The organism is Leptospira jelokensis, from assembly GCF_004769635.1.
In the GTDB taxonomy this organism is placed as follows: domain Bacteria; phylum Spirochaetota; class Leptospiria; order Leptospirales; family Leptospiraceae; genus Leptospira_A; species Leptospira_A jelokensis.
Window position 1 is genome coordinate 173,015 of sequence record NZ_RQGH01000033.1, and the last position, 57,671, is coordinate 230,685.

Consider the following 57,671-nt stretch of genomic DNA (forward strand, 5'->3'; position numbering starts at 1 on the left):
ACAGAAGTTGCACTTTTGATGAGAAGGCTTGGATCCATCAAATGTTTGGCAGTTTTGGGATGGGCAAGTAAAACTGCATTTGGGCATTTTTCCAGTAAATGCCAAGCACCACCTGCATGGTCTAGGTGGACATGTGTGACAATGACATAATCAAGACGATTAACATCGATTTGCTGATTTTCCATAACGGAAAGGATTTTAGGAATGGCATATGTGGTATTTGTCTCAATGACAATCCCATGCCCTTCCTCTTCGATGAGATAAGCAGAGGCAACATTCTTTAGGTCAGCGTATTCCGTATCAATGGTGAAAAAAGATCCCATACCATACTGTAAATACAGGAAATCCCTTTGTCAGCATAAATTCTCATTTCGGATTTTGAAAGGAATGCTAGCCAATGATTGAAAAATGGTAAAATGGGAATCCCCTTCGCTTAGATTGGTAATTCTAAAATCTTTTGGATTTTTTTTGTTTCCGATTCCCGTTCCTCTTCCGACCAGTTCCACTCCCGCCCTGCGGTTTGGATGATTAAGTCCATTTTCTCTTTAGGAAGGATGCCAAGGGTTCCGAGCCCTGTCCTTCTTAAGAAGATATCTGACAAAGTTTTAGCCATTTCGAAACGGATGGCATACACCACTTCTGCCAGGATCTCTCCGTCAGCAGTGAGGACAGTCCCCCAGTCTGGATTTTCCTCTACCAAAGAAAGGATGGTTTCGTACTCCAATCCATAATGGCGGACAAGGTAATCCATTGTGATTTCCGAAAATGTTTTGTGTTTCCCTTTTGTTTTGGTGATAAAATCTTCTATCTCTACGATATGACTTCCAAATAAATGTTGTTTTGCGGAAATACTGGACTTATATTTTTGTTTTAGTTTTTTCTGAATGGATTTAAAAATTGTGTCAGCAAAATGCCTGCTAGTTGTGTACTTTCCTCCAGCAGCTGTAATCAGTCCTTTGATGCCATCCTTTTCATGGTCATACAATTCAGACCTTCGGGAAGCAGAGTATGTATCATCACTCGACTCCGTGAGTGGCCTTAGTCCGCCATAGGCTGCAATTACGTCTTCTTTTTTCAGTTTGTTTTTTAAGTGGGAAGTTTCATTGATATAATCAATAAACTCTAAGATACTTTCTTTCGAAAGTTTCCAATCTTCCACCTTACCAAAGTAAGACTTTTCTGTTGGCCCGATCATGGAATGACCACGCCAAGGAGCAAAACTAAAATGTCCCTTGTCTCCTACAAACAGTGTCATGATGGGAGTGACTTGTTTTGTGATGAGATAAATCCCCTCTGATCTTTTTTTGGGAAATGCCATTTCTGTTTTTTTAGATTTTGCTAGGACATCTTGTGTCCATGGACCGGAAGCATTGATTGTGACTTTTGAATGGATTTGAAATTCTTTATTGGTGAAGGTATCGGTCACTACGATTCCCTTCACAGTATCTCCGTCCCATAATAACTCTTTCACTTCCGTATAATTGGATAACTTTGCCCCATACAAAACTGCCGATTTTAAAAAACTAAGGGTTAACCTTTCAGGACTTAGACAAATGGCATCGTAAAAATAAGCTGCATCTTCATAATCACCTAAGTTTTCTTTCATAAGTTTTTTACGTTTCAGATAACGATGGTTTGGAATTTTTTTGGATTTGTCCCAAGTCCATCCTTTATCAAAGGATAAAAGATCATAGACAAACAAACCAAGCCTCGCTATGAAACCAGGTTTTGGAAGGACCATAGGATACGGATAAACTAAGTTAGGTGCGATATTCGATAAATTCCTTCTCTCTTTTAATGCTTCTCTTACAAGACCAATCTCAAATTGTTTTAAGTAACGAAGCCCTCCATGGATGAGTTTTCCTGTGGCAGCAGAAGTTGCCCCACCGAAGTCTTTTTTTTCGACTAGGCAAACGGAACACCCACGACTTGCCACTTCATATGCAAGTGCCGCCCCCGTAATCCCACCTCCAATGATGGTCACATCAAAGGATTCTCCTTGGAAATTTTCAATGAATCGTTCTAATTTTAAACTCAAGTGGACTGCTCTCCATTTTCTAACCAAACTTCGATTTGTTTTTTCAAATTCTCCCTTTCACTTTCAATGTTCCAAAGCCCAAGACGTAAAATCAAAGAAGAAAGCCTCCATTGTTTGAGAGAAGAATCAGTGATGCCACTTTGGAGTTGGTAAGCCTTCAAATACCCATGTAAGATAAACTTTCGAACCAAAGTGTAAAATAGAATCTTTAATTTAGGTGTGCCTGGCCATAACTCTGCGTCGGTAAATAGTAGTTTGGTAAAAGAAACATCAGCACATGGATTCCCTTTAGCAGCGGTCATCCAATCGATAATGATCCGATCTTTTCCCTGAATGATGACATTCTCTGGATGAAAATCCAAATGAAGGACGGAATCTCCATCGGGTAAATTTTGTATATAGGATTTGATTGTCTCTTTTTGAGATGGAGATAAAAATTCCAAAGATTTTGCCGCCAAACACTCGTTTAATATCAGTTTGATATCCTTTAATTTTTGGCTTTTTGTCTGGTGCATCCTAAAATGTAAGTTTGCAAGGGTATCGGCTATGCGAAAGAGTTCTATTGGGTTTTTGTCAGGTAATTTTGTTAACGAAATTCCCTGTAACCGATCAAAAATCAATCCATACCTTTTCCCAACTTTTGCCTTGCCATAACATTGCATCCCTGTCACATGCAAACGAAACACTTCTAAGGTGTTTTCATATTCCGTATCCACTTCCGCTTTCTTTGTTTGGGCAAAAAACAATTTGAGAATTTGGTTGTTTGGTAACAAATACAAATCCGCAGACCGACCAATGGCAAAAGGAACACCTAAAGATTCTTTGGTTAATTCAGTGTATGATTCCATTTCTTTTCTCTCGTTTATGAATTTAAGATAACAAAGTGTTTTTTGTTGGATGTGTATAGATTCTTAAATACAAAAAAGTTTTTATCATATACTGGTTTCAGACTCGGATTCGGAGTCCAAGTTTTATCAACAGGAATCATTTGTTTGATGTCCTCGTACGATTTGATTTTCCCAAGGCCCAATGCGACGATCGCAGCAGCACCAATCGCACCGACGTTTTCTGGGTGTTCCACCCTTTCGATGGTTATCCCAGTAATGTCAGCTAACATTTGGCAGATGAAATTCGATCTGGCAACTCCACCAACAAATCGAATGGGGTTGGAAGTTTTGACCTTTCCATTCGACAATTCCAATATCCATCGTTTATGGAATAAAATCCCTTCAATCACAGCGCGTATCAACACACGTTTTCCTGTATTTAAGCTGATATTAAAAAAGATCCCTCGAGCCTTTGGGTCTTCAAAGGGACAACGATTCCCATGCAACCAAGGTGTAAAGATCACACCTTGGGAACCAGGTTCTGTGTCTTTGATGGAATCAAACATAAACTCAAATAAACTTTCGTAAACGGCATCAGGACTATCGGTGATTTTCTTTTTTTCTAAGTACAAATCTATTTCATCCAGTGCCAAATGGTCCTTCACCCATTGTAAACATTTCCCTGATGTTTCTTGTTCTCCAAAATAATTATAATACCCAGCCCTTGCTCCCACAATCGATGCAATCCTTGCATGGATATCGACGGTTCTTTTTTTTGTCACGGTTCCGATCCATCCAGATGTCCCCGCATAAATATGAGTATCACCTTCTGAAACTGCACCAGCTCCCACACCGATGAGTGAAGCATCTCCTCCACCACCAAACACAGGAGTACCAACCAAAAGGCCTAAAAAATCGGCAGCTTCCTTGGTCAAACCACCAACTTTATCTTCTGCATCGATGATCTTCGGTAAATGTTCTCGTTTAACTCCAAATAGTTTGCAGAGGAGTGGACTCCAATTCCCTTTTCCTTGTCGCGAATTGTATAAGAATGTAGCAAAGGCAGAATCCCTTGTCATCACTGCTTTGTTAGTTGCACGGGCGATTAGATATTCCTTCACATCGAACCACCATCTCACCTTACAAAAGTTATCTGGTTCATTTGTTTCCACCCATTTGTATTTCCAAATGGGATCTTTTACACTCGCTGCCACGGCTCCTGTGATCCAAAGAGATACCAAAAGTTTGATGGCATTGATGCCTTCAATTTTCAGTCCATGTAAGATCCCTTTTTTCATTTCCAAACTGGCCCTTTGGTCCATGTAACTCATGGCATTCCGAACCGGCCGAAACGTTTCATCTACAAGGACAAGCCCTTGCATCTGAGAACAAAAGGAAATCCCTTTAATCTCTTCCTTTTGGATCCCACTTTCACCTAATACGTCTTTTGTGGTGGATTGCATCGCCATCCACCAATCTTCGGGGTTTTGTTCAGCTCCCCCATTCGGCAAAAGTTGGATGGGGTATTCCTTCGTCGCAGAAGAAACAAGCTCCAAGGTAGGATCCATTCGGAAAAGGCAGGTTTTGACCCCCGTTGTGCCGATATCATAGGCTAAAATGCAATCGTTCTCCATGGATTCTCCTTTGCTTGGGGCCATTCTCCCTCTTTTCCTGCGGTTTTGCCTTCCATTCAGGGCAAAATTGGCATTTTTCTTTCGCTAGGGGAAAAAAGTGAGTGATCACTCACAAGGATTTAGTAGGATCAGCTCCGTTGGCAATCGATTTTTGGTCTCCCTTTCCCTTTTCCGAGCACTGCGACGAGACGGACAACTGGGGTGTCAAAAACGAAGGATTGATTTTGGGACGAAATAGGGAGTGATTTGCATGAACCAAGTGCCAGTAATACTTTATCGATACAGGTGGGTGGTTCTCTTTGCCTACATTGTGATCACGGCTACCATTTGTTTGCAATGGCTTACCTTTGCTCCGATCGCAAGGGAAGCGAAAGAATTTTATCAAGTTTCTGCCTTACAAATTGATCTCCTCTCCCTTATTTTTTTAGTCGTTTTTGTATTCATCGCGATCCCTGCATCGTATGTCATTGATACCTATGGGGTGAAAATCGGAGTGGGATTTGGGGCACTCCTAACAGGTGTTTTTGGGTTACTGAAAGGATTTTTTGCAACAGATTATACAATGGTATTGGTTTGCCAACTAGGCCTTGCGATCGCCCAACCTTTTTTACTCAATGCTGTGACAAAAATCAGTGTGTTATGGTTTCCCATCCAGGAACGTGCCACTGCAGTTGCACTGGGAACACTCGCACAGTTTTTGGGAATCATCGTTGTGATGATCCTCACTCCTATTCTATTACACAGTGGACAATCCATCCCGCAAGTGATGAAGGTATATGGTTTTGTTTCATTGGTGAGTGCAGCCCTCTTCTTCCTTTTGATCAAAGAAAAACCACCGACATCACCAAGCACACATGGGGAAGACCATGAATTGCCTTTTTTCGAAGGAATTTCATTTTTGTGGAAACAACAAGACATGAAAAAAATTCTTTTTTTGTTTCTCATTGGTCTAGGTGTCTTCAATGCCGTGAGTACCTGCATTGATCAGATTTGTGAAATCAAAGGTTTGAATACAGAAGAATCAGGTCTTGTGGGAGGTGTGATGCTCATTGCAGGGATTCTTGGTGGGGTCATCATCCCACCGATCTCAGACAAAATTCAAAAACGAAAGCTCTTTCTAATCATCGCTATGATTGGGTTTATGACAGGGCTCAGTATTTTTGTTTTATTCGAAGGATTGATTGCCCTACTCATTGGTTCGATCGTGATTGGTTTTTTTCTACTAGGAATTGGTGCACCCATTGGGTTCCAATACTGTGCAGAGATCACATCTCCTGCCCCAGAGTCCACCTCACAAGGGTTATTACTCCTTGTGGGACAAGTGTCAGGGATCCTATTTATCCTTGGACTGAACTTTTTTGGAATGCTTTCGTTTTTATATGTTTTACTCGGACTAACGGCGATTACACTCATATTAGTCTTTCGATTAAAAGAAAGTCCGTTTATGGAACCTTAATGAGGTAAGATCCTGTTTTTAGTTTGAGAAAATCATTTCTCTTTATATAGATAATTTGCAACCATGATAGAGGTTTCTGAGATTAGTTTTTCTTCTTTATCTCCTAAGTTCGAAAATGTTGCATAAGTAGTTATGTCATCCAATACTCTTTGAACAAGTACTAAGGATATTGGATCGTTTTTAATTTTTTTTCCTTCTTTAAAGTAAGAAATTAATTTTTGAAATTCAATTTGAATCCGTATCAATTCATTTTCTCTGACAGCTTCTCCAAACTTCTTATCAGTTAATGACAAAAGAAAAAACTCCTTGTGTAATTTTTGATTTTTCATGGCTGTCTTTTTCATATGCAGTAGTATCCGATAAACGATTTCAGAAAGTTTTGCATCGGTCGGAAGGATTGCCATCACAGCTTCTGCCAATTGGCCGTAAGTTTCCTCTCCATACTTTTTTAAAATTTCGAACGTGATATCGTATTTATCTTTATAATATGCGTAAAAAGTACCAATGGAAACATCGGCCGCTTCCACGATGTCTCGAATTCCAGTCTCCGTATAACCTTTCTGTTTTACCAATTGATAGGCTGCTTCGATCAATCTTTCTTTGCGCTCAATAGATCTGTTCTGAACAGGGTTCCGAACCTTTGAGGGTGTTTTGACTGCTTTTGGCATACGTTTGTCCTCACTCACCTTGTTTTTACAGGTTCTACAAATCTTTCGATTAAAACAAAATATTTATTTTTTTGTTTACATGTTTCCATGAAAATCAAAAACATGAACAAAGTTCGCATTATTGGAGAAACGAGCCATGCAGGCAGAAAAACAAAATTTTATAAAGAAGAATGCATCTATCCTCTTTTGGATGTTAGTAAATTTATTTCCAGTTTACTTATGTTTGGTGGTCTTATTTGAATGTTCCAGTGTGCAAAGAGGCAGATTTTTTGATAACCAGGCTTTCCATTTCCAAACCCTTAGAGCGATCAACGATGTAAAAGCTGATGGAGCCGAAACTGGTGAAATTTTAGAAACCATTCGACATATCAAAGAAGGTGATACAGAAAGTTGGCGTTTTGCTTGGGAACGTATCGGAAATGCAGTTTTAAAAAAAGCAGAATCTTATTCTGATCCAAAAAGCAAAGGCAATGCATTATTAAGAGCACACAATTATTTGCGAACTGCTGAGTTTTTTATGGATCCCACCGATCCAAATCGGGAATCGGTTTCTAAGAAGAGCACTGATGCATTTTATAAGGGATTAAATACGTTAGGAGTTCAATACGAACACATCAAAGTTCCCTACGGGAAACATTATCTCAATGCAAATTATTTTCCAGGTCCTGCAGGCAGTGAAAATAAACCACTCATCGTATTTGTGGGAGGTTTTGATTCCGTATTAGAGGAACTGTACTTCGTTATCGTCCATAACGCTTACGAAAGAGGTTATAGCGTGTTAACCTATGAAGGTCCTGGCCAAGGTGAGGTGATCCGAAAACAAAATCTTCCATTTACACATGAATGGGAAAAACCAAACAAAGCTGTCATGGATACATTTCTCAAAAATCATAAAAAACATGATAAAATCATTTTAGTAGGGATGAGTTTTGGTGGATACCTTGGACCTCGTGCTGCCGCATTTGATGATCGAATTGATGGAGTTGTTGCCTTTGATGTAGGATATGATTTTGGAGCCGTAGCTGAAAACGCAACTCCAGGAATCGCCATCTGGTTACAAAAACATGAATTTCATAGAACCGTTGAATTTTTATCTTCTATCAAAGCAAAATTCTCCTCCACCTTTTCATGGGGATTAAAAAATGCACGTTGGACATTTCATACCAAAGATTCCAGTGAAACGTTAAATGCTTTTAGGAAATTTAATTTAGAGGGAGTCGCTGATAAAATCAAACAAGATGTCTTGATACTTGCGGGAACAAAAGATCATTTTATCCCTCTCAACCAAGTTGAAAAATTTCAAAAAAACCTAAAGAATGCAAGAAGTGTTCGAACCATCATTTACGATGAAGAATTTGGTGGCGCAGAACATTGCCAACTGGGTGCCGCAACACTATGGCAAGCAGATTTCTTTGAATGGATCAAAAAATTTGAACCAAACAATTCAAATGTGAAAAAGGAATGATAACACGAAACGGATGCAAAAGTAACCAAAAAACCTATCATATATAAAAACAAAACGAATTCATTTTTTTGGAATGCTTTCGTTTTTATATGTTTTACTCGCACTAACGGCGATTACAATCATATTAGTCTTTCGTTTAAAAGAAAGTCCGTTTATGGAACCTTAACGAGCACCTAGTGCTCGTTTAATGAATTTCATAACGGCATGGACCACATCTTCATCATTCTCAAAGACACCATCCCCTAAATAAATCTTCATACGCTCCTTATAATACACAGTTGCATATGAAAACTGTAAGGTCATAAAGATATTATCAAGTAAAAAGGCAGACAAGTTACTATCCACGTCACTGGCAATGGTTCCTTCTTCTTTAGCCTTTTGGATCAAATCGATATAACATTTTGCTGACAAAGATTCCAACTCACCTGACAGGCGTGTGATGAGTTCATAATTACTCTCTGTTGTCATTTCATTATAAAGCCGGATGATGTCTTGGTTTCTGCGAGAGTGGGTTTGGATGATCCGTACGATCTTTTCAATTTTACCAAAAAAATCCAAATCCATGGACAAAACGGTTTCCAATGTTTTTTCCAATTGGGTGATCCCGTAATCCACAACAGTCAGAAAAAAATCCTCTTTCGTTTCGAAGTATTTATAAAGAGAACCAACACTGATCCCTGCTTTTTGGGCAATGGTATTGGTATTGGCACTGGTAAAACCTCGGTTGGCAAACTCGGAGATGGCAATGGATAAAATCCTAGTCCGTTTTTCTTCTGAAATCCGTTCGAAGCTTTCGTTAAAATGTTTTGTGTCTGCCATACCCATCCCCGTCCTATAAATGAAAAAAGGCTGGATTTCTCAAGGAAATTGATCTGAATTTCCAAAGAATCCGGGAAACTCACGCGAAAAATTAGAATTTCCTTCTTGACAATGAGTGATGACTCACTCATTGTCAAGTCAAAAGAACCCCAACGAGGAAACAATCGTATGGCCACAGGCTTTTCCATCAACGAATACCCAAACGTAGAACAAACCTACAAAGACTTACGGAAATTAGTTTCCTTACCGATCCGTTCCATTCGCAAAAACGAAATGGAAAACATCATCCAAAATTATTTTGAAAAAAAATGCAGCAAGTCCAAGGCCATGATCACAAAGGCTTCGGAATACATCCCTGGTGGCGTCCAACACAACCTATCGTTTAATTTCCCGTTTCCACTTGTTTTCACAAAAGCAGCAGGTGCCTACTTGTATGATTTGGATGGAAACAAATACATCGACTTTTTACAAGCAGGGGGACCCACAGTCCTTGGCAGTAACCCAGCAAGTGTTCGTAAAAAAGTAATCGAATTATTAGATTCAACAGGACCTGTGACCGGGCTCTTCCATGAATACGAATACAAACTCGCTGAAAAAATTGTCGAACTTGTCCCTTCTGTGGAAATGTTTCGTATGTTAGGCTCCGGAACCGAAGCGTGTATGGCGTCCATCCGAGTGGCAAGGCTTGCCACGAAAAAGAAAAACATCGTGAAGATGGGTGGAGCCTACCACGGATGGAGTGACCAACTTGCGTATGGATTACGAATCCCAGGCACAAGGCATTTTGAAGCCAATGGTGTCCCTCGTTCCATTTTCAAATACACACAAGAATTTTATCCGAACGATTTGAACTCACTTGAATCTGTCCTGAAACGCAATCGTTTCTTTGGAGGAACTGCAGCGGTCCTCATCGAACCAGTTGGCCCCGAAAGTGGAACAAGACCTCTTGATTTAGATTTCAACAAAGGTGTCAGAGAACTTTGTAACAAATACGGAGCCCTACTCATCTTTGATGAAGTGGTGACTGCCTTTCGAATTGGACTCAGTGGTGCCCAAGGGTATTTTGGTGTGGACCCTGACCTCACTGTCTTTGGTAAGGTTGTCGCTGGTGGGTATCCATCTGCTGGTGGTCTTGGTGGAAAAAAAGAATACATGAAGTATGTATCTGCCGGGTTACAAACGGGCACCAAAAAGGCGTTAATCGGAGGAACCATGGCAGCAAACCCACTTAGCTCCCTTGCCGGTTACTTTACGTTATGCGAAATGGAAAAAACAAAAGCCTGTGAAAAATCAGGACGAGCCGGCGACAGACTTACGAAAGGTCTACAAAAACTGATCCAAAAATACAATCTACCGTTTGTTGCCTTCAACCAAGGATCCATTTGCCATCTAGAGACCGTTGGTACGATGTTACTCGACATCAATATCAAAAAGTTTTGGACCATCAAAAAAACCATCGCGGAAGCCCACAAACGAAAACATGCAATGGAAGAAATGGGCGCAGCTTACATGTCAGAAGGACTTGTGACCTTAGCGGGAAGTCGTTTGTATACTAGTGCAGCCGATACCGACGCAGTGATTGACGATGCACTCAAACGGTTTGATCGAGTCTTCCAAAAAGTGGAAGGGGTGTAAGCATTCTTAAAGATTAAAATAGTTAGGTGATTGGGATTTCTATAGGGATTGAGATCCTTTTAATCAACTAACATTTCTTTGATGACATTTTTGATTTTTTGATTGGTTTTTGGATCGGAAGAACCAAGTTTTTGCACCAAACTCGATCGATCTACTGTTCGGATCTGGTCCAAAACAATATAACCTTTTTTACCTTGAAAGGAAATGGATACCCGAGTTGGGTATTCTCGATTCACAGTCGTCATAGGAGCGATCATCACAGTACGAATGAATTCGTTCATTTCATTTGGAGAAATTACAATACAAGGCCTTGATTTACGGATTTCATGACCAACAGTTGGATCCAAATTGACGAGGTAGATATCATACTGTCTCGTCACCATACCCAGTCCTCAACTTCTAATTCCAAAACATCTGGCAAGAGGAGTGAATCGTCGTTCTGTTTAGCCATCTCTTGGAATTGGGTCGCCCAACCGTGTCTTGGTCTCCCTTTATAGGGTGAAATGATAATTTTATCACCCTCAAGCTGCAGCTCCACTGCATCTTCAATCTGACATTCTGCAAGGATTGCCTTTGGGATTCTTATGCCTTTGGAATTGCCAACTTGTACGACGGCTACTTTCATAGTAATTACAATGTAATAACATAAAAAACTTTCGTCAATGAGAAAGTTTTGAGAATGGATATTGGTTCCCACCTCCACCTCGAAAAGTACTTGTACAATTCAGGGAATTCGTGGCATTATGTCTCAAATCTCTACGAGGCCCGAACTATGCCTGAACCACTGCAAAAGATCATCGACAATCTAAAAGAGTTATTCAACAAACTCGACAAAACCAAAAAAATGATTTTGGCTGGGGTGCTTGCAGTGGTGGTAGTGGCCATCATCATCCTCTCCAATGTCTCTTCGCAAAGGAACAGAGTGGTTCTTTTCAAAGACTTGGATTCCAAAGACTTCTCAGAGGTGACAAAAAAATTAGATGCCCTTGGGTATTCCTATGGTTCGAGCGATACCAGTATCATCACAGTGGATCCAGAACAAAGGCAAGAGATTGTCACAAAACTGGCACAAGAAAATTTAATCCCTGCTGGTGTCACTGGTTGGGAACTCTTTGATATTGAAAAATTCACTGAAACACAATTTGATAAAGACATCAAAAAGTACAGAGCTCTCAAAGGTGCGATTGAAAAGTCACTGAACACCTTACGTCCAATTGAAAAAGCAGATGTGAACATTGCAATCCCAGAAGGAGATTTGTTTGAATCCAATTCCTATCCTGTCAAAGCGAGTGTGATCTTACACTTCCGACCAGGTGTGGAAGGCATTAGCAAAAAAGAAATCAAAGGGATTGTGAATTTAGTCGCAAGAGCCGTTCCCAAACTCAAACCAGAAAACGTAAGTGTTGCTGACCCGGATGGGAAAATCATTTCTGATTTTGAAGAGGACTTAGAAAAAGAAAGATTAGAATTACGGATAGTCCAAGAAAAACTTAGAATCGAAGAAGAAGAACGTGTCAAACGCCTCATTGATATCCGCAATACCTTACGTTGGTACTTAGGTGGTGAGGACCGAGTGGATATCACTCGTTTTGAATATTCCTTTAACTGGGACCAAGAATCCTTAACCGAAAACGAAGTATTACCTGTTGTTGCCGAAGAAGATAACCCTGATACACCATATAACGAACGTAAATTGGTTGATGGCTATTCCTTAAAAGTATCTTCTAAGGAAACAAAAGAATCCTTTAAGGGAAGAGGGTTTACACCCGATGGTCCTGCAGGTACAGAACCAAACCTACCTCCAGGATACAAAGATACCGATTACCAAAAAGCAGAGTATTCCAAAGACGAAAACATCAATAACTACGAATTCAATAAACGTGTAAAAGACATCAAACGCCAACCGTGGAAAATCGAAAAGATTGGATTGTCTGTCGTTGTGGATGGGGTTTGGGAACGAAAAGAACGAGAAGATGGAATGGGTTATGATCGAAAGTACATCCCAGTCGCTGAAACAGACTTAAAACTCATTCGTAAAAACCTGGAAGCAGCGATTGGGTACACTCGTTCCCGTGGTGACCAAATCAGTGTGATCACCATCCCGAAAGATAGAACCGAACAATTCCGATTGGAAGATGAAGAATTCCAAAGGCAACGTGCAATCCGCAATATGGTGATTGCATCCCTTGTGATTCTCATCTTACTCATCCTTGCCATTTTAGTGTATCGTGCGATCAAAAAAGAAATCGCAAGAAGAAGAAGACTTAGAGAAGAAGAGCTTGCTGCACAACAACAAATGATGAGAGAAGCGGCACTCCGAGTGATGGACGAAGGGGGAGCAGAGGTTGAACTCTCCCTCGACGAAAAACTCAGACGAGAACTCCTCGAAAACGCGATCAACTTGGCAAAAGAAAAACCAGAAGACGTCGCCCAGTTACTGCGCACATGGCTTGCAGAAGAGGAGCAAACATAAGTCAAATTTAAGTCAGCTGATCCTTTCGTTTGTATCAGTTAGGATTTTTTTTCCAGCGGATATTGGCACCACGAGAAATCCGAGCATACACTTCTCGGAAGTATTGGTTTGGTGCCTTACCGTCCGGGTCTTGCGAATAACGAGGCCTTAGGCGGTGGACAAAAAACATATCCAAATCCCCTTTGTTTTTCCCATGAATTTTCCCTCGGTATTCAGTTTCAAAAAAATATTTCACAAGTTCATAAGTGTCTTTGGAGACATTGATTTTACCCGTTTCCCCACCTGATTCCATGCGAGATGCTGTGTTTACAGTATCACCCCAGATATCATACGCAAATTTAAACCGACCCACAACTCCTGCCACCACAGGCCCTGTGTGGATTCCCAAACGGAGTTCCCAAAACGGGAGGTTCAAAGCTGATTTAATTTCTTTCAACTGGTTCATAAAACTTTGGATTTCTAATGCCGCCAAACAAGCGTCAATGGCACTGGTTCTGTTTTCAACAGGTAGTCCTCCAGCACACATATAACTATCACCGATGGTTTTTAATTTCTCCAAATTATTGCGCAGGATGATTTCATCAAATTGTGTGAAACAAGCATCAAGTTCTTCAATCAAACTTTGTTCATCCATCCCTTCTGCAACCTTTGTAAACCCTTTAAAGTCAGTGAATAATACAGTTGCGTTTTCAAAACGAACTGGACTCACACTCCCTTTTGTTTTTAGCTCTTGAGCCACTTTGTAAGGTAATATGTTTAACAAAAGTTTTTCGGATTCTTCTCTTGCCTCTTCTGCTTTGTCTTGGGCAATGAGTGCTTTTTCTCTTTCTTCATCGGCTTTTTGTTTTTCTAAATCCAATAAAAAATAACTGATATCAAGTTCTTCCGCAAGTGGTCTCGACATGATGTAAACAACCAAATAGTTAAAGAGAACTAGAGGTAACACAATCATTGTTAAATGAAAGGCTGATTCCCCCACTCCGTATTGTTCCCGAATCAAAGGAAAATATAAAATTGCTGCGATCGCCATAGTGATGAGGCCTAGGTTTGCCAACCTTTGGCTTAATTGGATGGTTCGTCCTTCTAAAGACAAAGCGCCATGCCTGAGAACCGCATAACCAAGTAAAAACGCAGGGATGAATTGGAAATCGGCGATTGGGTAAATGGGAATTCCATGGCTTGGTAACAAAGCAGCGAGCAGTAACAATGCTGACAATAAAAAGGAACCAATGATCCATTTGGATGCAAAATTGATATAGCCTTTATTTCGAATGAACGTGAATAATACTAAGATAAGGGCTATGGCACCGTTTGCTCCGACGAGTAGTTCCGCAGGCCCACCATGGTGGACTCTTGACCATGGGTAATCAAAGTACCCCACAAATAAATAAGGAGATGGTGCTAAGATCGCAGCTGTGACACATAAAAAATCAATCCCTTTTAGCCAAGCAGGAGACTTTTGGCCAATGGCTTCAAACACAAGTCGTACCATAATGCTCGGTGCAAAGGCAAAAGCGACAAATGTCATCTGAGAGATCCGAAGTTGCACCACATAAGAAATATTTAACTTCAGTGGAACTGATTGGATCACATAAAAACCAGTGAGGATCAGTGCAAAGGCACAAAGTTGGTTGATCCGTGCCGAAGGATTGGCTCCTGCAACAATGATGGATAAGAATACGGCACCAAACACTGACAATACGGGTGGAATGCCCCAAGGATACCATTTTGCAGATTCATATGCATTTGGTGAAAGCCCAAAGGAAACTCCAAAGGAGATAAAAATCAAAACAAAAGAAAGTAGTGCGAATAAAAAATAGAACATCCCATTTTTTTGAAAGAGTAATTCATTCACATCAAAGAAATCTGATCGAAACACTCCATAAGCAACAAGTAACATAGGAATGAACAAAAAGAATCCACCTGGGTATACCTTAAACCCTAAGATACTTGGGGCATTTAAAGTAGTGAGTAAAAACAATAAGTTCACACCGTGAAACAATGTTAAATGGTAATGTTTACGGATGTATTTGTAATGTTTGATAAAAGAAGGAAGGATGAGTAAAAAATACCCCAGTGGTGCAAGGATCCCCCAAGGCCTAACGAAGGCACTGCCCCTTGGGTATTTACCAAATGGAAATTCAAAAACGGTGGCTTCAAATCCTTTTCCTAAAATGACTCCCAAGTATAAAACGAAACTGGCAAACCAACATACATAAGAATAGTATAATAATAATTTACTTTGTTTCCCTGTCATATGATAGGCGAGGAAAAAGGCAGTAGGTGCGAGAGGTGCGACTAAAAAATATAACAAATCATTCCAAAGAACAAGTGTTTCGACGTCTTGGATCCAAGCCCTTGTTGTTAAAACTAACCCTACACATCCAAAACTAATAAAAGAAATGGTTAAGTTGAGGTGAAAAAATTTATCATCTTCTTTTGACTTACGAAATTTTTGGAATGCAAAATAACTTAAAAATAATCCAACAACAAAGGTAAGTATTCCTGGGGCACCGTAAGGAATTTGGTACCAAAAATATTCCCAATTGGATAGTACCCCTTCTGGTTTTTCGAAATAAATAAGAGAATATGAATCCATCCTTTATAAGATCGGCTTTTAAATATTGAGAAAATAGTAAATTCTTCTATTTGACTCACTTCCTAAAATTTTGTCCTATGTCGGATATGTTAGATCTGAATTTCCCAAAAAAGAACGCAACAGAATGGTTGGCCGCAGGAAAGTTTTTTGAATACAAAAAATTCCAAATCTTTTATATCCAAGAAGGGAGAGGGCAAAACTTAATCCTACTCCATGGATTCCCAACTTCTTCTTGGGACTATTCCAAAATATTTAATGGATTAACACGTTATTTCAATACGTTCGCTATTGATTTTTTGGGGTTTGGGTATTCATCAAAGCCCACCAAACATACATATACGCTAATGGAACAAACAGATATCATCGAATCATTTATAGAAAAAAACGCACTAAAACGTGTGAAATTTGTATTCCATGATTACGCGGTGAGTGTCGGACAAGAAATTTTAGCAAGGCACTTAGAACGTAATGAGCGGAAGTATGAAATTGATGGTGCTGTATTTTTTAATGGAGGACTCTTCCCACATTTACACCGACCGACTTTCAAACAAAAACTACTCGCCACACCAATCTTAGGTGCAATTCTTGCGAGGTTCTATGACGAAAAAAAGTTTGGAGTAGCGTTTAGTGATGTATTTGGAAAAGATACAAAACCAACTGAAAAAGAAATTTCAGTTTTATGGAAACTAATCACCTATCCAAACAAAATTCTCATCCCTCATAAACTTTTGAAATACATCGCAGAAAGACGTTTACATGGTGATCGTTGGAAAAATGCTCTCCTCCAAACAGAAGTTCCACTTTTATTCATCAATGGTGGAGAAGACCCAGTGAGTGGAAGCCATTTGGCCGATGAAATTGAAAGACTTCCCATTAAAAACAAAAAATTGATTCGGTGGCCAAACATCGGGCACTACCCGATGTGGGAAAATCCTGAAGAAAGTTATAAAGAAATTTACGAGTTCTTAAAATAGTAGAGTCGTCTGTATCAGATAAGTTTTACGATCCCATAAGATCGTGAGACTTATGTTAGATTTAAGTTCATATGAAATAAACTTATTTCACAAAAGTTTTAAAGGTTAGGAACGATCAGAGGGATCTGGGCCAGGACCTTCCATCCCAGTCCCATCATCCGTTGGATCAGAGTCAATTCCTTGGTCTTTTACTTTGTATCGAATCTCAATTTTTTCCGGACTAATTTGCAGGATTTCTATCCCCTTTAGATCCTTGTTTTTAATGATCCTGACTTTTGCGATTTGTGGTTGGAGTTCTGGAATGATTTTGTTTTTGATGGGGTCAAAGATATAATTACATGGTACTTGCGCGGTAATGCCTGTTAGGATTTGAGCAGACCGAATGGGTTTTAGCGAAAAATAACGGATCGCTACTTGTTCTTCTGATAATTCCACATCCAATTTCGGATCTAAACCAGAACATACAATCGGAATTCCTGCAGCAGTTTGTTCTCCTGTTTTGTAAGAAAGGGGAATGATATTCACATTCACAGTTACATCTCTTGAACCAAGGACACCCACACCTTTTGGAAGTTCAGGGATTTTTACGGTTTTGGCAAACGGTTCCTTTCGATCGACCAGTGAAATTTCAGGTAATACAACTTTGTTGATTTTTTCTAAATCTTGAGGTTTGCCACTGAGGGTAATTTTTTGTGGGCTTAAGATCTGTGTCAGCTTTTCAAAATTTGGTGGTGGATTCCCTTCAAACACAACTTCTAATGGAACAACCTTTAAGCCTCTAGATTCAATTTCAACTGGAACAGTTTTTTTTAATTTTGTAACCTTAACCCCACTCGGAACACCCACTATTTTTTTGATAGGAACTTCCGTGACCCCTAGTTGGACATCTTCTGGATCAATGACTGCTTTCATAAACTGTGAGTAATAATTCACTACATCTTTTAAACCTTCCACACGTACCGGAATGGTTTTTTCAGGATTTTTAGAATAACTTAAGTTTCCCGATAACTTTGGATAGTCGATTGGAACATTGATGGTTTTGATCAATACTTTTGAGTTTTGAAGGTTTACATAAAAAATACTAGCAATGATAAGGGAAACTAATTTTGCCTTCCAGTTACGCACCATTTTTCCAAATAATTTCAAAATCATATGATGACTCCGGAATCTTTGTCTTTGGATTTTCTTTGGGATTCGTCTTTTACCTTTTTATTCCCTGACATAAATCCACTCACAAGTGCTTTTAACTCCAATGGTTTGACTGGGTGGATCATTTCCCCTTCATAACAAATGGTGATATCACCTGTTTCTTCAGATGTCACAATGATAATGGAATCCGTTTCTTCAGAAAGTCCAAGGGCTGATCTATGCCTTGCACCTAACGTTGAAATTTCTACGGAACTACTCATTGGCAAATAGGATGCAGCACATACAATTCTGTTTTGTTCGATGATGACTGCCCCATCATGGAGTGGTGAATTTTTAAAAAAGATAGTTTGTAAAATTTCGGAAGTGACAATGGAATCCATAGGCACTGCATTTTCCGAAATGTCTTTCAGACTGATGTCTTTGACAAGCACTATGATCGAACCAATTTTTTCTTGGGACATCGCACGCACTGCTTCCACGATTGGGTCAAGATCAAAGGTTGGTTTCAAAAAAAACAAACGTAACAACCGTATGCGTGCCAAATCACCCGTCAACCGGCGTAGTTCCGGTTGTAACAATACAATGATGGCAAAAACCAAGGCTGGCCGAATATTGGTAAGGATCCATTCTAGAAGTTCAAAGCCTAAGTATTCTGCTAAACTCCCGGAAATCCAAATGATCCCTACTCCAAAGAGTAATTGGATGCCTCGTGTTCTTCGTAATGTGGTATAAGTTTTATAAATTAAAAAAGCGACGATGAGTACATCTAAACTGATGGAGATATAGTTTTTACTCCATGGAATGATGTATAATCCTCGAAAAAAATCCAATTTATATTCCTAAAACATCAAACATATTGTACAAACCTTTCGATTTGCCATGTAAAAATTCAGCGGCTTTTACAGCACCACTAGCAAATGTTTTGCGGTCTTGGGCACGATGTGTGATTTCAATCCTTTCTTCAGGGCTAAAAAAATACACAGTATGTTCACCGACAACTTCACCTGCCCGCATCGTGTGCATTGCGATTTCCTTTTGGTCCCGTTCAGGATACATCCCATGGCGACCATAAATCACATTTTCTTCCGATCGTTTGCTTGCACCAAGTAACACCTCTTTGAGATACATGGCAGTCCCTGACGGTGCATCTTTTTTGTGACGGTGGTGGATGTCTAAAACTTCGATATCAAAATCCTCGTGTAATACTTTGGCCGCAATTTCTGTTAGTTTAAACAGTAAGTTCACACCCACAGACATGTTAGGTGAAAATACAATGGGAATTGTTTGTGCTGCGGATTGGATTAATGTTTTATCCGAATCAGTGAGACCTGTTGTCCCAATGACCAAAGGTTTATGATTTTGTAAGGCACAACTAAGGATTGATTCAAAACCTGTGTGTGTACTGAAATCAATCAACACATCGGAATCGTCACAAGCTTTTTGTAAATCGGAAGATAACAAAATTCCTGTTTCTTTGATGCCAGCATGGTTTCCAGAATCAAAACCAGCATAGATAGCACCTTCGCGGACAACTGCAGCACTTAACTCTGATTTTTTGGAAAGGGAAAGCACTTGGATGATGGCTTTTCCCATCCTCCCACCAGCACCAATCACACCAACTTTGATTTTAGACAATGCCTTCCTCTTTTAATTGGAATACAATTTTTTTGAAGGACTCTGACGCTTGCCCTTCGGATAAAGAAGTCATCGGTAACCTAAGTTCATTTGTGCAATACCCAAACCAACTCATTGCTGCTTTTATCGGAATGGGGTTTGTTTCTATGAAGGCATTCACAAACACAGGAAGCAGTTTGTAGTAGATTTTTTTAGAAGCTTCTAAATCGCCACGTAAATACAAAGATACCATATCCACACAAGCCCGTGGGAACAAATTCGAAACAACAGAGACTACTCCCTTCCCACCAATCGATAGTACAGGGAGTGTTAGGTTGTCATCGCCAGACAATAAATCAAAATCGGACGGGCATTGTGAAATCACCTTTGCCATTTGCCCAAGATCTCCAGTTGCTTCTTTGATTGCTGCAATCTTCGGATGTGCCGCCAAACGGCTGACAGTTTCCGGCAACAAATTGACATTGGTGCGACCAGGGATATTGTACAACATCACTGGTTTGGATGAGACATTGGCAATCGCTGTAAAGTGTTGGAACATCCCTTCTTGGGTTGGTTTGTTGTAATATGGATTCACGGTGAGGATTCCGTCCACTCCGTCTGCACAAGCCGACTCGGTGAGTTCAATGGCCTCTTTCGTTGAGTTTGACCCTGTGCCTGCGATCACTTGGATTTTCGAAGCCACCACCTGAACGGTTTTTTGGATGAGTTCCTTATGTTCTTCGTAGGATAAAGTAGGAGATTCTCCCGTTGTCCCACAAGGGACGACACCAGCAACACCAGACCGAATCTGGTTTTCTAGGATTTTAAAATAACTATCATAATCGATTTTCCCCTGGCGGAAAGGGGTGATGACCGCGGTGTAGACGCCCTGAAACATAAATTAAACATCGGGGAGGGACTGATTTTTGCAATAAAAAACTGCCAAAAGACCCCGTTCTCTGAAACTTTGCGAAAATGCCTGCTTTTTTTCCCATTTCCTTCCTAATTCTTGGCCTCATGAGCCTCATTTTGCACTCAATTTATGTGCATTCTCGGTTTGGAGTGAAAGATGTGCCAAATGAACGGAGTTTGCACGATACGGTCACAAAAAAATCGGGAGGGATGTTCTTTATCCCTGTTTTTTTGATTTCGACTCTACTTTATCTGACGGGTCCCGTTGGTTTTGGTTTCCCAAACCCAGAAACATTGACAAACCAAGTTTCAAACGTTTATTTATTGTTAGCTGGTGTTTTTGTATTCTCTATCTTAGGTTTTATCGATGATTTAATCCACTTATCACCTAAACTACGACTCTTTTTAGAATTGGGAATTGTATGGCTCTGTCTGTGGGTGACTACGCCTAATATCAGTTTCATGACATATACAGAAATTCCTTCCTACGCAATCATCCTGTTTCTCACGGTATTTTTAGTATTTGGAATCAATTTGGTAAACTTTATGGATGGAATGGACTGGTATCTTGTTTCTACCTTTTTCATCTGCTTTTTTTCCGTGGGACTCTGTGACTTGCCATTTTATACCTTTCCGAATCTTGGATACATTTTGTACGCGATTTTGTTTGTATCAATGTTTGGTTTTATCTTTTATAATTTTCCAAAGGCAAAATTATTTATGGGTGATAGTGGTTCTTTGGCACTTGGATTTTTTGTATTCTTCCTGCCACTCCTTTCCAACCCGCTTACCGAAGGATCAAACAGAGGCCAAGTAGTACGTTGGGATGTCCTTGATTATTTTTATCTTTTTCCTTTCTTTTGGATCGATGGCATCACCATTCTCCTCAAACGGTTCTCCGAGAAAAAACATTTATTCCAAGCACATAGGGAACACCTATACCAAACGTTAACAGAGACAAATGTGGGGAAGGTTGGGTCTCTCGTTGTTTTTTCCTTATTGAATGGTTTGGTCCTTGGCATCCACATTCTTTTGGTGCAATGGGAAATCGGAAAATTGTTAACCTTTACCATCCTCTTTTTGATTTCCCTTCTCCTCTATGGAATTGTTTGGGTTTGGACTTCACGAAAAAACCTTGCCTAAAGTTTGAAAGAATCCAACCTTTCCGTTATGCCTCTAACAAAAAAAGAAATTCTATTTTGCATTCTCAACGGGTTTCTCATTGGAATCGCAAACCTCATCCCTGGTGTGTCAGGGGGAACCTTTGCACTCATCCTTGGTCTTTACGACAGACTCATCACCGCCATCACTTCCTTAAATTTAGAAACCATTAAAGTTTCCCTTTCCTTACTCGTTGGATTTTGGAAAGAAGATGTGAGATCAAGTTTTGCCAAAGAAATGAAACGGATTGATTTTTGGTTTTTGGTATTCCTTGGGATTGGGCTTTTACTTTCTGTGATTTCAGGTGCCAAACTCATCCAATTTTTATTACAAAACCATCCTGAAGCCACACTTGCTCTTTTCATTGGCCTTATCATCCCTTCTCTTGTGGTTCCGTACAAACTCATCGAAAAACATAGTTTAGTTGTATGGTTATTTTTAATCCCTGGGATTTTATTAACGATTGTGCCTAGTTTTTTTATGGGAGAAAACTCTGGTTCTGAAAATCCACTTTTTGCATTTGTCACTGGTGTGATTGCCATCTCTGCGATGATCTTACCTGGTATTTCTGGTTCCTACATCATGCTTGTGTTAGGTGAATACCAAATCGTAATTGGTAAACTTTCCACCATCTTAGAACCAAGTTCCATTTTATTTTTAGCTGCATTTGGGATTGGATGTTTACTTGGGCTTTTGATTTTTACCCATATCGTAAAATGGTTATTTGTGAAATACAAATCACATACGATGACATTTTTACTTGGTCTTATACTCGGTTCCTTTTTTATCCTTTGGCCGTTCAAAGATTATGCCAATGGACAAACAGTTGTAGGAAGGTCTGGAGAAGTGAAACGAGACATCCAAATTGCCACTGCGAAAAACATCTTACCAAAAGACTTTGCAGAAGCCCAAATCCCCCTTGCCGCACTTGTATTTGGTTTGGCTTTAGGAATGGGACTCAATCGTTTGGAGTCGTTACAAGAGAAGGAGTAATATTAGAAATCCTTTCAACGAGTGTCTGGATTTCAAAATCCAGACTTCGGTCCTCTTGCATTGTTTTGAGTCCACGAAACAATTCCCAATTTGGTACCAATGCCTTTCGTTTTGCAAACAAGGAAGTTTGGTACACTGCATAGGAAACGATCGCTAAAAGTTTTGTCACACTTGTCACTGTCCTACGATTGCGTAAAACCGATATAGCACCCATAGGCACTATGTCTTGGTTGTTGCCATTCGTTGGAATCGATTGCATGGAGCCTGGCATACTGTCCCTTCGCACTTCAGCCGTTAGGTGGGCTGACATAAGTCCTAATCCAGATAAACCAGCAAATGTCCCAGGTTTTGCAGACAACATCAATGGAAACTCATCGTTTTCTTTGGGATCAAACAAATAATTTAAAAATCGGTCCACCCAAGTACACCAAACCGCCATGGCATTTTGCAATCGGTCTGCGGCAAAACTTACCTGCGAGGCATAAAAACCACCTCCTTCCGCAAATCGGAAACGAGTTTCAAAATTTCCTTCCATTGGGATGAGAACAGGATTGTCGGACATAGAGTTTAACTCTTGTTCTACGACCATGGCAATCGATTCAATTTCATCCCAAACCGCACCTAAAATTTGAGGGATACAACGAACCGAATAAATATCCTGGATTCGTTTTCCTTCCACTTTCCGTTTCGGATTTTTGGAGACAATGGGATGGAGGAAATTCGCAATGAGTTTCGGCCCAAAGAATTGTTTGTGGTTGTGGTAGGAAGGATGGAAGGCGTCAGGGAAAACAGAGTGGTAATGGAAAAGGTATTGTAAAAGTTCAATGGATTGCAAAAATAATTTGCGAAATCTCACCACTTGAAAACCAAGAAGGGCCGTCGTGAAACTTGTTCCATTGGTCAAAGAAATCGATTCTTTGGGGTGCGGAGTCCAAGGAAGACCAGGGATTTTTGAGACCTTCCCATTTTGTTTTGTGGGACCTAACTCTTTCCCTTTGCCTGTAAAACCAGACTCACCAAGGAGCGCCAAAGGAATGTAACTGAGAGGGATCAAATCACCAGAGGCAGAAAGAGAACCTCTTTCTGGGAGAATGGGGATACAATCCAATTCTAAAAGTTGGTTTAACACTTCTAAGGTTTCATACCGAATCCCCGAGCCACCAAGTGATAAACTAAAAAGTCTAGCAGCTAACACAACTCTTGCTTCTTCATGTGACAAATGCGAATGAGGGATTCCTTCTTTGGAAAGCACTGGTTCCACCGTTAGGTGGTAGACCAACGACTTTTGGATCAAATCCAATTCTTCATTGGAGGTGAAAGCATGAGGGCCAAATCCTGTATGGATTCCGTAGATGAGTTTTTCTTTTGAAGATTTTAGGATAAATTCCAGTTCCTTTCGTTCCCTCTCGAGGGAATCTTTTCGATCCGAAAGATGGGAAAACGAACCAGAACGTGATAAGGAATCTAAATGGGATAATTGCAGAATCATGAAAGGATAAAAGCCGAGGAAAAACCCCCGGCTTTGTTAGAACTTAGACGAAGAAAATGAACGTGATGAGGATAAAAACAGGAACCAAAATTCCCATTGAATATGCTAAATACCCACCAAAAGAAGGCATCTTCACTTTGTTTTCTTCTGCCACTGACTTCACCATAAAGTTAGGAGCGTTACCAATGTATGTATTGGCACCCATAAACACAGCACCCACTGAGATCGCTTTTAAGATCTCTTCTGCTTGGCCATTGCCAATGAACTGACCCAGTGTGAGTGGCGCCGATCCGACTGGTGTGAGGAGTCCCGAAGCCAAAGATCCAAACGTTAAATACGTTGGAGCATTATCAAGCACCGAGGAGAAAGCTCCTGTTGCCCAATAAAACTGCCATCTTTCTGTGATTCCCAATTCCTTTCCATGTGTTTCGAGTAGTACAAGGGCTGGGATCATGGTGATGAAAATTCCAATGAAGAGGTATGCCACTTCTTGGATGGGATGGAGAGTAAAATTATTAAACTTTCTATGTTCTTCTTTGGATGTGAACTTAGAAAGGACGATGAGAACAATGAGAACCGCTTCTCGGATAAATCCGAGGGTTGGTGTTTCGTTGATTTGTGGGATGTAGTTACTATTCAAAAACGCAACTGCTAAGATCACACCGAGTAACCAGATAAAGTTTACTTGTCCACTGATGGAAAAAGGGGTCGCAAGTTTTGTATCACGAGCCAAGTCTTTTTTGGTTTCCTTTTTGTAAGCCAAAGTATCCCAAACAAAGTAAACAGAGAGTAAAATGACAAGTGCCACGAGCATCTCAGGTAATAACTTAAAAGTCCAAGTGAAAGGCACCCCTTTGAGGTATCCTAAAAACAAAGGAGGATCACCAAGTGGAGTTAACGATCCACCAATATTGGAAACAAGGAAGATAAAAAACACAACAGTATGCACAACATGTTTACGTTCGCTATTTGTTTTTAACAAAGGACGAATGAGTAACATGGATGCCCCTGTGGTTCCGATAAAAGATGCGAGACTTGCACCAATTAACAAATACAAGGTGTTATTCAGTGGAGTTGCTTTAATATCCCCTTTGATCACGATCCCACCTGAGATGTAAAATAAGGAACCAAGTAAGATGATAAAAGGAATGTAATCAAAGAAAACAGTATGAACAATGTTATGGCTATAACCATAAACAATCAGAACAACAAAGGAGATCGCTCCAAGTCCCACTGCTAAAATGAGTTTGTTGTTATTGTCTTCCCACCAATGCGCTGTTTTGTGAGAGGCAACTGGTAAAATCGCAATGGAAAGGAGAATTGCAACGAAAGGCAAAACTGTCCAATACGGGAGTTCTTCGTGAACGGATTCTCCATGGGAGGAATGACCTGTTTCCTCTTGTGTTGTAGTTTCTGTTGGAACCGGATTTGGTCCTTCGGCAAATAACCCTGCAGTTGTCACAGACAAACATACAAGGAAAACCATCAATGTGAGAAGCTTCTTCAACGTGCTCACCATCCTATTTTTTTTAGGACAGCATACCCAAAAGAGAAATCACATGGAACTAAAAAAAGCGTGTTTCTCCAATTTTTAAAGGAATCAGAGCAGATTCGGAGATTCCCGATTCTTTCATGGCTTCTTTTGTGCGGGGCACAGGAGAATCGAGAGGTTCATCCGACAAAACAAATGTCATGTAGTGCATCGGAACCAAAAATTTTGCCTTGAGATCCAGAAAAGACCGAACCGCCTCCTTGGGATCCACATGTACGGGTTCCATAAGCCAACGAGGTTCAGTAGCACCAATGGGTAATATCGCGACATCTATCTTTGGAAAACGACTGGCAATTTCTTTAAAGTGACTGTAATACCCGGTGTCCCCTGCAAAATAAACGGTCTCATCTTTCCCTGTGATCACAAAACTCCCCCAAAGGGTTTCATCTCGGTCAAAAAGCCCCCTGCCACTAAAATGTTGGGTGGGAGCGAAAGTAAACTGCACCGATCCAAATTTCGTTTCATCCCACCAATCCATTTCTTTTACATTTTGCATTCCTTCACCTAACAACAATTTCTTGTTACCAAGCCCCGTAAGAACAAGTGGATGGAATTTTTCTTCTAATTGTTTGAGTGAAGGCAGATCAGTGTGGTCATAATGGTTATGGGATAAAATGATGACGTCAATTTTTGGAAGGTTTGGAATGGAAATGCCCGGTGGTGTGTAACGTTTGGGTCCAGCAAAACTCAAAGGGGAACACCTCTCACTCCAAATGGGATCTGTTAAGACATTCACTCCATCAATTTGTACAAGTGTCGTCGCATGCCCCACCCAGGTCACAGAAAGTTTGTTTGCATTTGATTGTAATTCTTTTCCATCATTTGGGACCACTGGGAATTCGGGATAGGACTTAGCGTCCAAACTGTACGGTAAAAAGAATCGGTCCCATTGCCAAACAAGCACATTCCAAAATCCTTTTTTTTGGAACCCAGGATTTGGGTTTTGGAAACCCGATTCGCCGTGGTGGGGTTTTTTGATTTGGGCATCTGCCAAAATTGTAAAACTGATGAGCAGAAAACAGAGAGAGGACAAGGATACCAATTTATGTTTCACGGTATTTAGACGAAACTGAGTCGCAAGATGAAAGGAAAGATTTTTCGATTGCCTTTTTCGAATTTGGCGACAGACTCAAAAATCCACCATGTATCGCTTCGAGGAAACAAAAAATTTATTCATTGCGTATGCGAAATGGAGAGATGCAGTCGATCGCACGGAGGGAAATGAAACTGTTTTTGGTTCCAACGCTGAAATTTCCGAAATTGCTCGGGACTTACGAGAGGATGCTGAGTTTGAACTTCGTATCCTCATCCAAGACTTAAAAAAACAGAATCCAGCCGCGATCAAAGAATGGGTGGATCTCACCAAACAATCTCTAGTTGCTTTGGACTCAAATATCTCAGATGAACAAATGAACAAACGAAAACAAATTGCACGTGATTGGAAGTTTTCGCGTTCGCCCCTCGGAATCTCCGTCCGTTACCCACACCCTTCCCAATACTGGGGGAGTGGGATGGGAGTGCTTGGCCCCGATTTGGACTGGTAAAATTCGAGTGCATTTCGAATCCTTTCTTTATGGATTCCTTATTCTTTATCCTTTCTAAAGTCCTTACCATTTTTCTTTATCCCTTACCCGTATTTTTTTTACTTTGTTTTTTTCTTTTGTTTCGCATCAAATCTGGGAAAACAAAGTTTCTCTTTTTTTTACTCTGTTTCTTTTTATACCTTTCCTCTAGTTCTTTTGTCGCCAATGCACTTGTTTCTGGTTTAGAAAAAGATTTCCCTCCCATCTCCATAGAAGAGGCACCAAAAGCCGACGTAGCAATTGTACTTGGTGGCATGATCCAAACCATTTCTTCCGTAAAAGCAAGACCAGAACTAACCGACTCTGCCGATCGCATCACAGATGCCATTCGGTTGTATCATGCAGGAAAGGTAAAAAAAATCCTCTTTACAGGTGGGTCCGGTTTGTTGTTATCCGATGAATTCCGAGAAGCTAATTTAGCCAAATCGTTGTTAATTGATCTTGGAGTGAAAGAAACCGATATTATTTTAGAAAACAAATCCCGAAACACTTACGAAAATGCAGTGGAAACGAATAAAATTATCCAAGAAAAAAAATTCCAATCCTATATCCTTGTCACATCTGCCTTTCATATGAAACGTGCAGCTGGATGTTTTCAAAAACAAAATTTAGAAGTAAAACTTTTCCCCACAGATTACCGCTCTTTTCAAATGGATTCTGGTGCATTTGAATTGTATGTACCATCCGCAGGATACCTTGATACCACAACCTTTGCGCTCAAAGAATGGGTTGGGTATTTTGTTTACCGTGCCAAATCCTACCTCTAAAACGAGGATTTTATCGTAGATTTCGCATGACCTTTTTGTTTGACCGAAACTTGCAATCAGAGAGGTTAGAGGAAAGACGTGATTTCGTCTAAAGAATGGACCATGAATCGTAAGTTTTTAACCCTTTTATCCTTCATCGCAATCTCTCTAGGAGGCATTGCGTATTTTTCATCCCAAGAAACATCGTATTTACTGCTCGATGCCTCTGAACTTGCCGCAAACCAAACAAAATATTCGGAACAAAATTTACGTGTCCGAGGATTTGTACGTGTAGGGAGTTTGGTCAGGGAGGGCAGAAAAGCCAAATTTGATTTAGAACTAAACGATCAAATCATTCCCGTATTCTTCACGGGAGAAACACTATTGCCTGATGCATTCAAAGAAGGAGCACGTGCGCGAGTGGATGGGAAGTTAGAAAAAGGAGTACTTGTTGCAAGCCATGTCGAAGCAAAATGTGCTTCCAAATACGAAGCGGGTTATGCCGAGGAACAATGAATAATTTAGGAACCATCTTACTTGCCTCTTCCCTAGCCATTTTAATTTTCTCAAGCATCCAAACGATTTACGGGATTATTTCCAAAGAAAGAAAAGCGGTCGAACTTGGCCGCTTGGCTCTCATGACAAATCCGTTTGTTATCATTTTAACATTTATTGTTTTGCTTACGCAGCTTGTTCGTTCTGACTATAGCAACTATTATGTGGTGATGCACTCAAGCGAACACCTTCCCTTATTTTACAAAATGACTTCGATTTGGTCTGGGTCATCCGGAAGTTTACTGTTTTGGAACTTAATTTTAAATGTCTTCACCTTTATCGTGTTATGGCAAACTCGTAAATCCATCGAAGACCGAATTCCCATGATGAATCTCATTTTGGCAGTTTTATCTGGTTTTTTTAGTTTCCTTGCCGTATTTTATGGAGATGCGCAACCGTTTCGAGAATTTGTTCCAGAAGCTGCAGCAGGTAGAGGGCTAAACCCCCTCCTCCAACATTGGGCGATGATCATCCACCCACCCATTCTTTACATAGGTTATGTGAGTATCTCCATTCCTTTTGCGATCGCCATGTCAGCGTTAGTCTCTGGCCAACTTTCCGAAGATTGGATGAAGTTCATTCGCAAATGGACCTTGTTTTCCTGGTTTTTCTTAGGAACAGGGATCCTACTCGGCTCCAAATGGGCCTATGAAGAATTAGGTTGGGGTGGGTATTGGGCTTGGGACCCTGTGGAGAACGCATCCTTAATGCCTTGGTTACTCACAAGTGCCTTTGTCCATTCCGTTGTCATCCAAGAGAGACGAGGGATGTTGAAATTCTGGAATATGTTACTTGTGATCCTTGCCTTCCACTTTAGTTTACTTGGTACTTGGATCACTCGTTCGGGAGTACTCGAAGGCCCACATAGTTTTTCCAAATCCACAATCGGCACTCCTTTCATCGTTTATATCATAACCAGTTTTCTGTTTTTTACAGGTTTTGTGATTTACCGCAGAAAACACCTAACACCAGAAAGGAATTTAGAAGCGATCACCTCCAAAGAAGGAAGTTTTTTATTAAATAATTTCCTACTCGTGCTTTCGACCGCAGCAATTCTGTTAGGTGTTTTTTCCCCCCTATTGTATGGAAAAGAATTTAAGGCTCCTTGGTTCAATTCCTGGGGAGTACCTGCTGGAATCTTTTTATTATTGCTCATGGGATCTGCGCCCCTGCTTGCATGGAGAAAAGGTGCTGGTGCTGTATTTTTCTCCACCTTACTCAAACCATTCCTTTTTGGAATCTTGGGTGGTGGATTGTACATCCTCTTTTACTCACAAAACTTTACAAAACCCGATTCTAAGTATGGTGATGTTTTGGCTGAAGTTTATTCTGTTTTAACTGTTGGAATTGGTGTGTTCACAATTGCAGGGATTGTCCAAGAATACTACCGTGGGATAAAAGCGAGGCGAGAGGAATTTACAAATGAATCCTTATTCCGTGCTGGCCTAAATTTACTTCTCAAAAACAAAAGAAGGTATGGTGGGTATTTAGTTCACTTTTCTCTTGTTCTCATTTTTATCGGTTATGCGGGAAATGCTTTCAAAATCAATACATCAGTCAGATTTTTTTATGAACTGTTACCACCTACTTCCGAAGAAATCACTTACCAATCCATTGACAAAGCGATGGTTGGTGGTTATCAAATCGAAGCCAATACTTTAAAACTAAAACCAGTTTTGATTTCGGGACTCGGCGGAGAACCTAACATTCAAAATGTGATTGTCTCTCAAGAAGCAAGTTATGGAATTTACCGTGGATTGGAAAAAATAGCAACACTCGATACGGAAAGAAGGTTTTACCCACAAATTTCCCACCTAACGGGAGATTTCGAAACACATATCCCAACAAGTGAACCTGCAATCCATTCGATGGCGAAGGAAGACTTTTACATCCAATTAGGTGCCATCGAAACTTCTGATCTAAAATCAGAAAACCCAGACCTTCCTCTAATGTTCATGCAATACTACTTCACACCAGGAAGTGAAACGGAAAAACTCAAACTTTTCCTCAATTTCCCAAGGCAAATTGTGGCAAACTTAGAAGTTTGGATCAACCCTCTTGTGAAATTGATTTGGCTTGGTTCCGTTTTGTACTTTTTGTCAGGAATCTTTTTGTTGCTGCCCATTGGAGAGAAACGAAAAGAGCAAAAAGGGAAGGGAATATGATCCGTTTATTTTCCATCATTCTGTTATTGGGAACCTCGAGCGCCCTTTTCTCACAAAAGACCACAACGAATCTCAAAGAAGAAAGGCAAATCCAAACCTTTCTCAAGGTGACTGAAAAAATTCGTTGTATCTGTTTGCCAAGCCTACCCATCCAATCTTGTTCTTTTAATATGTGTGCGGCCTCTAGTTATCTCAAAACCTTCATTGAAAACAGAATCAAAGATGGGATGGGAGATGAAGAGATCATTTCCAAAATGGAGAATGGATTTGGAAATTCGATTCTCCAAGACCCGGTTGTTATGATGTTCCAAGAGAATGGAAACCAAGGGATGGTGGATTCCATTGTGTATGGTTTTGGACCAAAAATTTTAGCAAAACCTGATGATACTTGGATCAATGCCACCTTACTCGGGATAGGCGTTCTTGGACTCTATGGAATTTACCGATATGGAACCAAAAAAGTAAGAGCGAACTTAACTTCCAACGAGACTTCCTCTACCGATTCCAAGGAAACTCTTTCTGCCAAAACGGATGCCATCAAAGAAAAGATCCGCAAATTTGAAGAGTCATAACAAATTCATAACAAACGTTTGCTGAAAAAATCTTTTTATGATTGTTTCAGTTTCTAATTTGTAAACCATTCCATTCATTTCGGATTTGGACAAGTGCCAAAACCAGAGAATTTGTATCCGAAGTTGCTAATTTTGCATTGAGGCTAATGCGTAATCTTGGAGTAGGAACCGTTGGGGGGCGAATGGCACGTACATCCAATCCCAACTCTTGCAATCGTTTCGCATAAAACAAGGCTTCCGTTTCTGTTGGGAGTAATAAGGGTATGATATGAGAGGCAGTATTTGTAATGGAAAAGCCGTTGGAACGTAGGAGAACTTTTAAACCCTCTGCCAAAGAATGTAGGTGGTAACGTAAATCATCCATCGATCGAACGAGTTCCAACGCATAAATTGCCAATTTCGAAATGATTGGTAGTGGGGCCGTTGAAAAAATAAAAGGGCGCATTACATTGACTAAATGGTCTCTACCAATTTGTTTGGTGACAATAATCCCCCCTTCCAAACCAAATGATTTTCCTAAAGTGTACACGCGGTAATCAATGGACTGAATCGATTCTTTTGGTAAATCACGAAAGAGAATCCCTTTTCCTTCTTTGCCATACACTCCGAGAGCATGTGCTTCATCGACAACAAGAACAAAACCATACTCTTCTTTTAATTTGAGAAGAGTTGGGAAATCGGGACTATCCCCATCCATACTAAACAATGACTCCGTTACCACGATACGTTTCTGTTTTTTCTGAGGGTCGTCTACATCTGCTTTTCGTAATAAGGATTCCAAATGGTTTAAGTCTAGGTGGTTGTAATATTTTTTTTTGGCACCTGAAATGCGAATTCCATCCAAAATGGAGGCATGGTTCAATCGATCGGTAAACACATAACAATCTGGTGCTGCGATGGAATCGATAAGTCCGAAGTTTGCAACAAAACCATTGGAAACAAGAAGTGCCGCTTCCCCTTCTACAAAACTTGCAAATTCATTTTCGAACAGGTCCATGGAATCATAATTCCCACGAACCAGGCGAGAGGCAGTGGAACCAAAAGGATAGACGTTTGATAAGGAATGGTAGTATTCCATCATACGAGAGTTAGTGGCAAGACCCAAATAGTCATTGGAACAAAAATCAATCCCATGATAGGTTTTTGTTTCTCTAAATAATTGTTTTTCCTTTATGGAATCCAATTTTTTTTGGATTTCTTGCCAATGCCTGCTCACATTCACCAGATTTCCTGGCCCAAAATTTTTTCCGATTTAAATTTTCTAAGAATTTGTTAGAATCGAACAAGAAATGGACCTATTGCCAAAGGATTCTTTAGAAATAATCCGAAATGCGGACAGGATCGTCTTTCTTACGGGGGCTGGGATCTCAAATGAAAGTGGTATTCCTACGTTTCGTGGAGAAGGAGGGCTTTGGAAAAATTTCCGGGCCGAAGATTTAGCGACCACTTCTGCCTTTCAAAAGGATCCAAACCTTGTTTGGGAATGGTATGACTGGAGGCGAGGGATTTGCCAAAATGCAAAACCCAATGCAGGCCATCTAACAATTGCGAGTTGGCAAAAAAAATCAAAATCTGTATCCCTCATCACTCAAAATGTGGATGGGCTCCACCCCCGCGCAGGCAGTCATTCACTCATTGAATTACATGGAAATATTTTTAAGGCAAGGTGTACAAAATGTTCAGAAAAATTCCATATCATAGATGATGGACTTGACAAACCTGGACTTAAGTATTGTAAACTTTGTGAATCTCTGCTTAGGCCAGACATAGTTTGGTTTGGAGAAGAATACAACCAAACTCTCCTTACAAAAAGTTGGGAATATTGCAAACAATCCCAAGTGGTGTTTGTGATTGGAACCAGTGCCAATGTCTCGGTTCCTGCTAACTTAGCACAAACTGCCGTTCGCAATGGTGCAATCGGGATTGAAATCAATCCCGAGGAAACAAACCTGACAGCTTCCATGAAACATCACTTTGACGGAAAATCGGGAGAAATTTTACCAAAAATTTGGAATGAAGTGTTTCCAAACGAACCAATAAAATGAAAACCCGAGTTGGTAACTAATATCTAATATCAACCAAATATAAAAACGAACTCGCTCAAATGAAATTTAACAAATTAAGCAATTACTTTCTAGATAATAAAAAAGGAACCCAAACAAATGCTAACAGTCGCTTTACTCATTCTTTCTAATATTTTTATGACCTTTGCCTGGTATGGACACCTAAAGTATGCAAAATCAAACCAAATGTTTTATGTGATTTTATTTTCTTGGGGAATTGCTTTTTTTGAATACGTGCTTATGGTACCTGCGAATCGAATCGGTTACACAGTGTATAAATTTGAAGGTTTCCAATTGAAAATCATCCAAGAGATCATCACGATCTTTGTTTTTATTTTATTTGCCACACTATTCCTTGGCGAAAAAATCAAATGGAATTATATCGTGAGTTTTGGATTGGTATTACTTGCAGGCTATTTTGCGTTTGGATTTGGAAACAATTCAAACAGTCACTAAAAATTGAACGAGGGCCTCTGCTAAGTTTTCTTTGGGTAGTGGCCCAATTTCCTTTACAAGTCCAGTGGGACCGAAGATTCGCAAAATCGATTCCACTTCTCCAAACCCTTTTCCATGACCCACAACATTACCTACAATGAAATGAAGGCCTTTTCGGGTGAGTTTTTCTCTGGCATGTTTTTCCAAATCATTGGTCTCGGCAGCAAACCCCACTCTAAGGGAATTTTGGATTTGGTTTTCTTTAACATACTCATCCACTTGTTTTAACACATCTGGATTTTCTTCAAGCTCAAGTAACAAACCCTTACTCCCTTCCGAATTTCTTTCTTTTTTGATTTTATGTTCGGCGGTCATAATGGGCCTAAAATCTGCAGGAGCTGCGGCCATAACAAGCAAAGTATCATTTTGTAATTGAGACAAAACTGTATCGCGAAGTTGCATTGTGGTTTCCACTTCTAAGTTCTGTTTGGCGCCCGTAACTTTCGCATAACGTTCCAATGTATTCCCATGGATGTAGATGACTTCCACTGGGTATTGTAAAAAACATTTGGCTATTTCATATCCCATTTTACCAGAAGAGGCATTGGAAATATATCGGACGGGGTCAATCCATTCCCTAGTGGGGCCTGAGGTGACGATGACTCGTTTGAATTTTAAATTCATGAATTTTTTTTATGAAGGTCGATGATTTGTTCCATGATGGTTTCAACCGAGGCAAGTTTTCCATACCCTTCATCACCACAGACCACGATCCCTTTGTCTGGGGATACAATGTGTACTCCATCTGCTTCTAACGTTTTTAAGTTCCTTTGTACCGCTTTGTGCAGGTACATTCCAGGATTCATGGAGGGTGCAATTAACACGGGTGATGTGCAAGCAAGGTAAGTGGATGTGACCAAATCATCCGCAATTCCATTGGCCATTTTACCAATGATGTTGGCGGATGCAGGAACAACGGCAAAAACAGATGCAATGTTTTTGATTTCGATATGAGCCATACCTGTATCAAATTCATCCACCCTAACTGGTTTTCCGGTTAAGGCTTCAAAGGTGATTTTTCCAACAAACTTGGTGGCGTTAGAAGTCATGATCACTCGAACCGGGTATCCATTTTTGGTAAGCCCTCTCACCAAATCACAAGCTTTGTAGGAAGCAATGGAACCGGATACTGCGATGATGATTTCTTTCATTTAACGGTCCTCGTAGGATAGTTCCCTTTCCATTTCCGAATCATGGTCTTCTTCTATTTTCGGAGTGAAGAGGATGGAAATGATTTTATTGCCTTCCATTTTTTTCACTTTGAGGCTACCTTTTTTGATTTGGACGATGCTACCTTCTTTTGGCATATCCTCGTTTTTTTCCATAAAGTAACCGGCGATGGTACGAACTTCTTCCATATCAGAAGGTTCTTCTCCTTCTAAGATATCGGTTAAACTGGAAAGTTCGGTTTCCCCATCTAAGGTGATGGTTTTGGTTTTTTTGTTTTTGGATGTGACATCCACTTCATCCGTGTCAGTTTCATCTCGGATTTCACCAAAAAATTCTTCGATAATATCTTCTAACGTGAGTAAACCGGAAACTCCACCATATTCATCAATGACAATCGCCATATGTTGTTTTTTCTCACGAAGTTTTGTCATCACTCGTTCAATCGACATAGATTCAGGAACTTTAACAAAATCCTTTTCCATGATCACGGTGATTTTTTCCTTTTTGCCTTTTGCAGAAAGGTGGGCCGCTTGCCATTTTAAATACTTTTGAACGTGAACAATCCCAACAATTTTATCCAACGTTTGGTTATATACTGGGTAACGTGAAAAACTATGTTCTGCAATCAGAGGTAATAATTTATCGATCGTTGATTCTTGTGGGATACCAATGATAGAAAGGCGATGTGTCATTACATCCTTCGCTGTATGTTCGGAAAAATCAAAGGTCTTTTGGATGAGTTGCATCTCTGCATTATCAATCCGACCTTGTTTCCTTTGTTCTTCGATGATGATCATGAGCTCTTCCGCAGAATGAACGTACTTATCACCAGTGCGTTGCAAACGGAAGAGTGTGAGTATCCCACCTGCCAATCGATTCATAATGAATGTAACAGGGAAAAACAAATAATAGAACAACCACATGGGAGCTGAAACACCTAACGCAATCGCTTCGGTATTTTGAATTGCCAGTGTTTTTGGAACTAACTCCCCTAAGATCACATGGAGGAGTGTGATGAAAGTAAACGAAACTCCAATCGAAATGCTGTGAATGGTGACGATGTCCAATTCGATTTGGAACATATGTAAGAAACCAGAAACAACACTGGCAAATAATGCCTCGCCAATCCAACCAAGGAGGAGGCTAGCAATGGTGATTCCCACTTGGCAAACCGACAACATATCATCGATTTTTGAGATGGCTTTTTTTGTGAGTTGGGACATGGCCCGGTTTTCTTTGACAAGCTCCTCAAGGCGTGAGGGGCGGATTGAAACCATCGCAAACTCTGCAGCGACAAAGAAACCATTGACAAAGACAAGGAGGAAGATGAGAAAGATGCCGATTATTTCCATAGAAACTCGAACACCACTAAAGTTTTAAAATCAGGGTCCATTGTGTAATGAGGAACAGAATTAAGTATTTTGGACCGAACTTCTAGTGTCGCCTACAATTTGGGAGAAAATCTTAGGAAAAAAGGGAAAGGAAAGTAAGCTTACAAATCTTACCCCCCCGTTTTCCGAAACAAGGCTCAGGGGGATGGGAAGGGTAGATCGATAAATTATGTCTCATTTACTGGGCTGTGGCAAACACCCAAACCCCCTCTTCTTTGTAAGCCGCAGGTTCTGCAAGGCTTTGCAGGGAAATGGAATCGAGCACTGGTAAGGTTGGGAGGTATCCGATTTTTTTTGTCCCAGAACGAAACCAAAAATGCATCCATTGGTAGTGAAGGGCCGGATCACTCCAAGACTTACCTAACACTCGTTCGGTGTAAACAATCATCTTGGGTACTGTTCGGTAGTCAATACGTCGGAATAATTTTAAGAAAGAAATCTCTTCGGTCATCCCACTCTCAAGCCTACAGGACCAACTGAGAACTGGACCCAGTGTGGAAACATTTGTTGTGGCAGGGAAATCCCAAAGGTGCAATCGCTCCTTGTCTTTTAAAATGCGTGAACCTTCAAAATATGCAGTGTCAACGAGGTTAATCCCTTTTCCATCCAGCGAACGCATATTTGTTGGGCACTTCCATGAATACAAATTGAGAGGTTTTTGGGAGTCTGTGTTTGGATACAAACTAAAGAAAAATACAAATGATTGGTCTTTTAACTCTTTTTTAATGGTTTTGTACAATCCCATACCAAAGTCGTTTAAATAAATTTGCACCTTTTCTTGGTCCTTGTTAGAAGAAACCAGTTCTTTGACTGAATCTACGATATCAGAGGCATCAGGTCTTTGGGAACGAACGAGTTTCCAATTCAATTGGTTGCGTTTGGATTCTTTTGGGTTAAACGTAAAAACATAAATCTCTTCCTTATAAGGCAAAAGGAAAATTGTAGGATGTTTTACTGATTCAAGTGAACGTGGGTTTTCCTCTTCATTTTTCCTTTGGATCGAATTTTCTGTTTCCCGACTTTCTGCGTAGGTAGAATCAAAAAACTTGGATTCCCTCGCGGTTCCAAATCCTGATAAAAATTTAAACTGTTGGTTCACATAGGGAATTTGGAAGAGAGAATGGGGACTACTCTTTAGATTCCTTTGTGTTTTGACACTGTTGTATTTGAATAAAGTATCAAATAAACCCCACACATCATTGTCATCACGCAAATGGCTGAGTGCATATTCAAAAAATAAGTCAGTAGAAAAAGCGATGGGACGATAGTTCCGAATGTAATACAAATCCTCATACGGATGGTTTAACAGATAATCACTCAGACCATCGCGGATATTGCCATTGACGGGTCCTTTTTTCCCTGAAGCAGTGTGTGCAAAAATAAATCCAAAATTTCGTAGGAATTCCGCGGCATAAAATGCATTTTCTTCATCCAAAATCCCACGGCTTTTGGTAAGTTCGATGGTTGATTTTCGATACTCTTTCCTATATATTTGGTTGTACCCTTGTAAAATGGTGGCCGCATACTCAAGCCGTCTCCATTTTTTTTCCTGAGCCATATAAATGATTTCGTCAGTCATTCGCGATGACAATTCAGGGTTTTGGTCCATTAACATCTGTGAGATGCGAAGTTTCGGCCAAATGTCTGCTTCTGTTAATTTTTCAGGGTCTTTGATTTTTTGTAATGCTCTTAGGGCAGATTCAGACCCATTCACTTTATACAATGATACAGAAATCAAATCCTTTACTTCAGCAAGTGTCATCGGTTCATTTAAAAATGGATGGTGTATGTCCGAGGACCAATTGTTTAAATCCAATTTCAAATAATAATCCAAGGACTTTTTATATTCCTTTTGGAAGTAAGACAAAGCACCTAACTTTACATAGATGCGATTGAGCATGGATGTTTTTTTTCCACGGGCAGTCTTTAGAAATTGTAGGTAGGATTCTTCCGCTCCACTCAGATCACCGGACAAAATTTGGAAAAATGACATTCGTTCAATCGAGTTTTCGTTTGCATTGCCTTCAGTGATTTTTTCCAAATCCAAAATCATTTTTTGGAAATGGATCCCTTCCCGAGCAAATCCTAAAAATGCTAACTTGGCTGGCAAATCTTCATCAATCCGATCAAGAAGAGGAATCCAATCTAAATTTCCATCTTCAAAAAAAGGGGAACTAACACGCATTATGTTAACAAAATGTTTATGCATGTCTTTGTCTTTGCCCGTTGGTAAGTCAATATAGTATTGCAAACGAAACACTCGACAGAGTGAATAATATGGTTTCGATTTTTGACAATCCATGCGAACCATAGTTTTTTTCTCATCCTCTCCTGACTGGAAAAGATTGGTTCGCATATTCTTTGCTAAATTTCGTAAGTAGGAATTTGGTTCTTTTTGGATGTAGGTATCCAACATTTTGATGGCTTGGACTTCGTCTCCTTGCGATTGTTTCCAAAGAGAAGTGAGTAAAAAATCAGCAAACGAATACTCACCCTTTTTTGTCCTAAGGTCATACAATACCCTACCAATGCCTTCTTTGTCTTTTGTTTTGAGAAAGTATTCCCCTAACATCAGATAATAATCGATTTCCTGGTTGGTGGACAGATTTTCGGGTGATTTGAAACGGAAGTCATCACGGATCGCGATTTGTTCCTTCCCTTGGATGAACAATTTTCCTTGGTTTCCAGACACAACCCAACCATGATTTCTTTGGTTTTGTGCGTATATAGTAGTAAGAGAACCTAAGATGATGAAACTGAAAAAAATAGAAAGTGACAGTCGACTCTTCATCGTATCTTTGATTCTCTAGGACCGAGGGATTTGGTCAAGTGACATAAAGGGAAATGGCAGAAAGTTTCGATTACCAAAACATAGTAGAAAGCTTCGATGAATTCCTGATTGTTTTGGATGGCAATTTAGAAATCCAGTTTTCCCGAACTTCGCCAAACTTATACCTCCCGAAGGATTCGGTAGCGGTTGGGAAACACGTAAAAGAACTCCCCATCATCCCAAGAGACAGCCTCATTTTATCTAATTTGTGCCAGGAAACCTTAAGCCGGAGGATTCCATTCCAATTTTCGACTTCACTTCTCGGAAACCAATACAGGGTATTGGGAAGATTCCTCGAAACAAAGTCTGGACCATGTGTGATCTTACGGGGAGAACCCAGTTTTAATATAGAAGGTGTGGTCCTTGATAGCGGTCCTTTTGTCATCTTTCGCTACAAATTTGATTCTGAGTTTTTAATCACTTATGTATCTCCCAATGTATCACATAACCTAGGTTACCAAACCGGTGATTTCAAAAAAGGGAATTTAAGTTTAGAAAGTTTGGTGCATCCTGATGACAAAATACAGTTCGAAACGATAGAAAAACAATTCATCAAAAACAAAGAAAGAACTTACGAGAGGGAATTTCGGTTCAGAAAACCCGATGGAACTTATATTTACCTTTCGGAATATAGTGTTGTTAGTTATTATGATTCCTATCCAACGGAAAAGATATCCTACTTATCAGACGTAAGCGAAAGAAAAGAAAAAGAATTAGAAATCAAAAACCAAAGGGATGAACTCAATCGAATCCGAGTCCTCTTTGAAGAGACCAATGCGGCAGCCAATGTAGGTGCTTGGGAAGTTGACCTCCTCCAAAACAAAATTTTTTGGGCAAAAGAAACCAAACGAATCCACGAAGTTCCAGATGACTACGTACCAAGTTTAGAAAATGCTTTCCAATTTTACCCAATTGAATCCGAACAAAATGAACTCCGAAAAGTTTTTGAGGATACAATCCATTTTGGTAAATCCTATGATCTTGTTTTACAAATCAAAACATTTACGGGCATAAACAAATGGGTTCGAACCATTGGGCATGGAGTTTTTGAAAATGGGCAATGCATACGAGTTTATGGGAGTTTCCAAGACATCACAAATAGTGTCAATTTAGACAAACAAAAAGAAGAAGCCTTATCCAAACTCGAAACCATTTTGGATGCCACAACTCATGTGACCATCATCGGAACCGATACCGAAGGGACCATCACCCATTTTAACAAAGGGGCTGAATACCACTTACAATATACCGCAGAAGAAATGATCGGGAAACAAACTCCCACGATTTTGCATAAAGAATCGGAAGTTTCGTACCGAGCAGAAATTATATCGCAAGAATTTGGGATTCCAATTTCCGGATTTGAAACCTTTGTACACAAAGCAAGGTTAGGTGCCTACGACTCACATGAGTGGACCTATATCAGAAAGGATGGATCCGAATTTCCAGTCCAACTGGTCATTACGACTACGCGAGACCCAAAAGGAGAAATCACTGGATACTTAGGAATTGGAATTGATATCTCTACCCAAAAAGCCACCGAAGAAGCGTTACGCGAAAGTGAAAGGCGCTGGCAATTTGCATTGGAAGGTTCGGGTGATGGAATTTGGGATTGGAATGCAGTAACCAATCAGGTATTCTTTTCAAGCCAGTGGAAATCCATGTTGGGCTTTTTAGACTCTGAAATTGGAACCAGTTTATCCGAATGGGAATCGAGAGTTCATCCTGATGACAAAGAAAAATGTTTTTCTGATTTGGAAAAACATTTTACGGGTCTCACACCAGTTTACATGAACGAACACCGAATGTTGTGTAAAGATGGAACTTACAAATGGATTTTAGATAGAGGGAAAGTCATCGAACGAACTGTTGATGGAAAACCCCTTCGTGTGATAGGAACACACACGGATATCACAAATAGAAAAGTTTTAGAAAATGATTTGATCATTGCTAGAGAAAAAGCAGAAAACGCATCGAATGCTAAGTCAAACTTTTTGGCCAATATGAGCCATGAGATTAGAACTCCACTGAATGGAGTGATTGGTTTTGCTGATCTACTCATGCGAACTGACTTAAACCAAGTGCAAAGAAAGTATATGGAGACAGTCCACCTCTCTGCCATGTCCTTACTCGATTTGATCAACGACATCCTCGATTTTTCCAAAATTGAATCTGGAAAAATGGAACTTTATAAAGAAAGGGTCAATATTTTTGATTTATTACATCAAATAGCAGAAATCGTCAAACACAAGGCATACGAAAAAGGATTGGAACTCATTTTAAACATTTCTCCTAAAGTTCCAAGGAATGTATTTGTAGACTCCTTACGATTACGACAAATTTTACTGAATTTGATTGGAAACGCTCTCAAATTCACACTCAAAGGTGAAATTCAAATCAAATTAACTGCTTCACCTTTGAACACAAATGAATATGAATTTTTGTTTGAAGTGATTGATACAGGGATCGGAATCGATAAAGACAACCAAAAGAAAATCTTTGAAGTATTTGCCCAAGCAGACAATTCCACAACACGTCAGTTTGGTGGGACAGGACTTGGCCTTTCAATTACTTCAAAACTTTTACAATTATTTGGTTCCAAAATTGAATTGGAATCAGAATTAAACGAAGGTTCCCGGTTTTATTTTAAATTTACGACACTTGCTGACAACGAACGTAATTTAGAACCAGATTTAAAATCAATTCAAAATGTATTGGTAGTGGACGATAACCAAACAAATCTTTTAGTCATCAAAGAGATGTTAGACTACAAAAACATAAACACTACCACGGTAAGTTCACCAACCGAAGCTCTCAAAAGGATCATAAAAGGTGAGATTTTTGATATTGTGATTTCATATTACAATATGCCAGAGATGAATGGGCTTGAATTCATCTCATCCTTAAAACAAATTTTAATCCAAAACAAACAAAAAATACCGTATCTCACCATTCATACGTCTTCCAATGAAGAAATCATCTACGAAAAAGGGAAGGAACTTGGTGTTGGTATCATCCTTTTGAAACCGATACAAACCAATATTTTATATGAAAGTTTATCTGATTTAATTTCGGGAAGGGTTGCAGAAGAAGCTCAAAACAAGGAAAATCACTTAAAACCAATTTTATCGAACGAAAAAATAAAAGTGATGATCGTAGAAGATAATCCGGTGAATATGATGTTAACCAAAACCATTGTCTTAAAAATTTTACAGTCTGCAATCATCATCGAAGCAAATAATGGTTTGGAAGCTGTCGAACATTTTAAAAAAACAGAACCTGACCTAATCCTTATGGACATCCAAATGCCAGAAATGAATGGGTATGATGCCACAAGAGAGATCCGCAAATTAGCAATTGGCAGAAACGTTCCGATCATTGCTCTCACTGCTGGTACACTATCGGATGAAGAAAACAGGTGTTTGGAAAGTGGAATGAATGATTATATTTCGAAACCTGTGGTCTTAAATACCATCGCGGAAAAACTTAAACACTGGCTTTTGAAATAATCAGATTGAATACGATTGTCCGATTGAGGCCATTTCTTTCTCATGGACATTGTGCTAGTCTCAGTCTCCAAACTTTCCAAAACCATCGGCGAAAAAAAACTTTTTACCAACCTTGATTTCTCTATCAGTGAAGGAGAAAAACTTGCCATTGTTGGAATCAATGGATCCGGTAAGTCCACACTGCTTCGGGCAATTCTAGGAAAGGAAGAAACAGATTCTGGACAAATCATCAAAAACAATAACCTAAAAATCGCAATCCTCGATCAAAACCCAATTTTTGATCCCAAGGAAACCATCCTCGACCATATTTACAAAGGGGATAACAAACTCGTCAAAACCATTCGTAAGTATGAAGACATCTGTGAACGTATGAGCGAAGGGGAAGAAGGCCTCGATGATGAGTTTACAAATGCCTCACAAGAAATGGATAGACTCTCTGCTTGGGATTATGAACAACAAATTAAATCCATATTACGAGAATTAGGTGTCGAAAAACTCGAACGAAAGATGTCTGAGTTGTCGGGTGGGATGTTGAAAAAGGTGGAACTTGCCAAGTCTCTCATTGATGAAAGTAATTTACTGATCTTAGATGAGCCAACAAACCATTTGGATGTAAAATCCATTTTATGGTTAGAAGACTACCTTGCCAATTTAGACAAAGCAATCCTACTCATCACACATGACCGTTATTTTTTAGATCGGATCGTAACAAAAATTTTAGAACTCGATCGTGGGAATTATTTTTTATACGAAGGAAACTACTCCATTTATTTGGAACGAAAGGTAGAACGAGAAGAAACACTTCAAAAACAAGAAGACAAAATCAAACAGTTTTTGAAACAAGAAGTGAAATGGCTCAAACGCCAACCCAAAGCCCGTACCACAAAACAAAAAGCAAGGATTGACCGAGCAAATGAGTTACAATCCAGAGAAAAACGTGAAATCCAAAAAGATTTGGAACTCAGTGTTGCTGCAAAACGCCAAGGGAAAACCATATTAGAAATCCATAATCTTAAAAAATCCATTGGTGAAAGAGTTCTCATCAATGACTTCACATATACGTTTAAAGCAAAAGAAAGACTTGGGATCATTGGGCCAAATGGTATCGGAAAATCTACTTTACTGAATTTAATGGCGGGACGTCTAACACCAGATAGTGGCTATTTAAAACCAGGACTCAACACGAAGGTTGGGTATTTTGACCAAACAAGTTCCGAACTTCCCTTAGAACGAAATGTACTAGAATACATCAAAGATGTGGCAGGTGAGATGATTGAAACGGAATCCGGTGAAAAAATTTCTGCAGCAAAGATGTTGGAACGATTTTTGTTTGATGGGAAATTACAATACACTCCCATCGCCAAACTTTCTGGAGGTGAAAGGCGTAGACTTTTCCTGGTTCAAATTTTAATGACAGGTCCAAACTTTCTCATCCTAGATGAACCTACCAATGATTTGGATATCCAAACCCTTTCTGTATTGGAATCATTTTTAGACGAGTTCCCTGGAACCGTAGTGATTGTCTCGCATGATCGTTACTTTCTCGACCGAACCGCAGAAAGCCTACTCATCTTTCGAAAAGAAGGAAAACTGGACCATTATATTGGAACCTTCTCTTCCTTTTTGGAACAAGATAGTTTAGAAATTGAAAACGAACCAAGTTCTATTCAAACCACGGTGGTCAAAGAAAGTTCTCCCGCTGTGGAAAAACCTAAAAAATCAAAACAAGACCTAAAGAAAATCCAAACCTTAGAAAAAGAGATCGCATCACTCGAAGCGAAAAAAACGGACTTAGAATCAAAATTGAGTACATTCGCAAATGATCATATGGAACTAAACAAAATATCGAAAGAAATCCAAACAATTGAGGCGGAAATTCTTTACAAATTGGAGGAATGGGAAATGTTTCATTCCGAATGAAAACGGTCCATTACACAAGAATCCTCCTTTGGACCCCCATCATCTTCATTGGGTATTTCATTTCCGCACAAATTGGATTCAATATTGCCTTTCTGAATAGCCAAGTTTCACCTGTTTGGCCACCAGAAGGAGTGGGGCTTTCCTCCTTATTACTGCTTGGCCCTGTTGCTTTACCTGGAATTTATCTAGGTGCCACACTTGCCAACTTCTACAATAACCCACACATCCAAACAGCGTTTATTATAGGGATAGGGAATACACTGAGCAGTTATGTCAATTACCGCATCATCAAACGTGTGACGGAAAAAACAGATCCTTTGTATTCCACAAAGGATTTGATTTACTTCTTAAGCATTGGAACCTTTCCAGGATCTTTTATCAGTGCCGTGCTTGGTGTCACAAGTTTATGGTATTGGGATTTTTTATCTTCTGAATTGTATTTCAACGTATTCTTTACTTGGTTTTCCGGCGAGATGTTAGGGTTTCTCATTGTTGCACCCCTCCTCTTTGTTTGGTTTTATCCCAAATCCAAGTTAAACTTAGATGTATCGAAACAATTGGAACTTTTCCTTTGGATCATCATCGTTTATATTTCCGGATCCATTGCCTTTAGTGATGAATGGCCCCTTCTCTTTGTTCCCATTCCCTTTGTCATTGTCACAAGCATCCGCTTCCGTCAATTTGGTGCCACTTTATCAACGGTGGTTTTATCTTACACTGCCGTCACACTCACCATTGATGGGAAAGGTGTATTTGCCAGGCGTGATGCCAGCGGATTATCCATCAATGATTCTCTCATCTTCTTAGATGCTTTTTTATTTTGTATTAGTGGGATTGCCTATTTTCTTGTGACAGCCACACGTGAAAGGGAACGTGCACAGGAAACTTCTTTAAAATCCTTACAAGTGTTAAATGAACTAAAAGAAAAAGCCAACGAAGAATTGGAGCAAAAAGTTTTAGAACGAACTGCTGTTATCGAGGAACAGAGGATCGAAATTGAAAAACAATTGGATATGGCAAAACGAATCCAAGAATCCCTTTTCCCTCAAAAAGAAATTATTCCCAATGGGGTCGAAATTTTATTCAAAAACATCCCTATGATGAAGGTTGGTGGTGATTTGTATGATATTGTGTGGAGGCATGACAAACAAGAATTAGGTGTTTTTATTTGTGATGTTTCTGGGCATGGAATTCCTGCAGCACTTTTAAGTGCTCTTGTCAAAACCTCACTGGAAAAATGGAAAGAAGACCCGAAGGATCTAAAAGAAAACTTAGAGTCGATTCGAAACCAAATCATTCCCAACTTAAGAGAACATTTTGTTACCGCAAGTTTACTCCACTTGTATACTGATTCAGGGGTCTTAACCTTTGCTCGTGCAGGGCATTTCCCTCTTTTTATCATTCGTAAATCAGGGGCTCTCGTCAGCCTAAAACCAATGGGACGAATCATCACACCGATCTTTGATATCCTTGCCGAGGAAGAAAAGTTCCAATTGGAAAAAGGTGATTTGATTGTGCTTTTGACAGATGGTCTGACAGAAGCAAGAGACCCTTCCACATTGCAAATGTTTGGGGAAGACAAACTCTTAAACCTGGTCCGGGATCTCCGAGGCCAACCCTTAATCGAAATTCGAGATGAAGTATTCCAATCCGTAATCCACCTATCCGGTGGCATCCAAGCCATCCAAGATGATTTGACTCTTGGGCTCATTCGGTATACGGGAGTTTGATGGAGGTTCTAAAAACTCTTCAATACAAGGGATGAGAATTTCTATGCGATCTCTTTCATTCATGGGACCCAGTTCACCACCCCGAGGGAACATGGATTTTTGATAGTCTGCGTAATTGACATTGGAAATCATCTCTAACATCTCGATGGATTTGGATTTGGTTTGGCGGAGGTAAGCGGCGCAGGAAATAAAGGAACCTATCGAAGTCAACTCTCTGCGAAAGTATTGGATCTTATACGAATTAGCATCCAGGTCATATACCCTAAGTCTATCGGGATACTGTTCCTTTTTTGTTTGCATCCACTCATGGATGTCCATTCCTGCAGGTAAATGGATGGGATTTTTCGGATATACCCTTCTCTCTTTTGGTAAAAGGCTCCCACAAGAGTTAGAAAAAGAGGTTACCAAAATGAGGAAGAGACAAGAAGCAAAAACCACTGAAACAGAGGATCGATTCTTAGTTTGAGAACCAATCCGATTCAGACAGATTGTACGGTTGTATTCGATCTTCCAAAAGAAGATTTTTTGGGAATCTTTAGTATCCAATTCCTATAACCTCCATTTCCCCGGGCTACCTAAGTTATTGTAACGCCCCCCTGGGATATGGAACGGATTATGACCGCCACCAGACCTTGGCATTTGGTATTGGCTACCCCCATAATTTGGTACCCCATAACGACCTGAATACCCTTGGTAAGTGTATGGGAATTGGTGGTAATTATGGCCTTGTTGGCTTGGATGCCTTACGTAATAAGAATCATTCCCATAGTCTGGAGTGATACAACCCACACCCAAACCGGAAAAACCACCTACTAGTAGTAAGCTGCACAAATACCGAACGATCCTTTGGCGACTGAGTATCTCTAACGATTCAAAATTGATTCTGTTCATAATGGAATGAAGTATAACCACCAAACAATGATTCCGGAATGGAGGGTTCCCGCATTTGCGGGGATCACCTATGCAAATGCATTTTGAAGGATCCAAATGAGAGAAAGGCTTGGTAATCGTATTATGTCTCTTACGCGCCCTTGATGCGGAGGAGGCGTTAGCCGTCCGAAGGACCGAAGCGAATGCGAAAGTCCGGAGCGAGCAAGGAAAGGCGCCCTAATTCGTTCTTGTTTCCCTCGTTATAGTTCAAAATGATGGAAAAATCAGTTAAATTTTCCGCAGGAAGTGTGCCCCATCCATGGCAAATATCTATTACGACGACAGTTGCGATCTCAATCTCCTTAAAGGTAAAACCATTGCAGTGATTGGCTACGGAAGCCAAGGTCACGCCCAAGCTCAAAACATGAAAGATTCTGGTTTGAAAGTCATTATCGGACTTCGCGATGGATCCAAATCAGTGAAAGAAGCAAAAGAAGCAGGCTTCGAAGTCTACAATGTTGCGGAAGCTTCCAAAAAAGCAGACATCATCCAAATCCTTGCTCCTGATACCATCCAAGCTGACATGTATAAGGCGGACATTGAACCAAACCTAAGTGAAGGTAAGGCTCTTGTTTTCTCTCATGGGTTTAACATCCATTACGATCTCATCACTCCTCCGAAAAACGTAGATGTTTACATGGTAGCACCGAAAGGACCAGGACACTTAGTTCGCCGTGTGTATACAGAAGGTGGTGGGGTTCCATGCCTTATCGCAATTTACCAAGATGCAACAGGCCAAGCAAAAGCTCGTGCACTCGCTCACGCAAGTGGAGTTGGTGGGGGAAGAGCTGGAATTTTAGAAACATCTTTCCGTGAAGAAACAGAAACAGACCTCTTCGGAGAACAAGCAGTTCTTTGTGGTGGTGTGGCAAACCTTATCATGAGTGGTTTTGAAACGCTTACAGAAGCGGGATACGATCCAGAGATTGCTTACTTTGAATGTTTACACGAAGTAAAACTCATCACTGACCTTATCTATGAAGGTGGATTGGCACGTATGCGTTTTTCCATCTCTGATACTGCAGAGTATGGAGATTACATCAGTGGACCACGTGTGATTGATGCGGGTGTCAAAGCTCGTATGAAAGATGTTCTCACAGACATCCAAAAAGACAAGGGTGCGGCGTTTGCAAAACGTTGGATGGCTGATACAAAAGCTGGATACCCTGAATACAAAAAACTCAAAGAAAAAAATGCGGCTCACCCAATCGAAGCAGTAGGAACAAAACTACGTTCGATGATGAAGTGGCTTGCAAAGTAATTGTTTAGGTAACGTAAGTTAGAAGAAAGAAAGGAAGAAGGATTTTATATGAAAGTAACACAAAAGATTGTACTCGCAGCACCTGCACGAACTCCTTTTGCACAAATTGGCAAGGCGCTCGCACAGTATCCAGGCCACCACTTAGGTAAAATTGTTGGTGAAGAAGTGATGAAACGCAGTGGTTTAAAACCAACTGACATTGACGGAGTGATTGTAGGAGAGGGTTTTGCAAATGCACCAAACTCTGCTCGTGTGATTGCAAACCTCATGAACTTACCTTTAGAAATTCCTTGTTTAACAGTGGCAAACAACTGTGTATCAGGACTGGAAGCAGTTGCAGAAGCATCTCGCCGTATTATGTTAGGTGAAGGTGAAGTATTCCTAGTGATTGGTGAAGAATCTCAAACTTCTATGCCTTTCGTTGTGAAAAATGCACGCCTTAACAAAAAAACTAACAGCTTAGATTCACTTGTAAAACTCCTTCCAAACGACCTTCCTGAAGGTGTGGAACTTCGTGACACATTAGAAGATGGTCTTGGTGATGGTGAAACTTCTTACGGGATGCAAGTAACAGCAGAAATCCTCGCACAAAACTACGCTCTCCCACGTGAAACCCAAGACAAAGTGGCTTACGAATCTTTCAAAAGAGCATTCGAAGCAACACAAGAAGGACGTTACAAACCATATATCATGGAAGTAAAAGACGATGAAGGAAACCCACTCCAAGCGGACGAAGCAGTTCTCCTCCGTGAAGGTCTTGTGAAAAACCCAACTCGTATGGGTCGCGCAATGCTTATGTTTGATAACCCAGCTATGAAATTTGATGCTTGGAAAGAAAAGTACGGTAAAGACTTAAAAAAATCTCATGGCCCTACTGTTTCCATCTTCAATGCAAGCCCACGTTCTGATGGAGCAGCGGGAATCATCGTCGCTTCTGAAGCAGCAGCAAAAAAACTCGGACTCAAAGCAGAAGCAGTGGTAACAGGTTTCAAAATGAAAGGTGTTGCACCAAACCTAATGGGACTTGGACAAGCAGAAGCAACTCTTGGTCTTCTTGAAGAAGTTGGCGAAAAAGTGGAAAACATCGATGTAATCGAAATCCACGAAGCATTCGCAGCAACTGCTGTGGCAGCTCTTGAAGAAATCAAAATCAGAACAGGATTTGATTGGGAAAAGAACTTTGATGCCAAAAAGATCAATCCAAATGGTGGATCCATCGCCATTGGACACCCGTTTGGTGCGACAGGGGTTCGACTCCTTCACAACGCGATCATGGACTTCCATGAAAACAAAGATGCAAAGAAAGTTCTCGTAACTGCTTGTGCACATGGTGGGATCGCAGGATCAATGATTGTAGAAAGACCATAATGCGAATCTAAAATTCCATTATGTTCGATCGAAAGATCGAAGGAAAAAGCCAAGGGTAACCTTGGCTTTTTTTTTGGGGGGAATTTTTTAAGGAAGAGAAAGTTGCAAAAGGTGAACTCTTTTGAAAAGAATTTTGCATTTTGGCAAAGGGGATTGAAAGTAAAGAGAGGATGTGGTAGAGAGGACGTATTGGGTGGCGGGTGGTTCACCCCACCCAATACAGGGCGGGGACTGTGGACTCACAACTTCCCTCCAAACCGCGCAAGCATCGGCACGATCCCATCCCTCGTTTGCCTTGCTGTATCATACCCAGGGAATGTCTTATACAACTTCAGGTAAAATTGTTTTTCAATTCGTTTGTTGCCTAAATTCGTTTTCTCTAATATATCTTTCGTAAACAAATGAAACTCAAAGTATCCATTTTTAAATTTGCCATCCAATCCCAACTTACCACCAACTTTTATTCGAATTGGATGTGTTAACTGAATCGCATCAAAAGTTTTTTCATTCGTAGAACCAATAGACTTGGAAATGGTAAACGATTCTTTCATCTCCATTTCATGAAAGTCTTTATAGGTTGGATATTGGATCAAAACTTTTCCTTCCCGACGAAACTCCACCAAATAAGATAAAATTTCTGTATTCTCCAAATCGAATGGCTCTATATCAATTGTTAGATGGTGGTCCAATATCTCCGATGACCTTGTTACAATATTTCCTTCTCGTTTCCCAATGATAACAATCCGATTGCTTGCAGATGGAACAGAAAATTTAAAAACAGTCCCTGGCTCAGGTAAATCTTTCCCTGTGACGGTGAGTGGGTGGTGGATCGGTGTTTGTGTGATTGTATTGGTATCTACAATCTTTGTTTCATCTTCATTCTCTAAATGAACATCCGACAGATTCAATTTTAAACTTTGTTTGGATTTAAAAAGCTCCGAATTTTTAAACTTTGCGATGGCGAGCCTTTGCATAACAACAACGAGAAATAAAACTGCAACAAATAATACTAAAACGAATACCCAAGTCTCATAGGTGTTCATCTTTTCTTCCAAGATACGAATTTGATCTAACGAATACGGTTTCAAAATTTGTCCAAGTATCATTCGGTATCCTTTCTAAAACGAAACCTCTCTTTCAGTATCGACCATCTGGAATCAGAAAAAAACCAATTCCATCGAAAAGAGATCGACTCAACTTTCTAACTTTCCTAATTTTTACACTATGTCGGCTTATTCTACCTACGTAATTCTCCTGATTGTTCTCTTTGTATCTCCCCTTTTTTCCGAAAACCATTGGGATGATTACATTGCTGAAAAAAACATAGGATCCACCTATCATGTATTTGGTGACAATGTGAACTTAAGAGAATCAGGGAATCTCAATGCAAAAGTGATCCAAAAACTCAAATTGGGACAGACCGTCAAAATCCTTTCAAAAATGAACCAAACCTTAGAACAGAATTCAGTAAAGGAATATTGGTACCAAGTGCAAACGGAATCTGGTAGTGACATTGGTTATGTTTGGGGTGGGTTTATCTCTGACTATTCGTTCCCAATCAAAGATGCATTAGTGTTGTGTAAGAACTTAGGTGTTAAAACACGCAAACTCGAATTAAAAATCATCCGCGATTCCAATCTAATCAGCCAAGGCTCATGGGAAGTTGGACCTATGAGTAATGAAACTTGGGACAACACCATTTACGATGAAAAACGTTTTTCACCAAGGCCAAATGCATTATTTGCTATTAAATTTTTAATCTTTTCAGAAATTGAGTATGGTTATTCAAATGAACAATTATTCACTTTTGACCAAAATTTCAAAATACAACCGCAATTCTCTTGGAACCCAGGGGCTTGTGATCCGCCAGCTTGTTCCGAGTCATGGTTAATCTTTCCAAAGGATACACTCCCTGAAGATAAAAAAATTATGCGAAAATCCATTTTAGGAAAAGAGAACACAATCATTGAACTGATGCACAGTTTCGATATTGATGAACCAAACCAACATGACTATTACCAATCCGAATACCTTTGGAACGGACAAAATTTCCAAAAAAAGGAAAATTAATTACCTATGAAAAAACATCTATTTGTTTTCATCTTAATCACATTCACCTACCCAAGTTTTGCATGGAACAACCATGCTGGGATTACCTATCTCATTTTAAAGGACCATTGGAAAAACCAAACTCCCCCACAGGTAAAAGTAGAATCACTTAACTCTTTTTTAAAACAAGAAAAAGATTCAATACACGAGGTACTTTCCCTTTCGGAAAATTGGGCATTACAAAAACTTCCCCACCTAACAAAATCAAGTGACAACTTAAAATTTTCTCCAAAAAATTCCGATTCGGATTTGGTTGTACAATTTTACAGAGCACTTAGGGTGAACCCAAACCATAAAGCTGCGCTTTATATCCAATCTGTGCCACCCACTGAAGGAAAAAAATTGCCTTTGGATGAACTCACCACCTTACATGAAAAAGGAAAATTAGTGAATGAAACATTTATCTCTTTGAGTGAAGGAGATACAATAGGAGCAGATCATGTGCTGATTTCAGCAACGGATGAGCCTGATTATGATTTAGACCTTCACTTATTCGAAGATAACAATAGTGAGGTGGGAAAATTGTATGGTTTTGGCCTACAACCTTTCGGGAATCCAGCGGTTGAGTATTCCTCGCAAGCGCCTTTCCACATGGGATTTTTTTATGAACCAAAAATCATTTTCACATTAGCAGGATTTCTAAAAAAAACTTACCCGGAACTTCGGATCCACCAGTTTAGTGAACTTTCCAAATTAGCCTTCCGTAAAGGACATCCTTATTGGGGGTATAGGTTCGCTGGATGGGCCCTCCATTACATCCAAGACTTAACACAACCTTACCACTCTTCTGTGTTGCCTAGAGTCAGTGCAGCAAAACAAATTGGTGTTCAACTAGTATCTTTTGTTGGATACCAAAAACCAAAAAACAATATGATCGAGTTTGTTTCCGGACGCCATACCTTAATCGAAGAGTACCAATACTATCTCATCAAAAACCTAATTTTATCTAAAAACTGGAACCACCCCGTTGTCTCTTCCATCATGAATATAAGTGAAAATGAAAAAAGAGAATGGAAGGGTTATGATGATGTTCGAACAAATGTGTGCAGAGAAGCATACGATGCTGGTGACCCAACCGATGAACAATTGGAAAACCTAAACATCACAAAATACGAGGTATTGTATGAAGAAAACCATCCAATCCATTCCATTTTAGGCAGCCTTCTAAAAAATACTTCAAAACATACAAGAGCCTATTTGGATCAATTAAAGATGTAAATTCAATCGATAATTTCTACCGCAAACCTCTCCAATAATTCCAATGGAATGATCTCTAACGCACGTTTGTGGGTAGATTCCAAATACACTTGAGGGGCCACACCATTGCGGTAGGCTTCCAACCACCTAGAAGCACAAAGACACCATCTTTCCCCAGGTTTGACTCCGGGAAATGCATACTGGGGCCAAGGTGTGATTAAATCATTCCCTGAAGCTTTTTGCGATTCTAAAAATTCTTTTGTAGCGAGCACACATACCGTGTGAGAACCAAAATCTTCTTCAGAGGTATTACAACATCCATCACGAAAAAAACCCGTCAATGGATCTGTGGAGCAAGGCAAAAGTGGTCCACCTAAAACGTTAATTGAGTCATCCATATCCATAGCAATTGTTATGGAAACTGGATGGGCGATGGGAGGAAAGTTGTTTCTAATCCTTTACTTAGAAAAAAGAAGGGGGTTTGCACCCCCGTAGTACGACCAAATGGTCTTGGAAAGCCCATGGACATACTACTACACATACATTTACTTGTCAAACGATTACGGCAAAACTTGGTAGAAAAATTTCTTTTTTTCAACCCCATCAACTTTGATGAGCATTTGCCAATTCCCCACAAAATTACGATTTTTGGGAATCTTAAAGAGCTGATATTCAAAAATATTCGATTTTTGGATTTGCCAGTTTTTGTAATATGGCTCAACCTTTCCCGTATCAATCGACAAAAATAATTCAACTTGTTTTGATGTAGGCCTAATAAAATCAATTTTTAATGCGAACTGTTCGCCTAATCGAAATTTTGTGTCGTTACATTGGAATCGTTCATCTTGTTCTGTCACTCGACACAACAATATTCCATCTTCCAATAAATCAGAATTTGGTGGATCAATTCCTTTTACCGGATGCCAATACAAATACAAATGGTTCAAATACTCCCGATCGGAAAACTGTGTCTTAAAAAATGTAGGAATCGTTTCGATTGTTGCACCCCTACTTGGTTTTTGAACTTCAAAATGCAAATGAGGTCCATCCGAATAACCAGTATTCCCTGAATATCCAATCAATTGTCCCTCTTCCACATAATCTCCTACGTTAACCACTGCTCCGTCTTTTTTTAAATGAACATAATTTCCAAGTGTCCCATCATCATGTTGGATTAAAATAAAATTTGCTTTAGAAAAAAGATCCTTTCGAAGTCCACCCTCTGAATATTTTTTTACTACTTCAGCTACCCTTCCTTTTCTCGATGAATGGATTGGAGTTCCAATCGGCAAAATAAAATCCAATGAATACTTTAGATTTCCGTAATGCGTAAACTTTCCATTATATCCTTGACCAATTCTTGCACGAATCCCCTTCGCAAATGGTAAAGAATAAGTAACACGATCATCATGGACGGCATCCCAATCTCCCCAATAATCCAATGCCGAAAAAGAATAAAAAGTTTCTTTAGATTCATCTTCCACTATGAATCGAGTGATTAATATTGGTTCAGCATTTCTAATTACATAGTATTGAGGGAATTGAAGATTCGTTTTTAAATTTTTAACAGAAAGATTAAGTTCAACAGAACGAAGAATACCAACATTTGCTGATTGGTCTACCAAAAAGAAATCGAATCCATTTTCAACAGGTACCAAATAAGTACAAAGATGATTTGGTAAACAAATTAATTTAACATCTCCGGAAGGCTCAGGGTACAATCCTGAGACAAAAAAACATAAAAACAAAATAAACTTTTTCACTATAGACTCGTTAATTGGAACTCAATTTTTTTCTGCAAATTTCCATTGGACCAAATACTCAAAACCCATTCTCCATCAACTGGATCCTGAAAATCTTGAATTGGGATCATAAAAGTACTGATCCAATCTTCTTTTTTTGTTTCCCATGCATATTCATATCGAATTGCAGATTCTTTTTTTTGCAACTGCAATTGAAATTTATGTACATCAGGCCTTAAGATTGGAACCAATACATAGATAGGAGATAGTTTTGAAAATGATGTTTGTTTACAACTTTCTTCTGTGATAACATCCAAACGGTCACAGATAAAAGTTCCTTCTGCATCCAATACTTTTTTTTCGATTGGACTTCCGAATTCCCTTTTCCATAACAATGCTCCTTCCGTGAGGGTTTCTGCTTCGAAAACTTGGGTGCGAAACTTTGTAGGAATAGTTTTTTTCCGTAAGGATTTTGTTGGTTGGTAAACTTCGAAATGGAGATGGGGGCCTTCACTATAACCAGTGTTTCCCGAATGGCCAAGGACAGTTCCAAGACTCACCTTTTGGCCAATTTTCACAAGGACACCTCTATAACGTAAGTGTGCATACTCAGCAATGGTTCCATCATCGTGCAGGACTTTGATATAATTGGCAGATTCTTTGAATTTTGGGTCTAATCCACCTTCAATGTTTTTGTCTTGGGTATCAATAACTAACCCAGGCCGTGCCGCTAAAATTAGTTCATCCTCTTGTAACCCAAAATCAATTGAGTAGCGATTGTCGCCTGTATGACTTTTCTGACCAAAATAACTCTGGGACACTCTCACTTTCAGTTTCGAATCAAAAGGTAAATCATAAATATAACTAGAATTATGTTTCGACAAAAAATTTCCGAGAATCCATTTGTATTGAATTTTGTATGATATTTTTTTCTTTTTAGAAATGGTTTTCAGTTGGAACAATTTCACCTTCCGGTTTCCACGTAGAACAGCTAACAGCGGAAGTGGTTTATTACTTTTCATATTTACCATCACAGCACTTACCGATAGGGAAGTATCTGTATGTTTGGTTGCAATTTTATTATGGAAGTAAACGTCTACACCGTTCAGAGTGGAAACGAATTCGACGCAAACACGCTCCATCGAACAATAAGATTGTGGTTCTTCAGCAAATAAAAACCCAAATGGGATCATGAAAAAACAGCAAAACCAAAATCTCATAAAGGTAGGTTCAAAATAAACAAACAAAAGCCATTCGACAATCCATTTTCCAATTGAAAAACATAGTTGCCTAAAGAATTATTTTTTATGAAAGTCGACAGATGAGTGCAAAGCTTTATACATTTCCAATTTCTCATTTTTCAGAAAAGGCAAGATGGGGTTTAGATTTAGCAAATTACCCGTACGAATTAAATCCATTAGTCCCAGGCCAACACATCCAAACTTTAAAACCACTTGTAAGCGATTTGTATGTTCCCGTTTTAGAAACAGATTCGGGTATTGTCCAAGGTTCTGGAAAAATTTTAGATTTGGTAGAAGAAAAGGCCTTTGGTTCTAAAGCGAGCGCCGAAGAAAAAGAAATGGAAGAGGAAATTGACAATAAAATTGGAAAAAGTTTACAAACCTTATTGTATCACTTTATCTTAGATAATCCCGAAATTGTTGGTAAACTGTTTTTATTAACTCCCAAATCCTTGTCGGAAACTGTTGGTCCTCCAGAACATTTTGATTTAATTGCCTTATCTCTAAAACGTCGTTACAAAATCACAAACAAAAACTTAGAAGTCGTCAAACAGGCTTTAGATGAATGTTCCAAAAAACTAATTGAAATTTACAAAACAAATAAGTATTTTAATGGAAAATCATTTGGAAGAGTTGACTTAACTCTTGCTAGTCTGATGGGAATGCTTGCGGAACCGAAGGAATCACCAGCTTACCCTTGGTTTAGCTCCGTAAAAATGCCAGATTCTTTTCTAAAGTGGAAAGATGATTTGGAGTTTGATCTTCTCTTTCTTAAAATCAAAGAATTTTACAAAGATTTCCGAATCCAATCCAAATAATCTTTATTCCCACTGAGAATGGGCCAAACCACGATACAAGGTGTTACATAAGAATGGATTTCTCCTAGCCTTTGTATCAGTGGTTCGGATTTTTCTTTAGTTGTTTTGAATAGGCATACTGTTTCCATCGATTCTTCCAATGTATCATTCCAGACATAAATCGATTCCATTTTGTCGATCAGATTTGCACACGCGATCAATCGTTCTCCAATGAGAATTTTTGCACACTGTTTTGCTTCTTCTTTGTTCGGGAATGTGGTATAAACTGTCACAAATTCGACTTCCAAATCCATAAATATTATTTCCTACTTGCTCTTTCCATTAGATCCTTATGATTTTGCTTTATGAATCTTCGTTTTTTTAAATCGGCATTACTCATTTTTAGCATTTGTCTACCACTCGTTTCAGAATCATTAAATCCCCCTACCATCAGTTCTACAAGCCAACTCCAACCAAAATCTAAAAAATACATCCCTGTTTTTGCCATGGATGGAAAACTAAAAACAAGTTGGGCAGAGGGTGTGGAAGGAGAAGGGATCGGGGAATCACTCCTCATCAAATACAAAAACCCCATCCATTTCCGATCTCTCGCCATATACAATGGATTTGGAGATCCAAAACTATGGGCCGCAAATAACCGAGTCAAAAAGTTAAAAGTCACAACAGAAACTGGAAACGAAGAAATTGTTACACTAAAAGATTCACTCTCAAGACAAGTGATCACTTTTAAAAACGAGATTAAAGCAAAAGAGATTTCTTTGACCATACAAGAAGTTTACAAAGGAACCAATACGGAAAATACAGCAATTGCAGATTTGGTT

The 57,671-nt window shown here is 39.6% G+C and carries 51 protein-coding genes (2 of these 51 running past the window's edge); 23 read left to right on the forward strand and 28 right to left on the reverse strand.

From position 1 onward, the window contains the following. The 4 genes from EHQ62_RS16290 to EHQ62_RS16305 all read right to left on the reverse strand — a co-directional run. Positions 1-323: the start of an MBL fold metallo-hydrolase gene (locus tag EHQ62_RS16290; protein WP_135644775.1), read on the reverse strand. It extends 610 nt beyond the left edge of the window; 323 of the gene's 933 nt are visible here — the first part of the coding sequence; it begins with the start codon at positions 321-323; the stop codon falls past the left edge of the window. 110 nt (positions 324-433) lie between these two features. Beyond that, the gene (locus EHQ62_RS16295) at positions 434-2,038 is read right to left on the reverse strand and encodes a glycerol-3-phosphate dehydrogenase/oxidase (protein ID WP_135644777.1); all 1,605 of its coding nucleotides are present in this window, start codon (positions 2,036-2,038) and stop codon (positions 434-436) included. After that, positions 2,035-2,886, reverse strand: coding sequence for an aminoglycoside phosphotransferase family protein (locus tag EHQ62_RS16300; RefSeq protein ID WP_135644779.1), 852 nt, complete (start codon positions 2,884-2,886; stop codon positions 2,035-2,037). The genes EHQ62_RS16295 and EHQ62_RS16300 overlap by 4 nt, the downstream gene beginning before the upstream one ends. Positions 2,887-2,900: 14 nt before the next feature. Beyond that, on the reverse strand, positions 2,901-4,499 hold the full coding sequence (locus EHQ62_RS16305; RefSeq protein ID WP_135644969.1) for a xylulokinase: 1,599 nt from the start codon (positions 4,497-4,499) through the stop codon (positions 2,901-2,903). A 250-nt stretch (positions 4,500-4,749) separates the two neighbouring features. Here EHQ62_RS16305 and EHQ62_RS16310 point away from each other — a divergent pair, with 250 nt between their 5' ends. Beyond that, positions 4,750-5,955 carry an MFS transporter gene (locus EHQ62_RS16310; protein WP_135644781.1) on the forward strand — a complete coding sequence of 402 codons (1,206 nt, stop codon included), beginning with the start codon at positions 4,750-4,752 and terminating at the stop codon, positions 5,953-5,955. Positions 5,956-5,987: 32 nt separating this feature from the next. Here the strand turns inward: EHQ62_RS16310 and EHQ62_RS16315 are convergent, their stop codons facing one another. Continuing rightward, the gene (locus EHQ62_RS16315) at positions 5,988-6,623 is read right to left on the reverse strand and encodes a TetR/AcrR family transcriptional regulator (RefSeq protein ID WP_135644783.1); all 636 of its coding nucleotides are present in this window, start codon (positions 6,621-6,623) and stop codon (positions 5,988-5,990) included. 136 nt (positions 6,624-6,759) lie between these two features. On the opposite strand from EHQ62_RS16315, the gene EHQ62_RS16320 reads away from it, so the two are divergent. Continuing rightward, the gene (locus EHQ62_RS16320; protein ID WP_244241817.1) at positions 6,760-8,088 is read left to right on the forward strand and encodes an alpha/beta hydrolase family protein; all 1,329 of its coding nucleotides are present in this window, start codon (positions 6,760-6,762) and stop codon (positions 8,086-8,088) included. 162 nt (positions 8,089-8,250) lie between these two features. On the opposite strand, the gene EHQ62_RS16325 is transcribed toward EHQ62_RS16320, so the two are convergent. Next, entirely contained in the window at positions 8,251-8,907 is a 657-nt protein-coding gene (locus EHQ62_RS16325; RefSeq protein WP_135644785.1) for a TetR/AcrR family transcriptional regulator, read from the reverse strand. A 168-nt stretch (positions 8,908-9,075) separates the two neighbouring features. Between EHQ62_RS16325 and EHQ62_RS16330 the strand changes: the two genes are divergently transcribed. Beyond that, positions 9,076-10,542 carry an aspartate aminotransferase family protein gene (locus tag EHQ62_RS16330; protein ID WP_135644787.1) on the forward strand — a complete coding sequence of 489 codons (1,467 nt, stop codon included), beginning with the start codon at positions 9,076-9,078 and terminating at the stop codon, positions 10,540-10,542. Between the two features lie 59 nt (positions 10,543-10,601). On the opposite strand, the gene EHQ62_RS16335 is transcribed toward EHQ62_RS16330, so the two are convergent. Together EHQ62_RS16335 and EHQ62_RS16340 are read right to left on the reverse strand one after the other, a co-directional pair. Continuing rightward, a complete protein-coding gene (locus tag EHQ62_RS16335) occupies positions 10,602-10,925 on the reverse strand; it encodes a type II toxin-antitoxin system PemK/MazF family toxin (RefSeq protein ID WP_135644789.1) in 324 nt (107 codons plus the stop codon). Next, positions 10,919-11,167, reverse strand: a complete 249-nt coding sequence (locus EHQ62_RS16340) for an AbrB/MazE/SpoVT family DNA-binding domain-containing protein (protein ID WP_135644973.1) — start codon at positions 11,165-11,167, stop codon at positions 10,919-10,921. The genes EHQ62_RS16335 and EHQ62_RS16340 overlap by 7 nt, the downstream gene beginning before the upstream one ends. 147 nt (positions 11,168-11,314) lie before the next feature. Here EHQ62_RS16340 and fliF point away from each other — a divergent pair, with 147 nt between their 5' ends. Beyond that, complete coding sequence (fliF, locus tag EHQ62_RS16345) at positions 11,315-13,015, forward strand: flagellar basal-body MS-ring/collar protein FliF (RefSeq protein WP_135644791.1); 1,701 nt, start codon at positions 11,315-11,317, stop codon at positions 13,013-13,015. A 34-nt stretch (positions 13,016-13,049) separates the two neighbouring features. Here the strand turns inward: fliF and EHQ62_RS16350 are convergent, their stop codons facing one another. After that, on the reverse strand, positions 13,050-15,614 hold the full coding sequence (locus EHQ62_RS16350; protein WP_135644793.1) for an adenylate/guanylate cyclase domain-containing protein: 2,565 nt from the start codon (positions 15,612-15,614) through the stop codon (positions 13,050-13,052). An 86-nt stretch (positions 15,615-15,700) separates the two neighbouring features. On the opposite strand from EHQ62_RS16350, the gene EHQ62_RS16355 reads away from it, so the two are divergent. Beyond that, positions 15,701-16,588, forward strand: coding sequence for an alpha/beta fold hydrolase (locus tag EHQ62_RS16355; protein ID WP_244241818.1), 888 nt, complete (start codon positions 15,701-15,703; stop codon positions 16,586-16,588). Between the two features lie 105 nt (positions 16,589-16,693). Here the strand turns inward: EHQ62_RS16355 and EHQ62_RS16360 are convergent, their stop codons facing one another. From EHQ62_RS16360 to dapA, 4 genes are read right to left on the reverse strand one after another with little or no spacing between them, the layout of a single operon-like run. After that, positions 16,694-17,740: a CdaR family protein gene (locus tag EHQ62_RS16360; RefSeq protein ID WP_135644796.1), complete on the reverse strand. Its 1,047-nt coding sequence runs from the start codon at positions 17,738-17,740 to the stop codon at positions 16,694-16,696. Next, a complete protein-coding gene (cdaA, locus tag EHQ62_RS16365) occupies positions 17,737-18,567 on the reverse strand; it encodes a diadenylate cyclase CdaA (protein ID WP_135644798.1) in 831 nt (276 codons plus the stop codon). Before cdaA ends, EHQ62_RS16360 begins: the two co-directional genes overlap by 4 nt. A 1-nt stretch (position 18,568) precedes the next feature. After that, complete coding sequence (dapB, locus tag EHQ62_RS16370) at positions 18,569-19,372, reverse strand: 4-hydroxy-tetrahydrodipicolinate reductase (protein WP_135644800.1); 804 nt, start codon at positions 19,370-19,372, stop codon at positions 18,569-18,571. Next, positions 19,365-20,249: a 4-hydroxy-tetrahydrodipicolinate synthase gene (gene dapA / locus EHQ62_RS16375; RefSeq protein WP_135644802.1), complete on the reverse strand. Its 885-nt coding sequence runs from the start codon at positions 20,247-20,249 to the stop codon at positions 19,365-19,367. Before dapA ends, dapB begins: the two co-directional genes overlap by 8 nt. 77 nt (positions 20,250-20,326) lie before the next feature. Between dapA and EHQ62_RS16380 the strand changes: the two genes are divergently transcribed. Together EHQ62_RS16380 and EHQ62_RS16385 are read left to right on the forward strand one after the other, a co-directional pair. Further along, positions 20,327-21,406, forward strand: a complete 1,080-nt coding sequence (locus tag EHQ62_RS16380; protein WP_135644804.1) for an MraY family glycosyltransferase — start codon at positions 20,327-20,329, stop codon at positions 21,404-21,406. Positions 21,407-21,433: 27 nt separating this feature from the next. Next, positions 21,434-22,417 carry a DUF368 domain-containing protein gene (locus EHQ62_RS16385; RefSeq protein ID WP_135644806.1) on the forward strand — a complete coding sequence of 328 codons (984 nt, stop codon included), beginning with the start codon at positions 21,434-21,436 and terminating at the stop codon, positions 22,415-22,417. On the opposite strand, the gene EHQ62_RS16390 is transcribed toward EHQ62_RS16385, so the two are convergent. The 3 genes from EHQ62_RS16390 to EHQ62_RS16400 are packed head-to-tail and all read right to left on the reverse strand — an operon-like array spanning position 22,383 to position 26,512. Next, positions 22,383-23,906, reverse strand: coding sequence for an aromatic amino acid ammonia-lyase (locus EHQ62_RS16390; RefSeq protein ID WP_135644808.1), 1,524 nt, complete (start codon positions 23,904-23,906; stop codon positions 22,383-22,385). The two genes, EHQ62_RS16385 and EHQ62_RS16390, sit on opposite strands and share 35 nt — an antisense overlap. Positions 23,907-23,949: 43 nt before the next feature. Then, on the reverse strand, positions 23,950-25,413 hold the full coding sequence (locus EHQ62_RS16395; RefSeq protein WP_208720712.1) for a sodium:proton antiporter: 1,464 nt from the start codon (positions 25,411-25,413) through the stop codon (positions 23,950-23,952). 58 nt (positions 25,414-25,471) lie between these two features. Continuing rightward, positions 25,472-26,512, reverse strand: coding sequence for an MBL fold metallo-hydrolase (locus EHQ62_RS16400; RefSeq protein ID WP_208720713.1), 1,041 nt, complete (start codon positions 26,510-26,512; stop codon positions 25,472-25,474). An 88-nt stretch (positions 26,513-26,600) separates the two neighbouring features. Between EHQ62_RS16400 and EHQ62_RS16405 the strand changes: the two genes are divergently transcribed. From EHQ62_RS16405 to EHQ62_RS16425, 5 genes are all read left to right on the forward strand, one after another. Next, the gene (locus EHQ62_RS16405; protein ID WP_135644812.1) at positions 26,601-27,002 is read left to right on the forward strand and encodes a hypothetical protein; all 402 of its coding nucleotides are present in this window, start codon (positions 26,601-26,603) and stop codon (positions 27,000-27,002) included. Positions 27,003-27,031: 29 nt separating this feature from the next. After that, on the forward strand, positions 27,032-27,808 hold the full coding sequence (locus EHQ62_RS16410; protein ID WP_015677078.1) for a YdcF family protein: 777 nt from the start codon (positions 27,032-27,034) through the stop codon (positions 27,806-27,808). A 102-nt stretch (positions 27,809-27,910) separates the two neighbouring features. Continuing rightward, complete coding sequence (locus EHQ62_RS16415) at positions 27,911-28,303, forward strand: cytochrome c maturation protein CcmE domain-containing protein (RefSeq protein WP_039928471.1); 393 nt, start codon at positions 27,911-27,913, stop codon at positions 28,301-28,303. Continuing rightward, a complete protein-coding gene (locus EHQ62_RS16420) occupies positions 28,300-30,507 on the forward strand; it encodes a heme lyase CcmF/NrfE family subunit (protein ID WP_135644814.1) in 2,208 nt (735 codons plus the stop codon). The genes EHQ62_RS16415 and EHQ62_RS16420 overlap by 4 nt, the downstream gene beginning before the upstream one ends. Continuing rightward, positions 30,504-31,079 carry a cytochrome c-type biogenesis protein CcmH gene (locus EHQ62_RS16425; RefSeq protein ID WP_135644816.1) on the forward strand — a complete coding sequence of 192 codons (576 nt, stop codon included), beginning with the start codon at positions 30,504-30,506 and terminating at the stop codon, positions 31,077-31,079. Before EHQ62_RS16420 ends, EHQ62_RS16425 begins: the two co-directional genes overlap by 4 nt. Before the next feature lie 46 nt (positions 31,080-31,125). Here EHQ62_RS16425 and EHQ62_RS16430 read toward each other — a convergent pair whose 3' ends face one another. Continuing rightward, positions 31,126-32,295, reverse strand: coding sequence for an aminotransferase class I/II-fold pyridoxal phosphate-dependent enzyme (locus tag EHQ62_RS16430; RefSeq protein ID WP_135644818.1), 1,170 nt, complete (start codon positions 32,293-32,295; stop codon positions 31,126-31,128). 73 nt (positions 32,296-32,368) lie between these two features. Here EHQ62_RS16430 and EHQ62_RS16435 point away from each other — a divergent pair, with 73 nt between their 5' ends. Then, positions 32,369-33,124 (forward strand): SIR2 family NAD-dependent protein deacylase, encoded by a 756-nt coding sequence (locus EHQ62_RS16435; protein ID WP_135644820.1) that lies wholly within the window; start codon positions 32,369-32,371, stop codon positions 33,122-33,124. Between the two features lie 117 nt (positions 33,125-33,241). Beyond that, on the forward strand, positions 33,242-33,598 hold the full coding sequence (locus tag EHQ62_RS16440) for a DMT family protein (RefSeq protein ID WP_135644822.1): 357 nt from the start codon (positions 33,242-33,244) through the stop codon (positions 33,596-33,598). Here the strand turns inward: EHQ62_RS16440 and EHQ62_RS16445 are convergent. The 4 genes from EHQ62_RS16445 to EHQ62_RS16460 all read right to left on the reverse strand — a co-directional run bounded on the left by EHQ62_RS16445 (position 33,584) and on the right by EHQ62_RS16460 (position 38,989). Beyond that, positions 33,584-34,261: a phosphopantothenoylcysteine decarboxylase domain-containing protein gene (locus EHQ62_RS16445; RefSeq protein ID WP_135644824.1), complete on the reverse strand. Its 678-nt coding sequence runs from the start codon at positions 34,259-34,261 to the stop codon at positions 33,584-33,586. The two genes, EHQ62_RS16440 and EHQ62_RS16445, sit on opposite strands and share 15 nt — an antisense overlap. Next, on the reverse strand, positions 34,258-34,788 hold the full coding sequence (locus EHQ62_RS16450; RefSeq protein WP_135644826.1) for a phosphopantothenoylcysteine decarboxylase: 531 nt from the start codon (positions 34,786-34,788) through the stop codon (positions 34,258-34,260). Before EHQ62_RS16450 ends, EHQ62_RS16445 begins: the two co-directional genes overlap by 4 nt. Then, the gene (locus tag EHQ62_RS16455) at positions 34,789-36,159 is read right to left on the reverse strand and encodes a hemolysin family protein (protein WP_135644828.1); all 1,371 of its coding nucleotides are present in this window, start codon (positions 36,157-36,159) and stop codon (positions 34,789-34,791) included. Positions 36,160-36,376: 217 nt separating this feature from the next. Then, the gene (locus tag EHQ62_RS16460) at positions 36,377-38,989 is read right to left on the reverse strand and encodes a hypothetical protein (protein ID WP_135644830.1); all 2,613 of its coding nucleotides are present in this window, start codon (positions 38,987-38,989) and stop codon (positions 36,377-36,379) included. 53 nt (positions 38,990-39,042) lie between these two features. Between EHQ62_RS16460 and EHQ62_RS16465 the strand changes: the two genes are divergently transcribed. Genes EHQ62_RS16465 through EHQ62_RS16475 form a run of 3 tightly spaced genes read left to right on the forward strand, consistent with a single transcriptional unit; the run spans position 39,043 to position 46,184 of the window. Further along, a complete protein-coding gene (locus EHQ62_RS16465; protein ID WP_135644832.1) occupies positions 39,043-42,534 on the forward strand; it encodes a PAS domain-containing hybrid sensor histidine kinase/response regulator in 3,492 nt (1,163 codons plus the stop codon). A gap of 42 nt (positions 42,535-42,576) precedes the next feature. After that, positions 42,577-44,454, forward strand: coding sequence for an ABC-F family ATP-binding cassette domain-containing protein (locus EHQ62_RS16470; RefSeq protein WP_135644834.1), 1,878 nt, complete (start codon positions 42,577-42,579; stop codon positions 44,452-44,454). Beyond that, positions 44,451-46,184 carry a SpoIIE family protein phosphatase gene (locus tag EHQ62_RS16475; RefSeq protein WP_135644836.1) on the forward strand — a complete coding sequence of 578 codons (1,734 nt, stop codon included), beginning with the start codon at positions 44,451-44,453 and terminating at the stop codon, positions 46,182-46,184. The genes EHQ62_RS16470 and EHQ62_RS16475 overlap by 4 nt, the downstream gene beginning before the upstream one ends. Here EHQ62_RS16475 and EHQ62_RS18765 read toward each other — a convergent pair. Both EHQ62_RS18765 and EHQ62_RS16485 read right to left on the reverse strand, forming a co-directional pair. Then, positions 46,116-46,730, reverse strand: a complete 615-nt coding sequence (locus EHQ62_RS18765) for a hypothetical protein (protein ID WP_244241819.1) — start codon at positions 46,728-46,730, stop codon at positions 46,116-46,118. The genes EHQ62_RS16475 and EHQ62_RS18765 overlap by 69 nt on opposite strands. Before the next feature lie 3 nt (positions 46,731-46,733). Further along, positions 46,734-47,075 (reverse strand): hypothetical protein, encoded by a 342-nt coding sequence (locus tag EHQ62_RS16485; protein WP_135644837.1) that lies wholly within the window; start codon positions 47,073-47,075, stop codon positions 46,734-46,736. 298 nt (positions 47,076-47,373) lie between these two features. Between EHQ62_RS16485 and ilvC the strand changes: the two genes are divergently transcribed. Together ilvC and EHQ62_RS16495 are read left to right on the forward strand one after the other, a co-directional pair. After that, a complete protein-coding gene (ilvC, locus tag EHQ62_RS16490; RefSeq protein WP_012387727.1) occupies positions 47,374-48,375 on the forward strand; it encodes a ketol-acid reductoisomerase in 1,002 nt (333 codons plus the stop codon). A gap of 48 nt (positions 48,376-48,423) precedes the next feature. Next, positions 48,424-49,743: a thiolase family protein gene (locus EHQ62_RS16495; RefSeq protein WP_135644839.1), complete on the forward strand. Its 1,320-nt coding sequence runs from the start codon at positions 48,424-48,426 to the stop codon at positions 49,741-49,743. A gap of 239 nt (positions 49,744-49,982) precedes the next feature. Here the strand turns inward: EHQ62_RS16495 and EHQ62_RS16500 are convergent, their stop codons facing one another. Continuing rightward, on the reverse strand, positions 49,983-50,849 hold the full coding sequence (locus EHQ62_RS16500) for a hypothetical protein (RefSeq protein WP_135644841.1): 867 nt from the start codon (positions 50,847-50,849) through the stop codon (positions 49,983-49,985). Between the two features lie 118 nt (positions 50,850-50,967). On the opposite strand from EHQ62_RS16500, the gene EHQ62_RS16505 reads away from it, so the two are divergent. Then, on the forward strand, positions 50,968-51,813 hold the full coding sequence (locus EHQ62_RS16505; protein WP_135644843.1) for an SH3 domain-containing protein: 846 nt from the start codon (positions 50,968-50,970) through the stop codon (positions 51,811-51,813). Positions 51,814-51,819: 6 nt separating this feature from the next. Beyond that, positions 51,820-53,070 (forward strand): phospholipase C/P1 nuclease family protein, encoded by a 1,251-nt coding sequence (locus tag EHQ62_RS16510; protein WP_135644845.1) that lies wholly within the window; start codon positions 51,820-51,822, stop codon positions 53,068-53,070. 2 nt (positions 53,071-53,072) lie between these two features. Here the strand turns inward: EHQ62_RS16510 and EHQ62_RS16515 are convergent, their stop codons facing one another. From EHQ62_RS16515 to EHQ62_RS16525, 3 genes are all read right to left on the reverse strand, one after another. Next, the gene (locus EHQ62_RS16515; protein WP_135644847.1) at positions 53,073-53,453 is read right to left on the reverse strand and encodes a DUF2237 family protein; all 381 of its coding nucleotides are present in this window, start codon (positions 53,451-53,453) and stop codon (positions 53,073-53,075) included. 156 nt (positions 53,454-53,609) lie between these two features. Then, positions 53,610-54,812: a M23 family metallopeptidase gene (locus EHQ62_RS16520; RefSeq protein ID WP_135644849.1), complete on the reverse strand. Its 1,203-nt coding sequence runs from the start codon at positions 54,810-54,812 to the stop codon at positions 53,610-53,612. Further along, positions 54,812-55,984: a M23 family metallopeptidase gene (locus EHQ62_RS16525; protein WP_244241821.1), complete on the reverse strand. Its 1,173-nt coding sequence runs from the start codon at positions 55,982-55,984 to the stop codon at positions 54,812-54,814. Before EHQ62_RS16525 ends, EHQ62_RS16520 begins: the two co-directional genes overlap by 1 nt. A 128-nt stretch (positions 55,985-56,112) precedes the next feature. On the opposite strand from EHQ62_RS16525, the gene EHQ62_RS16530 reads away from it, so the two are divergent. After that, positions 56,113-56,850, forward strand: coding sequence for a glutathione S-transferase N-terminal domain-containing protein (locus EHQ62_RS16530; RefSeq protein WP_135644853.1), 738 nt, complete (start codon positions 56,113-56,115; stop codon positions 56,848-56,850). On the opposite strand, the gene cutA is transcribed toward EHQ62_RS16530, so the two are convergent. Then, the gene (cutA, locus tag EHQ62_RS16535) at positions 56,820-57,143 is read right to left on the reverse strand and encodes a divalent-cation tolerance protein CutA (RefSeq protein WP_135644855.1); all 324 of its coding nucleotides are present in this window, start codon (positions 57,141-57,143) and stop codon (positions 56,820-56,822) included. The genes EHQ62_RS16530 and cutA overlap by 31 nt on opposite strands. 51 nt (positions 57,144-57,194) lie before the next feature. Here cutA and EHQ62_RS16540 point away from each other — a divergent pair, with 51 nt between their 5' ends. Then, on the forward strand, positions 57,195-57,671 hold the 5' portion of the coding sequence (locus EHQ62_RS16540) for an NADase-type glycan-binding domain-containing protein (protein ID WP_135644857.1). The gene runs 312 nt beyond the window's last position; only the first 477 of its 789 coding nucleotides appear in the window; the start codon lies at positions 57,195-57,197; its stop codon lies off the right edge, out of view.

Bases quoted from the DNA above. Each gene is read 5' to 3' on its own strand.
- EHQ62_RS16300 (WP_135644779.1), bottom strand. From the start codon at position 2,886: ATGGAATCATACACTGAATTAACCAAAGAATCTTTAGGTGTTCCTTTT.
- EHQ62_RS16305 (WP_135644969.1), bottom strand. From the start codon at position 4,499: ATGGAGAACGATTGCATTTTAGCCTATGATATCGGCACAACGGGGGTC.
- EHQ62_RS16310 (WP_135644781.1), top strand. From the start codon at position 4,750: ATGAACCAAGTGCCAGTAATACTTTATCGATACAGGTGGGTGGTTCTC.
- EHQ62_RS16315 (WP_135644783.1), bottom strand. From the start codon at position 6,623: ATGCCAAAAGCAGTCAAAACACCCTCAAAGGTTCGGAACCCTGTTCAG.
- EHQ62_RS16320 (WP_244241817.1), top strand. From the start codon at position 6,760: ATGCAGGCAGAAAAACAAAATTTTATAAAGAAGAATGCATCTATCCTC.
- EHQ62_RS16325 (WP_135644785.1), bottom strand. From the start codon at position 8,907: ATGGCAGACACAAAACATTTTAACGAAAGCTTCGAACGGATTTCAGAA.
- EHQ62_RS16330 (WP_135644787.1), top strand. From the start codon at position 9,076: ATGGCCACAGGCTTTTCCATCAACGAATACCCAAACGTAGAACAAACC.
- EHQ62_RS16335 (WP_135644789.1), bottom strand. From the start codon at position 10,925: ATGGTGACGAGACAGTATGATATCTACCTCGTCAATTTGGATCCAACT.
- EHQ62_RS16340 (WP_135644973.1), bottom strand. From the start codon at position 11,167: ATGAAAGTAGCCGTCGTACAAGTTGGCAATTCCAAAGGCATAAGAATC.
- fliF (WP_135644791.1), top strand. From the start codon at position 11,315: ATGCCTGAACCACTGCAAAAGATCATCGACAATCTAAAAGAGTTATTC.
- EHQ62_RS16350 (WP_135644793.1), bottom strand. From the start codon at position 15,614: ATGGATTCATATTCTCTTATTTATTTCGAAAAACCAGAAGGGGTACTA.
- EHQ62_RS16355 (WP_244241818.1), top strand. From the start codon at position 15,701: ATGTTAGATCTGAATTTCCCAAAAAAGAACGCAACAGAATGGTTGGCC.
- EHQ62_RS16360 (WP_135644796.1), bottom strand. From the start codon at position 17,740: ATGATTTTGAAATTATTTGGAAAAATGGTGCGTAACTGGAAGGCAAAA.
- dapA (WP_135644802.1), bottom strand. From the start codon at position 20,249: ATGTTTCAGGGCGTCTACACCGCGGTCATCACCCCTTTCCGCCAGGGG.
- EHQ62_RS16380 (WP_135644804.1), top strand. From the start codon at position 20,327: ATGCCTGCTTTTTTTCCCATTTCCTTCCTAATTCTTGGCCTCATGAGC.
- EHQ62_RS16385 (WP_135644806.1), top strand. From the start codon at position 21,434: ATGCCTCTAACAAAAAAAGAAATTCTATTTTGCATTCTCAACGGGTTT.
- EHQ62_RS16390 (WP_135644808.1), bottom strand. From the start codon at position 23,906: ATGATTCTGCAATTATCCCATTTAGATTCCTTATCACGTTCTGGTTCG.
- EHQ62_RS16405 (WP_135644812.1), top strand. From the start codon at position 26,601: ATGTATCGCTTCGAGGAAACAAAAAATTTATTCATTGCGTATGCGAAA.
- EHQ62_RS16410 (WP_015677078.1), top strand. From the start codon at position 27,032: ATGGATTCCTTATTCTTTATCCTTTCTAAAGTCCTTACCATTTTTCTT.
- EHQ62_RS16415 (WP_039928471.1), top strand. From the start codon at position 27,911: ATGAATCGTAAGTTTTTAACCCTTTTATCCTTCATCGCAATCTCTCTA.
- EHQ62_RS16420 (WP_135644814.1), top strand. From the start codon at position 28,300: ATGAATAATTTAGGAACCATCTTACTTGCCTCTTCCCTAGCCATTTTA.
- EHQ62_RS16425 (WP_135644816.1), top strand. From the start codon at position 30,504: ATGATCCGTTTATTTTCCATCATTCTGTTATTGGGAACCTCGAGCGCC.
- EHQ62_RS16435 (WP_135644820.1), top strand. From the start codon at position 32,369: ATGGACCTATTGCCAAAGGATTCTTTAGAAATAATCCGAAATGCGGAC.
- EHQ62_RS16440 (WP_135644822.1), top strand. From the start codon at position 33,242: ATGCTAACAGTCGCTTTACTCATTCTTTCTAATATTTTTATGACCTTT.
- EHQ62_RS16445 (WP_135644824.1), bottom strand. From the start codon at position 34,261: ATGAATTTAAAATTCAAACGAGTCATCGTCACCTCAGGCCCCACTAGG.
- EHQ62_RS16450 (WP_135644826.1), bottom strand. From the start codon at position 34,788: ATGAAAGAAATCATCATCGCAGTATCCGGTTCCATTGCTTCCTACAAA.
- EHQ62_RS16455 (WP_135644828.1), bottom strand. From the start codon at position 36,159: ATGGAAATAATCGGCATCTTTCTCATCTTCCTCCTTGTCTTTGTCAAT.
- EHQ62_RS16460 (WP_135644830.1), bottom strand. From the start codon at position 38,989: ATGAAGAGTCGACTGTCACTTTCTATTTTTTTCAGTTTCATCATCTTA.
- EHQ62_RS16465 (WP_135644832.1), top strand. From the start codon at position 39,043: ATGGCAGAAAGTTTCGATTACCAAAACATAGTAGAAAGCTTCGATGAA.
- EHQ62_RS16470 (WP_135644834.1), top strand. From the start codon at position 42,577: ATGGACATTGTGCTAGTCTCAGTCTCCAAACTTTCCAAAACCATCGGC.
- EHQ62_RS16475 (WP_135644836.1), top strand. From the start codon at position 44,451: ATGAAAACGGTCCATTACACAAGAATCCTCCTTTGGACCCCCATCATC.
- EHQ62_RS16485 (WP_135644837.1), bottom strand. From the start codon at position 47,075: ATGAACAGAATCAATTTTGAATCGTTAGAGATACTCAGTCGCCAAAGG.
- ilvC (WP_012387727.1), top strand. From the start codon at position 47,374: ATGGCAAATATCTATTACGACGACAGTTGCGATCTCAATCTCCTTAAA.
- EHQ62_RS16495 (WP_135644839.1), top strand. From the start codon at position 48,424: ATGAAAGTAACACAAAAGATTGTACTCGCAGCACCTGCACGAACTCCT.
- EHQ62_RS16500 (WP_135644841.1), bottom strand. From the start codon at position 50,849: ATGATACTTGGACAAATTTTGAAACCGTATTCGTTAGATCAAATTCGT.
- EHQ62_RS16505 (WP_135644843.1), top strand. From the start codon at position 50,968: ATGTCGGCTTATTCTACCTACGTAATTCTCCTGATTGTTCTCTTTGTA.
- EHQ62_RS16510 (WP_135644845.1), top strand. From the start codon at position 51,820: ATGAAAAAACATCTATTTGTTTTCATCTTAATCACATTCACCTACCCA.
- EHQ62_RS16515 (WP_135644847.1), bottom strand. From the start codon at position 53,453: ATGGATATGGATGACTCAATTAACGTTTTAGGTGGACCACTTTTGCCT.
- EHQ62_RS16525 (WP_244241821.1), bottom strand. From the start codon at position 55,984: ATGATCCCATTTGGGTTTTTATTTGCTGAAGAACCACAATCTTATTGT.
- EHQ62_RS16530 (WP_135644853.1), top strand. From the start codon at position 56,113: ATGAGTGCAAAGCTTTATACATTTCCAATTTCTCATTTTTCAGAAAAG.
- cutA (WP_135644855.1), bottom strand. From the start codon at position 57,143: ATGGATTTGGAAGTCGAATTTGTGACAGTTTATACCACATTCCCGAAC.